A 57,671-nucleotide genomic window follows, 5' to 3' on the forward strand; every position below is an offset into this window, starting at 1 on the left:
CACGGCCCTCGAAGCCGGGCCGCGCCTGGTGCACACCCGCGCCGAGGTGCGCGAGCAGGTGGCCGTGTGGCGCGCCGCGGGCGAGCGCGTGGCGCTGGTGCCCACCATGGGCTACCTGCACGAGGGGCACATGTCGCTGGTGGACCGCGCGCGGGAGATGGCGGACCGCGTGGCGATGTCGGTGTTCGTGAACCCGCTGCAGTTCGCCCCCAGCGACGACCTGGACCGCTACCCGCGCGACCTGGACCGCGACCTGGCGATGGCCGGCGCCCGCGGCGTGGACCTGGTGTTCGCCCCCGACCCGCGCGAGATGTACCCGCGCGGCACGCCGCAGGTGCTGGTGGAGCCGGGGCCGCTGGCGGCGCGGATGGAAGGCGCCATCCGCCCCGGCCACTTTCGCGGGGTGCTCACGGTGGTGGCCAAGCTGTTCGGCCTGTTCCGGCCCGACGTGGCCGTCTTCGGGCAGAAGGACTACCAGCAGGCGGCGCTGATCCGGAGGATGTCGGTAGACCTGGACATGGGCGTGTGGGTGGAGGTCGCGCCCATCATCCGCGACCCCGACGGCTTGGCGATGAGTTCGCGAAACGTGTATCTTTCGCCCGACGAGCGCGGGCTGGCGCTGGCGCTTTCCCGCGGGCTGCGGCGGGGCCGCGACCTGTTCGCCGCCGGTGAGCGCGACGCCGGGGCCCTTCGCGCGGCGCTGCGCGGCGCGCTGGGAACGGCGGGGGTGCAGGCCGAGTACGCCGAGGCGGTAGACCCCGACACGCTGGAGCCGGTGGCCGCCGCCGCGCCGGGAACGGTGCTGCTGGTGGCGGCGCGGGTGGGCAGCACCCGGCTGATCGACAACGAGGTCCTTCCAGGATAGGCGCAGCTTCCCCCCCTCCCCCGACACGAGCGAGACCGCCATGCTCCGTACCATGTGCAAGAGCAAGATCCACCGGGCCACGGTCACCGGTGCCGATCTCAATTATATCGGGTCCATCACCATCGACCCCGAGCTGATGGAAGCCGCCGACCTGCTGGAGTACGAGCAGGTGCAGGTGGTGAACGTCAACAACGGCGCGCGCTTCGAAACGTACGTCATCCCCGGCGAGCGTGGCCGGGGCGAGATGTGCCTGAACGGCGCCGCCGCCCGGCTGGTGCACCCGGGCGACACGGTGATCGTCATCAGCTACGGCCAGTACGACGAAGCCGCCATGGAAAGCTACCGCCCGCGCTTCATCTTCGTCGACGAGCACAACCGCATCACGCCGGTTGCCCTCCGGGCCGTTTCCTCCTGACGTCGATGGGCGCCTGGACCGGCGTGGTCCTGGCGCTGGCGGAGGCGGAGTACGGCGGCCTGCGCTCGCGCCTTTCCACCTACCTGCACCCGCTCGCGGGCCGTCCGCTGGCCTGGCACGTGGTGCGCTGCCTGGCCGACCTGGAGCCGGGCCCTTCGCGCATCGTGGTGGCCTCCGGCCCCGACCTGTCGCCCGACCTCTTCGCCGACATCCCCGCCAGCATCGAGGTGGTGCTTCCCCACGAGCAGTCGCTGGGCACCATCCTGGCCCAGGCCGCCCACGCCGGCCGGGTGGTTGCGGTCGACGCGGCCGCGCCCACGGCGGGGAACTGCCTGCAGCGCCTGCTGGGCAACGAGGGCGACGCGCTGCTGGTGGGCGAGGGCGGCGAGGTGGTGGCGGCCTCGCTGGGCGAGGAGGCCGCGATGCTGCTCCTGCGCAAGGGGGGCGACCTGTCGGCCCTGGCCGCCGCGCTTCCCGCCGCCCACCGGGTGAGTGACGCCGACGGCTTCGTCGTGCGCAGCCGCGCCGGGCTTTCGCGCGCCGCGTCGGCCGTTCGCGACGGCGTCGTCCGCAAGCTGATGGAGGGGGGCGTCACCTTCCTCCTCCCGGAAACCGTGCTGGTGGACGTGGACGTACAGATCGGCCGCGACACGGTGATCTACCCCGGCTGCGTGCTGGAGGCGGGAACCACCATCGGCGACGAAACCGTCGTGGGCCCGTGCTGCCGCCTGGTGGCCGCGCGCGTGGGCAGCGGCGTGGAACTGAAGGGCTTCAACTACGTTTCGCACACCTCCATCCGCAACCGCGCCATCCTTGAGCCCCATGTCAAACGCGGCTTCGACGACTGAGCTGGGCCCGCTGGCGCGCGCCGCGGCGCGGGGCGAGCTTCCCGAGTGGGCGTGCGCGTCGGAAAAGCGCCGCGCCCACATCGGCCGCGTCGCCGCGCTCATGGGCGAGTGGGCCGACGCGCTGGGCCTGCCGGCCGACGAGCGCACCCGCTGGCTGGCCACGGGCTGGCTTCACGACGTGCTGCGCGAGTGCCCGCCTGACGAACTGCGTCCCCTGGTGCCCGAGGCGTTCCGCTCGCTTCCCGGCAAGCTGCTGCACGGCCCCGCCGCCGCCGAGCGCCTGGCGGGCGACGCCGACCCCGAGATGCTCGACGCCATCCGCTACCATACGCTGGGCTCGCCGCGCTTCGGCACGCTGGGGCGCGCGCTGTACCTGGCCGACTTCCTGGAGCCGGGCCGCCGCTACGAGCCGGAGTGGACGGCGTCGCTGCGGGTGCGCATGCCGGGCGAGATGGACGAGGTGCTGCGCGAGGTGGTGCGTGCGCGCGTCGGCCACGTGAAGGAGAGCGGAAGCACGCTGCACCCCGAGACGCAGGCGTTCCATGAGCAAGCCGAAGGGGCGTAGCGCGGGGCAGGGCGGGGCAGGGCGCCGGCTTCAGACCGTCGGCCTCTTCGTCACCCTGCTCGCCGTGGCCGTCCTGGTCGGCTCGCTCGCCGCCGGCCTGGCCGGCGGCGGGTCCACCGTGGCCGACCCCCCGGCTCCCCGCGCGTCCGCCGAGCCGATCCGAACCCGCCCGTCCACCGCCGAAACCTCCGGCGCGCCGGTCCGCGTGGCGGTGCTGAACGCGTCGGGCATCCCCCGGCTGGCGGACCGCGGGCGGGCGCGGCTGCGCGACGATGGCCGGTTCGACGTCAAGGAGATCGGCAACGCGCCCGGGTTTTCGCCCGACAGCTCGGTGGTGCTCGATCGCGTGGGCCAGGTGGCGCACGCCCGCGCCGTCGCGGATGCGCTGGGCATTTCGCGGGTGGAGTCGCGGCCCGACGCCAACCTGTACCTGGACGTGACCGTCGTCCTCGGCAAGGACTGGGCGGCACGCAACCCGGAGCGCCCGGCGTCCGCGGCGCCGTAGGCAGGTGGAAGCAACGAGGAGCGGCCCGGGGCGATCAGCCCCGGGCCGCTTCGCCGTTCAGCCGTTCGATTGCCACGCGAATGTCCTCCGGCAGTTCCGCCACCACTTCCACCGGTTCGCCCGTGGACGGGTGCGCGAACGCCAGCCGCGACGCGTGCAGCGCCTGCCTCGGCATGAGCGCCAGCCCCTTCCGCCCGTACTGCCGGTCGCCCACCACGGCGTGGCCGGCGTGCAGCATGTGCACGCGGATCTGGTGCGTGCGCCCCGTCTCCAAGTCCACCCGGAGCAGCGTCGCCGCCGGATATCGCTCCACCACCTCGTATCGCGTGACGGCGTGCTCGCCGCCGGGGCGAACGGCGCGCAGGGCGGGATTGCGCGGATCTCGCGCGATGGGCTGGTCGATCAGGCCACGATCGCCCCCGATGACGCCGTCCACCAGGGCCAGGTACTCGCGCTTCAGCCCGCCTTCGCGAAGCTGCAGGTCCAGCCGGTGGTGGGCGTGCGCCGACTTGGCGAACAGCACCAGCCCCGAGGTGTCGCGGTCGATGCGGTGCGCCGGCCGCACCTTGGCGCGCACCCCCTGCCGCGCCAGGTGCCATGCGACGCCGTGCGAAAGCGTCTCGCGGTGCTCCGGCGACGTGGGATGCACGAGCAGGTGCGGCGGCTTGTTCAGCACCAGCAGCTCCGCGTCCTCGAACACCACGTCCAGCGGCATCGCAACGGGAGCCAGCCCGCTCTCCTCGTCGTCGGCGAGCCTCGCCGTCACCACATCGCCCGCGCGCACCCTGGCGTTCAGCCAGGCCGGGCGGCGGTTCAGCTGCACGCCCTTGCTGCGCGTCAGCCGCTGGATCATCCGGCGCGACACGCCCATGGATTTCGTGAGGATGTCCTGCACCGTGCCCCCGGCCTCGTCGGTGGAAACGGTGTGCTTCACCCAGTGCTGGGGCTGGCTGCGCGGCTGCTCGGGCATGAACGGAAAGCTGGAGATCGGGCGTCGTGCTGAACACGGACAATCTACCGGGCGCCTGGCCGTGCGCGAGGGGGCACGACCGCCTGAGGCAAAAAGAGGACAGGTTGCGACGGGAGCCTGGCTCGAGGGGCGAAATGCACCTGAACAGGAGTTTCGAGTGTGTGCGGGCGGAGGCGGGAAGCGATGCGGCGGGTGACGGGATTGCCGCGGAACCGAGCAGGCGCGCGGAGCGGGATGTTGCTGCTGTGGCGGGGTTTGTATGGTCCTGTGAAGCCCTTGACGCGGGGGTGATTTGCACGCACCGTACATGCGTCGGGAGCGTCCATCCGGAGCGTTCCCCGCAGGTCGAAGAACGAGTGGAATCACCCTTGGCCACGGAGCCGCCAGATGCGTCCAGACCAGAACGAAGTGCCCGCGGCAGCCCCGGAGCCCGACGACGGGGGCGACGCGCCGAACCCCCGCAGGGGCAAGCCGTACTACACGCCGCCCGGGTACGGCGTGATGAGCGCGCGCGAGCCGGTCGCCATTCCCTACGGCACGTACTTTTCCGACGCGCCGAGCGCCACCCGCGCCGAGCCCGACTACCGCGAGATGGCTGCCGCGCTGTTCGACCGCGTGAAGGGCATCAGGCGCCAGATCGCCGAAGACCGTCGGGAGATCGACCGCCTGCGCCGCGAAACGCGCGCCATTCTCGACAGCCTGCCAGCGTTCGCGTGACGCGATGTGGAAAGCCGTCTACGACTGGGCCAAGGCGTGCGTCGGCCTTGCCGAGGACGTGCGCCAGGTGCAGGACGAAATCCAGGACGTACGGCGCGAGCTGCGCGACGTTACGTTCACCCTGCAGCGGTGCATGATGGAGGTTGCGCGGCTGGGTGAGCGCGAAGAGCGAGAACGCGAGGTGCTACTCCTGAAGATGGAGAACCTGCTGCTCAAGGATGCAGGCAGCGCCACGTGAGCGCGGCGCCGGGAACGTGTCCCGGCGCCGCACGGGAAATCAGAGCGAGCCGATCTGCACCGGCTTGCGCCCCTCGGTGACCTCGGCGCGGAGCTGGCCGCAGGCGGCGGCGATGTCGCTGCCGCGCGATTCGCGGACGTGCGCCGAAATCCCCTGCCGCTCCAGCCGCTCCACGAAGTAGTCCAGCCGCGCGCGCCGGCTGGGCTTCCACTCCGTCCCCGGGATGGGATTGAACGGGATCAGGTTGACGAAGGCGTTGAACTCGCGGATGACGCCCGCAAGCTCGTCCGCCAGCTCGGGCGCGTCGGTCACGCCGTCGATCATCACGTACTCGAAGGTGATCCGCTTTCCGCCCGCCTGGTCGAAGCGGCGCAGCGCCTCCAGCAACTCGGGGAGCGGAAACTTCTTTTCCAGCGGGATCAGCTTCTGCCGCAGCTCGTGGTTGGGCGCGTGCAGCGAAACGGCCAGGCGGAACTGCTCGGGCATCTCGGCCATGCGCAGGATGCCGGGCACCACCCCCACGGTGGAGATGGTGACGCGGCGCGCGCCGAACCTGTAGCCGCGGTTCAGGATGGCCAGCGTGGGAAACACCGCCTTGGGGTTCATCAGCGGCTCGCCCATCCCCATGAAGACGATGTTGGTGACGTCGTTGTAGCCGTTTTCCTGCGCCCATTTGCGCGCTCCGCGGAACTGCGCGACGATCTCGCCCGCGCTGAGCTGGCGCCGGTAGCCCGCCCATCCGGTGGCGCAGAAGGTGCACGCCATGGCGCACCCCGCCTGCGACGAAATGCACAGCGTCAGGCGCGTAGGGGTGGGGATCAGCACCGACTCGATCAGCTCGCCGTCGGCCAGGCGCCACAGGTGCTTGGCCGTGCCATCCACCGAGCGCGACACCTTGGCCGGCTCGGGCGCGGTAAAGGAGAAGGCTTCGGCCAGGGCGGCGCGCTCCCCCTGCGGCAGGTTGGTCATGTCGCCGAAGCCGAAGGCGCCACGCTCGTACACCCAGCGCAGCACCTGGCCCACGCGGTAGCCCGGCTGGCCGCGCGCGGCGAAGTGCTCCCGGAGGGCGGCCTCGGCCTCTTCGGGGAGCATGCCCACCAGGTCGGGGGCGGCGGCGGTCTGCTGCGCGGTGGCGATCATTCCGTGGGGTCTAGTCCTGGGCTGCAAAGGGCCTGAACCATGCTGATTCACCGCACCGGCGCCCGTGTTCCCCGCGCGCTTGCTGGGGTGTGGGGCGTGCGTTAGGTTTTGCAAAGTCCGCACCCCCGGCCACGCCACGCGCGTGGCCTGAACGTTTATCGGTGTCAGAGGTTCCCTGTGCTGCTGAGCGAGCTGCTCACCCCCGACCGGGTTCGCGTGCCGCTGCGGGGCGCTTCGAAGGAAGACCTGCTGCGCGAGCTGGTGGGCGTGCTGCACCAGGCCGGCGCCGTGGCCGACGAGGAGGGCGTGCTGCAGGGGGTGCGCAAGCGCGAGGAGGTGCTGAGCACGGGCGTGGGCAGCGGCGTGGCCATTCCCCACTGCCGGTGCGACGGCGTGCACGCCCTGGTGATGGCCGCCGGGGTGACGCCCCAGCCCGTGGACTACGACGCGCTCGACGGGGAGCCGGTGCGCCTGTTCTTTCTGCTGGTGGGGCCCGAGGCCGCGGGGGGACAGCACGTGAAGGCGCTCAGCCGCATCTCTCGCATGGTGCGCCGCGACGACTTTCGCGCGCGCCTGGCCGCCGCGGCCACGCCCGACGAGTTCGTGGCCGTGCTGGCCGAGGCGGAAGCGTCCTGATGGGCCGTGTGCTGGCCTGGCTGCCCGCGCTGGCCTGGGCGGCGGTGATCTTCAGCCTGTCGGCCCAGCCGACGCTGCCCGCGCCCGAGGTGCCGTACGTCGACAAGGTGCTGCACTTCGGCGCCTACGCCGTGCTGGGCGCATGCCTGGCGTTCGCCGTGCACCAGTCGTCGCTGCCGATGGCGCTGGCGGTGCTCCTGGGCGTTGCGTACGGCGCCAGCGACGAGATCCACCAGATGTTCGTTCCCGGCCGCTCGCCCGACGTGTTCGACTGGGTGGCCGACGCGGCCGGGGTGGCCGCTTCCGTGTACCTGTATTCCCGCTGGCGCGTGCGCCGTGGCGCGCCGGCCGGCGCGGCCCCGGCCCGCGCACCGTACCCTGGCGCATGACCGACCAATTCGCCACCGCGTACCGCACCCGCGCAGCCGGCTCGCTGCGCGCCGCCGATGCAGGCAACCCCGTTACCGTGGCCGGCTGGGTGCACCGCCGCCGCGACCTGGGCGGCATCGTTTTCCTGGACCTGCGCGATCGCGAGGGCATCGTGCAGGTGTCGTTCGACCCGGCGTGGACGCCGGCCGACGCCCTCGCCGAGGCGCGGCGGCTGGGGCCGGAGGACGTGGTGCAGGTGGAAGGCACCATCTTTCCCCGCATCCACGGCCAGCACAACGACGCGCTGGCCACCGGCGAGGTGGAGGTGCGCGGCACGGCGCTTCGCGTGCTGACGCGCGCCGAGCCGCTCCCCATCCAGGTGGACTACGCCGCCGACGAGGAGCTGCCGGCCGAGGAGCTGCGGCTGCGCTACCGCTACCTGGACCTGCGCCGGCCGGCCCTTCAGCGCAACCTGGTCATCCGCCACGAGGCGGCGCTGGCCACGCGGGCGTACCTGTCGGGGCAGGGCTTCCTGGAAATCGAAACGCCGCTGCTCACCAAGCCCACGCCCGAGGGGGCGCGCGACTTCCTGGTGCCCAGCCGCGTGCATCCCGGCGAGTTCTACGCGCTTCCCCAGTCGCCGCAGATCTACAAGCAGCTGCTGATGGTGAGCGGGTACGACCGCTACTTCCAGATCGCCAAGTGCCTGCGCGACGAGGACCTGCGCGCCGACCGCCAGCCGGAGTTCACGCAGATCGACGCCGAGATGGCGTTCGTGGATGAGGAAGACGTGTTCCGGGTGGGCGAGGGGCTGATGGCCGCCGTCTTTGCCGCCGTGGCGGGGGTGGAGCTGGAAACGCCCTTCCCGCGGATGACGTACGCCGAGGCCATGCGCCGGTACGGCACCGACAAGCCCGACCTGCGCATTCCGCTGGAGATCGTGGACGTTACCGAGGTGCTGCGCGGCGCCGACTTCCGCATCTTCCAGGCGACGGAGGGCACACCCCAGCGCATTCGCGGGCTGCGCATTCCGGGCGGGGCGCGGCTGTCGCGCAAGGAGCTTGACGAGCTGCAGGAGGTGGCGCGGCGCGGCGGCGCGGCGGGCGCGCTCTGGGTGAAGCGCGGGGACGACGGGCTGTCGGGGCAGTTCGCCAAGGCGCTGGACGAGGGGCGTGCGAACGCCTTCTACGAAGCGTCGGGGGTGGAGGCGGGCGACCTGTTCGTGGCCGTCGTCGGCCACTTCCGCGGCGAGGGCGAGGCAGCGGGGCCGGAGCTGGACGGCGCGTTGGACGAGCTGCGCCGGCACCTGGGACGCAAGCTGGGGCTGCTGGACGAGAGCCGCCACGCCTGGCTGTGGGTGACGGAGTTTCCCGTCTTTGACTGGGACGCCGAGCACGGCCGGCTGGTGTACGCGCACAACCCCTTCAGCATGCCGGCGGACGACGCGGTGCAGGCCATCGTCGCCGCCACCGCCGACGGTACGCCCTCGGGCGACGCGGCGCGCGAGCTGTACCGGATGGGGCTGCGGTCGCGGGCGTACGACGCGGTGTACAACGGCAACGAGCTGGCGAGCGGCTCCGTGCGCATCCACGTTCCCGAGGTGCAGCAGGCGGTGTTCACCGCCATGGGAATCGGGCCGGACGAGGCGCAGGCCAAGTTCGGGTTTCTGCTCGAGGCGTACCGGTTCGGCGCGCCGCCGCACGCGGGGTTCGCGTTCGGCTTCGACCGGCTGGTGATGCTGCTGGCGGGTGCGCAGAGCCTGCGCGACGTGGTGGCCTTTCCCAAGACCACCAGCGCCCGCGCCGCGTTCGAAAACGCCCCCACGGCCATCGCCGACGAGCAGCTGGCGGAGGTGCACGTGCGCGTGCGCGAGCCCGCCGCCGGATAGGCGCACACGGCGGCACGGTCGGTGTATCACGGCAGGGAGGGGCGGGGAAATCCTCGCCCCTCCGCCGTTGAGGAGGCGTGAGGACGCGGCTGGCACAAGTCGAAGCATGGCAAGAGGATAGATGGCTGATCAGAACAACACGGTGCAGCACCGGATTCCGGCGGACGGGGCCGATCCGCTGGCGCTGAGCGGCGTGAACGACGCGACGCTGCTGGAGCTGGGCAAGGCGGCCAACCTGCGGGTGGTGCTGCGCGACGACCACCTGCTGCTTTCGGGCGACCTGCAGGACGTGGAGCGCGCGGTTCCCGTGGCGCAGCACATGGTGGAGATGGCGCGCAACGGCGTGCCCTTCGGAGTGGACGACGTGTCGCGCTACCTGGACGCGTCTCGCTCGGAGAACGGCGTGCGGCGCCTGGCCGACGCGGCGGGCCGGGTGACGGTGCCGGGGCCCAAGAAGACGGTGAGCCCCAAGAGCGAGGGCCAGGCCAAGTACCTGGAGGCCATCGAGAACAACGACGTGGTCATCGGCATCGGGCCGGCGGGCACGGGCAAGACGTACCTGGCCGTGGCCATGGCCGTCGACGCGCTCTACAAGAAGCGGGTGAAGCGCATCATCCTGGCGCGGCCGGCGGTGGAGGCGGGCGAAAACCTGGGCTTCCTTCCGGGCGACCTGCAGGAAAAGATCGACCCCTACCTGCGCCCGCTGTACGACGCGCTCGAAGACATGATCCCGCCCGACCGGCTGCGGCGGGCCATGGAAAGCCGGTCCATCGAGATCGCGCCGCTGGCGTACATGCGCGGCCGCACCCTGCAGGATGCCTTCGTCATCCTGGACGAGGCGCAGAACGCCACGCGGGCGCAGATGAAGATGTTCCTCACCCGCCTGGGAATGAACAGCAAGGCGGTGATCACCGGCGACAAGACGCAGGTGGACCTGCCCCGCCGCGAAGATTCCGGGCTGGTGGAGGTGGAGTCGGTGCTCAAGGGGATCGAGGGGATCGCTTTCTCGTACCTGAGCGGCTCCGACGTGATCCGCCACCGCCTGGTGAAGGACATCATCCGCGCGTACGACGCGGCGCGCGGCGAAGTCTCGGACGCGGACGAGAAGCGGGGATGAAGCCCTCCGGGGAGCGCCCCTTCCCCGAACGCCGCGCCGCGCCGCGCGAGCCCGTGGCCCCCGTGCCCCCGGCCGGGATGGCCGCGGTGCTACACCACGGCCTGCGCGCAGGGGTGCTGCTGGCGGTCGCCGTGGCCGTGCACGCGCTCTTTCCCGGCGCGCAGACGGCGGACGTCCCCGTGCTGGAGCGCGGGGTGGTGGCGCGCGACGAGGTGATCGCACAGGTGCCGTTCTCCGTCCCCAAGTCGCCCGATGAGCTGCTCCGCGAGCGCGACGAGGCGGCGCGCGGGGTGCCCCCCGTGTTCGACTACCGGCCGGGCGTGGCCGACAGCGTGGTCGCCGGGGTCCGCGGGTTCTTCGGCGCCGTGGAGCAGGCGCTGGCCGCGGCGCCCGCCGGGGGCGCTTCCCAGGCCGTGCGCGGCGTGCTGGACCGGGCCCGCATCCCCACCACCCTCGGCGCGCTGGAGGTGCTGGCCGACCCGGTGCGCCGCGCCCAGCTGCGGACGGCGACGGAGCAGGCCGCGCGCGACCTGCTCCCCCGCGGCGTGGCGTCGTCTTCGCCCGGGGCGGAGGGAATTTCGGCGGTGCGGGTGAGGGGGCTGGCGGGGGGCGAGCGCCTGGTGCCGTCCGACTCGGTGTACACGGCCGACCAGTTCTACCGCGCCGCCCAGGCGCGGCTGCCGGCCGAGGCGGGGGTGGACGCGGCGGAACTGCAGCGCCTGCTGCTGGTGCGCTGGTTTCGCCCCAGCCTGGCCGAGAACACCTCGCTGACGGGCGCGGCGCGCGCCCGCGCCTCGGCGGCGGTCGACTCGGTGCGCGAGCGCATCCTGGCCGGCCAGCGGATCGTGGGCGCGCGCGAGCAGATCGGCGAGCGCGAGGTGCAGCGGCTGCGTGCCTACCAGGAGGCGCTGCAGGCCCATCCCGGCGAGGCGGCCGGCAGCCACGCCCTGCCGCGGGTGATCGGGGCGGTGCTCTTCAACGCGCTGCTGCTGCTGATCGTGGGCGCGCTGCTCCGCATCGTCCGCCCCACGATCTACGCCGACGACCGCGCGGTGATCTTCCTGGGGCTGCTGGTGCTGGCGGTGGCGGGAATCGCATCGCCCATCGGCCGGTTCGACCTGCCCCCGGAGCTGATCCCCATCCCCTTCGCCACGCTGGTCGCGGCCGTCCTGTGGGGCGGGCGGCTGGCGCTGGTGCTGGCCCTGGTGCTGGCCCTGCTGCTGGGCGGGCAGCAGCCGTTCGTGGGGATGGTGGTTCCCTTCGAGGCGGCGGTGGCGGGCGCGGCGGCGGCCTTCGGGCTGCGGATGGCGCAGCGCCGCTTCCAGGCATGGGGGCTGATCGCCGTCATCGCCCTGGCGTACGCGGCGGCGGTGCTGGCGGTGGGGCTGCTGCGGGCCCGCGGGGCCGAGGAGATCGGCTGGGGGGTGCTGTGGGGCGCGGTGAACGGCATCGGCAGCACGCTGCTGGCCATGGGCTTTCTTCCCGTCGCCGAGTGGTTCACCCGGGTGACCACCAACCAGACGCTGATGGAGCTGGCCGACCCCAAGCACCCGCTGCTTCAGCGGCTGTCGCTGGAGGCGCCGGGGACGTACGCGCACACCATTTCAGTCGCCAACCTGGCGGAGGCGGTGTGCAACGCCATCGGCGCCAACGCGCTGCTGGCGCGGGTGGGCGTGTACTACCACGACGTGGGCAAGATCACCAAGCCGCTGTACTTCATCGAGAACCAGCCGCGCGGCCGCAACCCGCACGACCGGCTGAAGCCCGCGATGAGCGCCGCCGTCGTTCGCAGCCACGTGGTCGAGGGGCTGCGGCTGGCGGCGGAGTACCGGCTCCCGCAAGCCGTGCGCGACTTCATCGCCCAGCACCACGGCACGCAGCCCATCTCGTTCTTCATGGAGCAGGCGCGCAGCGCAGACCCCGAGGCGCGGCTGAACCCGGCCGAGTTCTCATACGGCGGCCCCAAGCCGCAGACGCGCGAAACGGCGGTGGTGATGATGGCCGACTCGGTGGAGTCGGCGGCGCGGGTGCTTCACGACCCCACGCCCGAGCGCATCCGCGAGCTGGTGAACCGCATCGTCGACGGCAAGATCGCCGCGGGGCAGCTGGACGAGTGCCCGCTTACTCTTCGCGAGATCACCATCGCCCGCGAAGTGCTCGCCAAGGTGCTGAGCGGAATGTATCATCAGCGCCTCGACTACCCCACGGGCGTGGCCGGCGGCGGGGCCGCGCCGGAGCCGAACGGCGCCCGCGAGCGCGCCGAGCAGCCGAACGCGGTGGCGCATGGATGAGATCGACGTCCAGGTGAGCGTAGGCGAGGGGCTGGTGCCCGCGGTGGACGCGGAGCGCATCGAGGCCGCCGTGCGCCACGTGCTGCGCGCCGAGGGGGTCGCCGAGGGCGAGGTTTCCGTCGCGCTGGTGGGCGACGACGAGATCACCGCGCTCAACCGGGAGTGGCTGGACCACGACTGGGCTACGGACGTGATCTCGTTCAACCTGAACGGCTCGGGCGAGCCGCCGCTGGGCGACGTGTACCTGGGGGTGGAGCAGGCGGCGCGGCAGGCGGCGGAGCTGGGTGCGGACCCTGGAGAGGAGCTGCTGCGCCTGGCCATGCACGGCACCCTGCACGTGCTGGGGTACGAGCACCCGGAGGGCGAGGGCCGCGCCGATTCGGAGATGTTCCGGCGCCAGGAGGCGCTGCTTCGCGAGTTCCTGTCCGGCGGCGCGGGCGCGTGACGCCTTCCGCCGGCCCCGTTCACCACTTCGATACACACGTGATGACCTGATGACGGCGATGTCCGCCGCCAGCGACCTGGATCCCATCGACCACCTCCACGAGCTGCTGGAGGCGGGCGACGACTCTGCGCTGCACGCCTTTCTCGACACCTTCTCGCACGGCTCCGACATCGCCGACCTGCTGGAGCAGCTCGACGAGGACGACCGCGTGCGCGTGCTGTCGGCCCTGGCGCCGGAAGACCCCGGGCTGGCCGCCGACGCGCTGTCGGAGATGGAGCCCGACGAGCATCCGGAAGAGTCGCTGGCCGCGCTGGACCCGCACGACATCGCCGCCGTCGTAGCCGAGCTTTCGGACGACGACGCGGCCGACATGATCGGCGAGATGGGCCCGGAAGACCGCGACCGCGTGCTGGCGGCGCTGTCGCACGAGGACGCGGGCGACATCCGCGACCTGATGGCCTACGACGAAGAGTCGGCCGGCGGCATCATGACGGGCGAGCTCGTGATCGTGGGGACGGGGCTTACCGCGATGCAGGCCATCGCCGAGGTGCGGCGCCAGGCGCAGAACATGGCCGAGTTCTACGGCCTGGTGTTCGTGGTAAACGACCACGAGGTGCTGCAGGGCACCGTGTCGCTGAACTCGCTGGTGACGGCGGACCCGGACACGCCGGTGCACGGGATGGTGAACGAGCCCATCGCGGTGGTGCTCCCCGACACCGACCAGGAAGAGGTGGGGCGCATCGTGTCGCGCTACAACCTGACCATCGTCCCCGTCGTCGACACGGCGGGGCGGCTGCTGGGCGGCGTGACCTTCGACGACGTGATCGACGTCATCGAGGCCGAGACCACCGAGGACATCCTGAAGTTCGTCGGCGTGTCCGGCGAGGAGGAGATCCGCGGCGGATGGTGGGACGCGGTGCGCTCGCGCCTCCCGTGGCTGATGCTGAACGTGTGCACCGCCGCCGCGGGCGCCACGGTGGTGCTGGTGTACGAGGAGACCATCCAGGCGCTGACCTTTCTGGCCGTGCTGATGCCGATGGTGGCGGGGCTGGGCGGCAACAGCGGCACGCAGGCGCTGGCGGTCACCATCCGCCGCCTGGCGCTTTCGACGGAAACGGCGGAGCAGCGCTGGTCCATCGTCCGCAAGGAGCTGCTGGTGGGGCTGGGCAACGGCCTGGTGATCGGGTTGATCGTTTCGGGGCTGGCGTGGACGCTGGAGGGGAATCCCCTGGTGGGAATGGTGGTGATGCTGGCCATGTGGATGAACCTGACCGTAGGCAGCTTCGCGGGGGCGTTCGTGCCCATCATGCTGGAGCGATTCAAGGTTGACCCGGCGGTGGCCTCGTCCATCTTCGTGACCGCGTTCACAGACATGTGCGGGTTCTTTCTGCTGCTTGGGCTGGCGACGAAGTTTTTGATGTAGGTGGTGGGTCCTCGGCTGCCGTGGGGGCCTCACCCGGCCGCGCTGACACGCGTGCCACCCTCTCCCACAAACAGCGTGGGAGAGGGGGTACACACCAGGCTCGGGACGGTGCATCTAGTCGGCGTGGCGACGAGCCCTGTCATCCTGAGGCCCAGGCGCACCGGACCTGCCTGTCCGCCGAACCACGCGGGCCGAAGGATCTAACGGCGGATGCGTAATCGCTTGGGCGCGGCAGCGGTGACGAATGTGGAGGCCACGGGTTTCCTGGGGCCCTCCTCCCGTCGTCGCGTAGGCGGGCATTGTACCCGAGGCCTCGGCCTCTGCCCGGGCGGTTGAAACCGCGGCTGGAACTTCACGAAGTCCGCCTTCGCGGACTGCACGGGCAGGTAGAGCGCGCGTGGCGAGCGGCGGATGTGCCGTACGGGTTTTCAAGCGCGCTGACGCACTCACGCACTGTCTGTTCATCCCTCTTGAACACCGTCCATCTTCGGTGTATCTTCGCTCATGCTTTCCGAGCTGCGGATCCGCAACTTCGCGCTGATCGACCGGCTTTCGGTTCGGCTGGGTCCGGGGCTCAACGTGCTCACCGGCGAAACAGGCGCGGGCAAATCCATCATCGTGGGCGCGCTTTCGCTCCTGCTGGGCGAGCGTGCGTCCGCCGACGTGGTGCGTGCGGGTGAGGACCGGGCCTCCGTCGAGGGCGTGTTCGACGTCGCCGGGCGCGAGGACGTGGACCGCATCTTGGACGAGCGCGGCATCGATCCCGACGAGGACGGCGTGCTGGTGCTGAAGCGCGAGGTGGCCGCCGCCGGCCGCAACCGCGCGTGGGTGAACGGATCCCCCACGACCGCCGCCGTGCTGGGCGAGTTGGGACGTGCACTGGTGGACCTGCATGGCCAGCACGAGCACCAGACGCTGCTGAAGCGCGACGAGCAGCGGGCGATCCTCGATGCGTACGGCGGCCACGGCGATCTGCTTGCCGCCGTTCGCGAGGCGCACCGCCAGGCCGTGGCCCTGCGCCGCGACATTTCCGAGCTCGACACGCGGCGGCGGGATGCGGCCCAGCGCGCGGACTTCCTGCGCTTTCAGGCCGACGAGATCGAGGCGGTGTCGCTGAAGCCGGGCGAAGAGGAGGAGATGGAGGACGAAGCACGCCGGCTCAGCCACTCCGAAGAGCTGCAAGCGCTCTCGGGCGGACTGGCCGACGCGGTCAGCGGCTCCGAGCGCGCGCTGCTTCACGAGGTGGGTAGCCTGCGGCGGCAAATCGACAGCCTCGTGCGCATCGACCCGGCCCAGGAGGACGTCCGCGAGTTGTACGACACCGTCTACTACTCGCTGCAGGAGCTGGGCGAGCGGATGGAGCGGTACAACTCCACCATCGAGCACGACCCGCGGCGCCTGGAAGAGATCCGCCGCCGGCAGGACCTGGTGTTTCGCCTGAAGTCCAAGTACGGGCAGACGCTGGACGAGGTGATCGAGGTGGGCCGGCGCGCCCGGGCGGAGCTGGACCTGGTGGAGGGCGCCGAGTGGGAGCTCGGGGGATTGAAGAAGAAGCTCGCCGCCGCCGAAGAGGCGCTCGCCGCGGCCGCCGCCAGCCTGACCGCCGCGCGTGAGGCCGCCATGGAGCGCCTGTCGGCGGAGGTGAGCGCCGTGCTCCCCGAGCTGGGGATGAGCAACGGCGCGGTGTTTCGCGCGGAGCGCGTTCCGCTGGCCCAGGCAGGCGCGTTCGGGGCCGAGGAGGTGGAGTTCCGCGTGTCGCTGAACCGCGGGTTCGAGCCCAAGGCCTTGTCGCACGTGGCGTCGGGCGGCGAGATGTCGCGCATCATGCTGGCGTTGAAGACCATCCTGGCGCGGCTGGACTCGGTGCCCACGCTGGTGTTCGACGAGGTGGACGCGGGGATCGGCGGGCGGGTGGGGCTGCAGGTGGGAGACAAGATGAGGGAGGTCGCGGGCACTCACCAGGTGTTCGCCATCACGCACCTTCCCCAGATCGCCAGCCGCGCCCACGTGCACCTGCTGGTGCGCAAGGGCGAGCGCGACGGCCGCACGACCACCGAGGTGACGCCGCTGGAGTCGGCCGACCGCGTGCAGGAGATCGCCCGGATGCTGGGCGGCGACCCCGAGAGTGCCGTGTCGCTGGAGCACGCCCGCGAACTGCTGGAGCGTGGCGTGGGGGTGTAAAGGTTGGCTGCCGCCGGCGGTGTCGGCGAGGCCCGGGCGTGCCACCAGCCGTCCGATCCACGGAAGCAGGCCAGTCCACGAAGGTGGACTTCGTGTGGTTGTTGCAGCGAAGTAACCGTTCAGTGGGTTGTACAAAACTGTAGACTTTGTTCACATGAGCACTACATATTGTGGCCCATGAGCATCATAGAGCAGCTGGAGGCGGCTGGTGAAGTCCTCTCGCCCGCAGTGCGCGCGGCGATTCGGGGGCTGGAGGCGACCGTCGCCCTGCTGGAGGAGCGGGTGCGCGAGTTGGAGGCGCGGCTGGCGCAGAACTCAACGAACTCGTCCAAACCCCCGTCGTCGGATCCTCCCGGTGTGGTCCGCCCCGGGAAGAAGCCGAAGGGGAGGAAGCGCGGCGGGCAGCCGGGGCACCGCGGCCACCATCGCGCACTGCTCCCGCCGGAGCGGGTGGAGCAGATCGAGCACGTACCGGAGGCGTGCGGGCATTGCGGGCACTCGCTGGCGGAGGCGGAGGAAGGCCGGCCGGTACACGCGCACCAGGTGGTGGAGCTTCCCCCGATTCGCGCGGAGGTAAAGGAGCACCGGATGGTGTGCCTGCGCTGCCCGAAGTGTTCGAAGCTGACGCGTGCACCACTGCCGGCGGAAGTGGGCGGCAAGCACTTCGGGCCGCGGCTCACGGCGCTGGCGGGGCTGCTGGCCGGGCACTACCGGCTGAGCCGCCGGTCTACGGTGGACCTGCTGAGTCGTCTGCTGGACGTGCCGGCACCGTCGCTGGGCAGTAGTGAGGCATGCACGCAGGAGACGAGTGCCGCATTGGAAGCGGCATACCGCGAGGCGCACTCGGAGGTGAGATCGAGTGGATGGGCGGGCGTGGATGAGACGCCCTGGAAGCTCTGTGGGAAGAAGATGTGGCTGTGGGTCGGGGTGGCGCAGCGCGCGACGGCGTTCCACCTGGGCCGGAGCCGGGGCGCGGCTGAGTTGAAGAAGTTCCTGGGCGACTTCGGCGGGATCGTCAGCAGCGACCGCTGGTGTGCGTACCAGATCTACGACTGGCGGCAGCTCTGCTGGGCTCACCTGCCGAGGAACTTCAGAAAGCTGGGGCTGCGGGGCGGGAAGGCGGCGGAGTTCGCGGCCGCGGGCGAAAAGGTGTGCGACCGGGTATTCGAACGATGGCGAAAGTTCCGGGAAGGGAGCCTGGACAGGGAGGGGCTCAAACGCGAGATGAGCCCGATCCAGGCATCCTTCCGGGGCCTGGTGGAACGCGGGGAGAAATCAATCAACAGGCGGGTGGCGGGACTGAGCCGCAACCTGCTGAAGCTCTGGCCGTCGCTGTGGACTTTCCTGGACGAGCCGATCGAGTTGACCAACAACGCGGCGGAGCGGGCGCTGCGAAAAGCCGTGCTATGGAGGAAGGGCTGCTTCGGCAACCAGAGCGAAGCAGGGCTCCGCTATGCCGAGCGGATCCTCTCGGTCAGCGCCACCTGCCAGCAGCAGAAGGTGCACCCGCTCGACTTCATTGCTCTTTCCATCGCCGCCCTGCGCTCCGGCAACGCTGCACCCAAGCTCCTGGCTGCTGCCACCTGAACGGTTACGATTTGTCCTTAGCTTGAATGGGGAGTTGTTTATGATGCGACGAGACGCTGCAGTGCTGATGCTTCTGATGGGTAGTGCGTTGCTTGCCTGCGGCCCCGATCGGGTGGAGATCGCTGTTGATACGCAGGTGAATACGTTGGTCGCGAGCCCTGGGCAGCTCACGACCGCGCCGACTACATACGAAGCCGTCCCGGAGCCCATCGACGAGGAGACATCCACGCTGGTGCGTGATGTCCCGTCGCCGGACGAGGGGCTCGCAGAGTACCCAGCGTGGAACGGCTACGATCTCGATTGCCCTGACGTAGGGCGCCCGGTGAGCGTGCCCGGCGCCGATCCGCACCGGCTCGATGCCGACAATGACGGAGTTGGATGCGAATCGCAGGAGTGAGCCGGGCGTACGGTGCTGGCGGGAGGGCGCGTTCTGGTGCTGCGCAGCACCCGGCTAACCCGGAACCAAGGTAACAATGGACGCGTGGCTCCTTTGCCGTGCGTCCGTTTCATGCCTTCACAGCCGGACAGGTGCGAGCCTGCCGCGCGCGTAACTGCTGGCCTCCAGGCGCGAGCAGATCATGTCCAGCGGATCGTTACGATCTCAACGTTTCCTTTCCAGCCTAACACCGATATTTTGAGGGATTCGCCCCGCCCGTGAAATCGGGCATCGGGACGTCGCTTCCGGGAGCTCCCGAACCTGGCCTGGACCCCGCCGCATACTTTGAAGGACCCTTCATGACCCTGCCGCCCGCCGCGCATCCCGACGCCCGCCTGCTGGTGGTGGACGACGAGCCCGCCAACCTGCACCTGCTCTCGCGCATTCTCGCCAGCGCGGGGTACCGATCGGTGGAAACCACGGCCGACCCGCGCACGGTGCCCGCGCGGGTGGCCGAGCGCGCGACGGACCTGCTGCTGCTGGACCTTCACATGCCGCACCTGGACGGCTATGCGGTGCTGGACCAGCTCGCGGCGCTGCCCAGCACCCGCATGCCGCCCGTGCTGGTGCTCACCGGCGACGCAACGCCCGAAGCGCGGCGGCGCGCCTTCCAGGGCGGCGCCCGCGACTTCATCGCCAAGCCCTTCGAGCCAGACGAGGCGCTGCTGCGCGTGGGCAACGTGCTCGACGTGCACTTCCTTCAGCGGCGGCTGCAGGCGCAGAACCACCTGCTGGAGCAGCAGCTGCAGCACGCCGACCGCCTGGAGGTGATCGGCCGGCTGACCAGCGGCATCACCCACGACTTCAACAACCTGCTGACGGTGGCCCGCGGCAACGCCGACATGGCCCGGCAGCAGCTCTCCCGCGATACGCCGGCGCACGACGACCTGGGCCTGGCCCTGCACGCGCTGGACGCGGCAAGCGCACTGGCGCGGCGGCTGCTGGGCTTCAGCCGCATCAACGCCGTGCAGCCGCAGCGGGTAGAGCTGAACGCCGCCGTCCGCGACGCGCTTCAGCTTTCCGGAAGGCTGATCGGGCAGGCGATCAAGGTGCAGGCGGAGCTGTCGGCGGGGCCGCTGCACGTGGTGGCGGACCCGCGCCAGATCGACCAGGTAGTGATGAACCTGGCCGCCAACGCGCGCGACGCCATGCCAGCGGGGGGAACGCTGCGGGTGAGCACCGGCAGCCGCGAGGTGCCGCCCGGGGAAGACGGCGGGGGATTCCGGATCCTGCCGGGGCGGTACGCGGTGATGACGATCGCCGACACCGGCGAAGGCATCGATCCGGCCGCCCGCGAGCGCATCTTCGACCCGTTCTTCACCACCAAGGCCGAGGGCAAGGGCACCGGCCTGGGGCTCTCCATCGTCTACGCCATCGTAAAGCAGGCATCGGGCTACATCTGGGTGGAGAGCGAGCCCGGCCGCGGCACGGTCTTCACCCTGTACCTGCCCACCACGGCCGAGGCGGCGGGCGGCACCCCCGCCACGTAGGCCGGCGCGCCGATGGATGCGAAGCCTCGGAACATCGAGGCTCGCAGTGGGGTGCCAAACGAACGCGGACGGAAAAGCCGGCCGCACCCGTTGGGAGCACCGCCGCGAGCCATCGGGCGTTCCGTGCGCCGGCCGGGGCGCGAAATCCCGGCCGGCGCGCGGAAAGGGCCTATTCGGAAAGCGCCGCGGCCGACAGCAGCATCTCGCCGCTGCCGCCGCACTGCGGGCACAGCGTACTCATGGATCCGCTCTCGGACCCGAGCACGCGACCGCCCATGCACCGCGCTGGGCAGCGCGGTCCCGCCGGGCGCGGATCGCGCAAATGCTTGGGCGTGGGCCCGCGGCGCTTGGGAACCCGGTTCCTTCCCTCGTCTCTGTCCATGCGATCATCAAAGGGTGGTTGTGATTGATTAGTGGACAACGTAAACACCTCCGCCCCCGAAAGCCAGCCCCCCGCGTCGCGCGGCCCCAAATCCATCCGCCCCTCGCCAACGGACCATGCACATCCTCTCCCGCCTTTCCATCGCATTGATCGCGGCCGCCGCCACCGGCGCCTGCCGCCCCGCGGGCGCCCCACGGCCCGCGGACGAGCCCGCCATCGTCACCCGCGCGCAGTGGGGCGCCCGCGCGCCGGTGCTGCCCATGCAGCCGCACCAGCCCGTGCGCATCACCGTGCACCACACCGCCGGCGCGCAGGACCCGGCCCGCCCCCTGGCAGACAAGCTGCGCGCCCTGCAGCGCTTTTCGCAGGAGGAAGGGACGCTGGGCGACGGCCGCGTCAAGAAGGCCTGGGCCGACATCCCCTACCACTACTACGTCGCCTACGACGGCGCGGTGGGCGAAGGGCGGGAGGTGGGCTACGTGGGCGACTCCAACACCCAGTACGACCTGCGCGGGCACGTGCAGGTGGTGCTGGAGGGCAACTTCGAGAACGAGGCGGTGACGGACGCGCAGTACCAGAGCCTGCGACGGCTGGTGGCCCACCTGGCGCGCCGCTACCGCGTGTCCCCGGAACTCATCACCGGCCACAAGGACAACGCCCCGACGCTCTGCCCGGGCCAGGACCTGTACCGCCGCCTCCCCGAGCTGCGCCGCGCCGTAGCGGCCGGCGGATGACCCGCACGATGTCATCCCGATGGAGCGGCCACGGAAAACCTGCCCCTGCTCCGTAGACCGCAGCGACTGAGGGATCCGCCACACACCGCGCGATTACACACGCATGCGGAGGCCTCACCAATCCCAATCTCTTCCTGTCGTCGCGAACGGACACGCAAACCGCGGATCTGCACCGGCCTCGCTGAATGCGAGCCGCGGCACGTCGGGCAGAGTGTGTGGCGGATCCCTCAGTCGCTGCGGAGCACGGCGCGCATGCAGGCTCGCCGGGACCGCTCCATCGGGATGACAGCGCGGGCTTCGGCCGTGCAGTGCTCACGTCCGCACGCGGCGCGATTCGGGGACTGGTTCGGCTGAACCGGACGTTCAGGGGCGCGGGGGCGAGTGTGTGGCGGATCCCTCAGTCGCTGCCTGGCTTTCGTGTAGGGGCTGGAGGAGGCGTGGCCGCTCCATCGGGATGACAACGCGCGCCTTCCGGCAGGTGCGGTGCGCGTGCAGACTACAAGAAGGAAGGACGCCGAAGGAGCGGGCGCCTTTGCCGGGGCGCCGCTGGGAACGGAGGATGCGGAAACGGCCGGACGGGCGGGGGGAACCCACGGGAGGGGGAAAGGCGAATGTCGCTGCGCGAAATCCGTGACGAGCGGGGGATCGAGTGGCAGGTGTGGGACACCAAGCCCACGCTGCGCCTGGGGGATGAAGCGGCCGGCGCGCACCTGCACGAAGACGCCGTCGAGGGGTGGCTCACCTTTCAGAGCGCCAACGAGCGCCGGCGGTTCTACCAGGTTCCGCCCGGGTGGGAGGAGCTATCCGACCGCGACCTGTCGCGCCTGTGCGAGCACGCCGTCCCCGTGCAGACCACCCGCCCCTAGCCGCCGCTCCCCTGCCCCGGATCCGGCTGCGGGGGGCCCGTCCAGCGCATCACCGCGGCCACCACCTCCTTGGGCTCGATGGGCTTGGTCAGGTAGGCGTCGAAGCCCGCCTCCAGCGCCCGGTTGCGGTCTTCCGTCAGGGCGTGCGCGGTGATCGCCAGCACGGGAATGCCGGCCGTCGCGGGATCGGACTTCAGGATGCGCGTCGCCGACACCCCGTCCATTCCCGGAAGGCCAATGTCCATCAGGATCACCCGGGGCACCACGCGGCCCACCATCTCCAGCCCCTCCTCGGCCGTCCACGCGTGATGGACCTCGAACCCGAAGTGCTCCAGGATGGTACGAAAGATCTCGTGGTTGTCGGGATTGTCCTCCACCAGGAGGATCCGGGTCTGTTCAGACATCTTGCAAAGCCTTCAGGGAAGCACGCGTATCGCCCCCCGATTGTGGCGCCCCGGCGGCGGGATGGCAAGGGAACGCACGGCGCGTGGCGCGAACGCAAGATTGTCGACAGATTGCGTTTCGTTGCACCGGCTGCGACGAACCCTCATTAGAAGCTGTAGACGCACGCGACGCCACGAAGTACACTAAGCGGCGGATACTGGCGCCCGTCCTGGGGCGCTGTGGCATGTTCCCCCACCGGGTGCAATCATTGATGGCCACTCAGCGACACCAGAGCAGCGCCGAGCTGCCGCCCGCACCGCTCGACTTTGCGTTTCCCCTGGCGGTGCCCGGGCCGGAGGTGCTGGGCGCGGTGATCATGTTCGAGGCGCCCACGCCGTTCTCGATTCACCTGTTCCAGGCGCTGCGCATGGTGATGGCCTGGGCCGAGGGCGCGGCGGACAGCGGCGAATTGTTCGACGACGAAGGCATGCGCGCGTGGGAGGCGCAGGTTCTCACCACCGAGGGGGTGGATGAGGCGCTGTGGGCGCCGGTGGGGGTGATCGCGGGCGAAATGTGCCGCCCCGACGACGTCGACGTGCCGCGGCTGGCCAGGGCGTGCCTGGCCATTACCGATTGGGCAATCGGACACGACGCGCACGGCACCGCCCTGGCCTTCGCCGAAGCCGCCGCCGCCGCCTGGCCCAACAACGCACGCATGGCGTGGATGACGGGGTGCCTGTTCCGCGAGCGGGGCCAGGCGCCGCAGGCGGGCCAGTGGTTTCAGCGGGCGCGCAGGGTAGCCGTGTGGACGGGCGATGCCGAAGTGCAGGCGATCGCCACCATCAGCGCCGGAAACCTGCGGGTGCTCGCGGGAGACCTGCCGGGAGCGCGCGAGACGCTGAAGTCGGCCCTGCGCGTGGCGAAGCGGCACCGGCTGGCGGAGTGGATTCCCAAGGCGCTTCACGATCTGTTCGTCGTTTCCACCTACGCTGGCCAGTTCGACGAAGCCGAGGGGTACGCGCGGCAGGCAGCGACCGCCTACGGATCCACCGACCCGGGGCTGTTCAGGCTGGCATTCGACGCCGCATACTTCTGGACCCAGCAGGGGCACTTCACGAGAGCGTTCAGCGTCCTGCGGGAGATGGAAGGGCGCTTCGAAGATCCAGTTCAGCGCCTTCGCGTTGCAGCGACGACCGCACGCGCTGCCGGTGCGGTCGGTGAAAGCGAGGCCTTCTTCGTCGCGTGGGGCGAAGCCTGGGAACTGCTGGATAGCGGAGCAGTCGAGAACCTCCGCGCCGCGGCTCCGCTGGAACTCGGCCTCGGTGCCCTGAGCCTCGGGCTGTGGGAGCAGGCAGAGCGGGCTCTGACCACAGCGTATGCGGCCGCCGAGACCCTGCGCGAAGGAGACACGCTCGCGAAAGCCGAAGCCGCGCTCGACAACCTCAAGCATCGGCAGGCGGTGGATCACCAACTCCGTTCGGGCGGAGTCGCGCGCCCCAAGGCCAACGATCTCGCCGGCCAACTCGCGCGCTCCCTCATCGAGCAGCGGTGGGCACCCGCGGGTCACGCGGATGCCCAGGGCGCTCAGGACTGAGGGCTTAGGTACCGGAGCCCATCATGATCCCGCCAGGCGACTGAGCGGAAGTCGCTTCCGACGTCCCGGCTGACGTCGTGTTGGAGGGCGGGGGCGGCGGCGGGGGAAGCGTGTCCCCCACCAGCTCGGATGCGGATGCCCCCGAAGCACGGAGAGAAGTGGACGGGGCCGTGGGCACGTCCGAGCCGCACGCGGCGAGGACGAGCAGCAGGGCGGCGGAAATGGTGAATCGGCGCATAGGTGCCTCCGCGAGAGGTGCTTGAAGTGGATGAAGGAGCCATCTAAGATGCACGGTTCCCCTGTCCACTTGCAACACATCAGGTGCACGAAATGAGGGCACCCGCCCCACCCCCTGACCTCGCTCGCTCCTGACACGCCGTCCCGGTGGTTGGGATGGACGCTACCTACCCGAGTTCGACACAGCGCGGCGAAGACATCAGCCCGCTCCGCCGATCATGATGCCGCCGGCGCCCGGCCTGGCCGTCGTCGAGTCGGCCGGAGACGATCCGGACGTGGATGCCTCCGTGGCAGGCGCAGCGGTGGAGGGATGCAGGGGCTCGTCCGAGCCGCACGCGGCGAGCGCCACCAGCACGGCGGCGCAGAACGTGAATCGGTGCATGAGAGTCTCCCAGGATCGTGATAAGTGGGCAAAGTGGTCAACCCAGGATACGCGGTCCCCAACCCACGTGCAACACATCAGACGCCCGAAATGAAGTCGCCCGTCGTTCCGCCTCCCGGCCTGGTGGACCACGCCACCCGGACGGCGCTGCTCCTGTCTGACCACTTTGACCACATATCGACCGCAGGGCGCTACCGGGTGCGCCGGTGCGCCACCTGGGCCGAGCTGGCGGAGCAGGCCCAGTCGGCGCCGCCCAGCACGGTGCTGCTGGTGCGCACCGAGCCGGGCGACGGCGCGCTGCAGGCGCTGGAGCAGCTGATGCGCGCCACGCCCTCCGTACCGGCGGTGGTGGCGCTCTCGTTTCGCGCGGCGAGCGCCGAGCACCTGCGCGCGGCGCTGGCCACGGGGATCAGCGAGGTGGTGAACCTGGACCTGGAGCGCACCTTCGCCTCCATGCACCCCACCCTGCGCCGGGCCCACGCGCGCCCGCTGAAGCGCCGGATCGAGGCGCAGCTCCCCGTGTGGGTGAGCGAGCACGCGCGTACGCTCCTGCGCGCGACTGCCGAAACGGTGGTGGACGGGGGCGGGCGGGAGGTGCTGGCGTCCATCTTTGCCGTTCAGGAGCGCACCGTGGCCGACTGGACGGCCGAGCTGGGGCTTCCCACGCCGCGGCGGCTGCTGGGGTGGATGCGGGTGCTGCTGGCGCTGACGCTGCTGGAAGAAGCCAACCGCACGGTGCGCAACGTGGCGGAAAGCTGCGGCTACAGCGACGACACGGCGCTCAAGCGCGCCGTCGAGAACTTTACGGGCGCGCCCTCGGCCACCCGCGCGCAAACGTTCACGACGGCGTTCGAGGTGTTCCGCGACGAGCTCTGGCACCTGCGCGAAAGCCGCCGCGAGGCGCGCATCCGCGAACCCACGATTTGAACAGACCGCGTCAAACGACGGGCAGCAGGCACGGGGGGGAGATAACACAGCCAGCGCTCCGGGGGCACACCCGCCCCGGGGCGGTGGCTGCGTTCTACCAAGAAAGCAATACCTTTATCTTTACCTGAAACAGAGAAAGTTATATCTTTCTTCACAGCTCAGACATGTGCGTGTTTCAGGGGAACAACGATGCTGAAGACCAACTTGATGACCAGCCTGGCCGGCCAGCAGACGGAGCGCCGGTTTTCGGCGCTGCGAGAGCAGGCGGGGCTTCTCGCCACTCCGAAGGGCGGCTGGATTCGCCTGCTGCGCACGTCGTTGGGAATGCGGCAGCAGGACCTCGGCGCCCGGCTCGGGATCACCGCACAGGCGGCTGGGCAACTGGAACAGCGTGAGATGGACGAGGCGGTGACGCTGAAGGCGCTGCGCCAGGCCGCCGACGCCCTCGGTGCCGATCTGCACTACGTCCTCGTTCCCCGGCAGCCGCTGGTCGCCACGGTAGAGGACCGGATCAGCCGTGCAGCCCGTCATCTTGCCCGCCAGGTAGACCACACGATGAGGCTGGAGAACCAGGCGACCGGAGACGCAGCGAGCCAGATGCGGATACGGCACATCGAGGAGCAGCTGCGCCTGACACCCTCGCTGGTGTGGACGCTCCCCGATGACCTCTGAGGATTGAACGTGCCTTCAGAGGCATGACTCAGGTCCAGAACGGCGAGTTTTCCCACCCGGCAGGCATACCGATCAGGCCCAATGGCACGGTAGGGTAGTGCTTCACCAAGCCTACCAGGCGCTGCTTCCAGTCCGACCCCGGGTCGACCGCTTCCAACAGTGCGCCGAGGACGATAAGCCGCGCGTACAATCGATCCGTGGGCGTCATCTCGGACCGCAGCTTCTTTGCCGCCAGGGGCTGGTCCACGTGCATCGGGGAGTTCCAGAGGCGGCTGTGGTGTGCGGAGATGTTTCTGACGAGGTTGATCGAGCGGAACCAGGAAGCCAGTACGGTCTCGTCGTAGCCGAACCTGAGCGCTACCGCCTTCCGGTGCTTGAGCGCGAGCCCGGAATACAGGCGCGACAGAGCGCCGAACGTCAGCGCTTCCATCACCGCCCAGATGGGAGGGGAATCCGGCGTGCTGTACTGCCTAAGGTAGTGCTTCACTGCCAGGTGGCGATCTTCACGCCGTGTGGTCTGGTAGAAGACGACGAATGGGTCGAGCCGTTCGAAGTGAGCAGGATCCAGATAGAAATGCGGTCCTGCCGGGACCGCTACCTGGCTGATTACAGCGGCGCGAAGTGCGACCTCAATTTTCTCGACCGCGTCCAGGCAGAGCAGGCGAAGTTCTCGGTCGAACCTGTAGAGGCTCAGTACATGGTCGAAGGTCGTACCCGCCGCGAAGTGCCGAACGCCCGTTGCGGGATTTGTGCTCTGATACGGCCGCATGTAGATGAGCAGCCGGTAGTACCCAACGTACTCCAACGCATGCAGCGCTTCGACAGGGTTTGGAACAACCAGCCCGCGGGAGACGACGTGGGCCAGTAGCTGCGCGGGCGGAAGCGCGGGCTTGGTGTAAGGAACCTTGGCCACGGGTGAACCGGAAAGAAAAAGCCCCCTGGTGCGCATTCGCGGCACCAAGGTGACCGCGACTAAGCGTGGGGGCTATTGTTGAGGTACAACCTAACGGGCGTTACACCCTGCGTCAAGGGCCGCGTGAGGCCCCGGCCGCCTAGTCCTGCTGCTGGCCGAGTGCAGCCTGCAGGAGGCGCTGGAGGTCGGCGCTGCGGGCCAGCAGGCTCTCGGTCAGCGGCTCGATGCGCATCATCTCGCGGCGAAGCAGCTCCTCGTACGCACGCACCTGGCGCGCGACCGCCGGCTGGCGCATGACGCCCGCCTCCACGTTCATGAAGCGGGCGCGGATCTGCGCCGCCTCGCGGTCCAGCGACCGCAGCCGGGGCGCGTCGCCGCGCCGCTGGGCGGTCTGCACCTCGGCGGGAATCTGGCGCGCGCGGCTGGCCAGCGTGCGCAGCTCTGGATCGGCCGCGTCCATCGCCTGCTGAATGCCCTGCATCAGCGCGTCGCGCCGGCGCCGGAGCTCGGGGTTCTGCAGCGCGCGCTCGTGCACCTGCGCCAGGTGCCCGCTCAGGCGCTGGAGCTCGCCGTACCAGTTGCGCGCCATGTCGGCGGCGGACGCGCCGGGCGTCCGCGCACGCGCGGGCGCCGGCACCTCGGCCGACATGGGACGCACCTGCGCGTCCAGCGGTACAACGGCGATGAAGGCGGCCGCGACGACCGCCCACGGGATGGCACCCAGCAATCCGGTCTCCCTTGATCGGTTTCCAGCGCCGCGGACTCCGGCGGCGCTGGTTACAACCCCGCAACGCGGCCGGAGTTTCATCGCGCCGCCCGGGCTATGTGCGTGCGGAGCCAGGGATTGGGGGTGGAGGTCGGCGTGCGGGCTGCGGTGAGGTTCGACGGGTGGCGGGTGCATGCGGCGGGTTCCCCCTCCCCCGGCCCCTCCCCCGCAAACTGCGCGGGAGAGGGGTGAACGTCGGGCGCGGACTGGCTGGCTGCCGGTGCATGCCGCTGGGAGCCCCCTCCCCCCGGCCCCCGTCCCCCGCTGCGCAGGGGAGGGGGAGACCTGAACCGCGCTTCGGCTGGCCTGGCGCACACGGCTGCGCGTGCAGTCCGCGAAGGCGGACTTTGGGCCGTCGTTGCCGCGACTTCAGTCGCCCCAGAAGGGCCGGGGCGTCGCTCCATGCTCGCCTCTCGCGAGGTTCGACTCGGGCCGGTGCACGCCGCGGCAGGGCCCCTCCCCCGGCCCCTCCCCCCGCAAACTGCGCCGGGAGAGGGGAGAACGTCGGGCGCGGATTGGCTGGCTGCCGGTGAATGCCTCTGGGAGCCCCCTCCCCCCGGCCCCCGTCCCCCGCTGCGCAGGGGAGGGGGAGACCTGAACCGCGCTTCGGCTGACTCTGGCGAATGCCGCGGCGCCCCCCTCTCCCGGCCTCTCCCCCATAAACCCCATGGGGGAGAGGAGAATTCGATTGCACGTCCGCAGGCCGCGCGCGCTCTACTGGCTCCCTTCCCCCGCGCAGTTTGCGGGGGAAGGGTTGGGGATGGGGGGCGCCGGCCCGAGCACCGGGCCTGCCGTGACGCACCCCAAGCCCGAAGTGTACCCCCTCTCCCACGCTGTTTGTGGGAGAGGGTGGCACGCGTGTCAGCGCGGCCGGGTGAGGGCCCTACGGCAGCCGAGGCCTCGGCTGCGGTGACCGCTGCCGCGCCCTGGCTGGTACGTGTCCACGGTTAGATCCTTCGCCCCGCGTGGCTCATCGTATGGGCCGGGGCGGTGCGCCTGGGGCTCAGGATGACAGGCCCTTGTGCCCCCGCAACCTGGGAGGCGCCCCACACTGGCTCCCTTCCCGCGCAGTTTGCGGGGGAAGGGCTGGGGATGGGGGGCGCCTGTCGCACGCACCGGGTCCAGTCGAACCCCGACCGAAGTGCTCCCCCTCTCCCGCGCAGTTTGCGGGGCCGGCGGGAGGGGGACCGTCAGTGCGGTTCGGGCGCCTGCTTCTGCACGTGCTTCAGCACGGCATCCACCTTGTCCGCCAGCACCATCACCAGGTCGCCCGCGTCCGCCGCGGCCAGCGCGCGGTCCACCGCCTGGAACTCGTCGCCCACCATCTCGATGGCGTCCTCGCCCATCCCCCCCTCGCGAAGCCCCTCCACCACCAGCGCCGCCGCCTCGCCCGGATCGCGGCCCCGCAGGTCGGTGTCCTCCTTCACGAAGGCGTGGTCCAGCACCGCGCACAGGCGCCCTAGCCCGCGGATGTCCTCGTCGCGGCGGTCGCCCGGCGCGCCCACCACGCCCACCCGCCGGCGCGCGGGGAGCGCCTGCACCGTCTCTACCAGCCCCTCCACCGCCGCCGGGTTGTGCGCGTAGTCCACCAGCACCCGCACCTCGCCCAGGCGCAGCAGGTTCAGCCTGCCCGGCGTCATGGACGGCGACGGGAAGAACGAGAGCAGCCCCGCCCGGATGGTGTCGTAGCGCACCCCCTGCACGTACGCCGCCAGGATGGCCGCCAGCACGTTCTGCTGCTGGAACCGCGCGGCCCCGCCCATCATCAGCGGCACCTCGCGCTGCGTGGCGATGGGAATGCGCAGCCGCCCGCGCCGGATGACGAACTCGCCGTCCTCCACCCGCGCGCCGATGCCCCCCCGCTCGATGTGGTCGTCGAACACCCGGTTCTCGCCGGGCTGCATCGTCGAGAACAGCACGATGTCGCCCCCCGAGCGGTCGCGCATCCGGTAGACCAGCGGGTCGTCGGCGTTCAGCACCGCGTGCCCCTCGCGCTTCACCACCGCGGGGACGACGGACTTCACCTCCGCAAGCTGCTCGACGGTGTTGATGCCGCGCAGCCCCAGGTGGTCGGCCGCCACGTTCAGCACCACGCCCACGTCGCACTCGTCGAAGCCCAGCCCGGCGCGGATCACCCCGCCCCGCGCCGTCTCCAGCACGGCCACCTCTACCGTGGGGTTGGAGAGGATGATGTTGGCGCTGAAGGGCCCCGTCATGTCGCCCTCCATCACCAGCCGGTTCTGCAGGTACACGCCGTCCGTCGTCGTGAACCCCACCGTCTTTCCTGTCTGCCGGAACAGGTGCGCCGTCAGCCGCGTGGTCGTCGTCTTTCCGTTGGTCCCGGTGATGGCGACGACGGGAATGGTGTAGGGAGATCCGGGCGGATACAGCATGTCGATGATGGGCGCGCCCACGTTGCGCGGCACACCCTCCGACGGGTGCGAGTGCATCCGCAGCCCCGGCGCGGCGTTCACCTCGATGATCACCGCGCGGTTCTCGCGGAAGGGCACCGTGATGTCGGGGGAAAGCACGTCGATGCCCGCGATGTCGAGCCCCACGATGCCCGCCGCCATCTCGCAGGCGGTGATGTTGTCGGGGTGCACCTCGTCGGTGCGGTCGATGGAGGTGCCGCCTGTCGACAGGTTGGCGGTGGCGCGCAGGTACACCCGCTCGCCCGCGGGGGGCACGTCCTGCTGGCTGCGGCCGGACGAGGCCAGGTACGCGTCCGTGGCCGCGTCGTCGGGAAGCTGCGTCAGCGTACGCGAGTGCCCCCGGCCCCGGCGCGGGTCCTGGTTGGCGATGACGATGAGCTCGGCGATGGTGTGGGTGCCGTCGCCCACCACGTGGGCCGGGACGCGCTCGGCGACGGCGGCCACCTTGCCGTCGACCACCAGCACCCGGTAGTCGCTGCCGGTGACGTACTGCTCGATCACCACCTTGCGCGAGAACTTGGCGGCCACCTCGAACGCGGCCCGCACCGCGTCGTCGTTGTCGATGCGGCCGGAGATGCCCCGGCCGTGGCTGGCGTCCAGCGGCTTCAGCAGCACCGGCCAGCCGATCTCGTGCGCCACCTCCACCGCGCGCTCCAGCGTGGTGGCCACGCTCCCCTCCGGCACCGGCAGGCCGATGGCGCCCAGCACCCGGCGCGTGTCGTCCTTGTCCTGGGCGATCTCCACCCCGATGGCGCTGGTGTAGTCGCTCATGGCGGCCTGCACCCGGCGCAGGTTCACCCCCAGCCCCAGCTGCACCAGCGAATGGCTGTTCAGCCGGCGCACGGGAATGCCCCGCCGACGCGCCTCTTCGACGATGGCCGCCGTCGACGGCCCCAGCCGCACGCTTTCCAGCAGGTCGTGCAGGTCTTCGACGGCGAACTTGATGTCGTACGGCTCGCCCTTCATGCAGGCCTTGACCAGGCGCACCGCCTGGCGCACGGCCTCGAGCCCCACGTCCTCCTCCTCGTACGCCACGATCAGCCACCAGACGCCGGGATCACCGCTCTCCACCACCCGGCCGAACGACACGTCGGTGCCCGCCAGCGTCTGCAGCTCCAGGGCGACGTGCTCCAGCACGTGGGGCAGGTGCGTGCCCTCGCGCAGCCGCTCGATGAAGCCGCCCTCGGTGCCGCGCGAGCACGGGTGCTCGTACAGCGTGGGCATCAGCTCCAGCAGCTGCTCGTTGAAGCCGGGGATGGCGGTGGTGGGCACGTCCTCGAGCGCGCCCAGCCGCAGGTCGCACGCAATGACGGGCGCCAGCCGCCAGAAGTTGGGGCCGCGCACGGCGCGCAGGCGGCTGACCCGCAGCTCTTCGGGGTCGAACTCGCGCGGGGGCGCCGGGGCCTCCGTCTGGGCCTGGGACATGTTCCGGTGGTGTTGGTCTGGGGGATCGGGGGCCGGACGGCCCCCGCCGTCAGGTGTGGTTGCGCCGCGTGTGCTCCCAGGCCCCTGCCTGCAGGGGAGCGCCGCCGCGCTCCGGGGTGCCCGCCGCGGGGCGGGCGCACCCTTCGCAGCAGTCGATGCGGCGCGTGTACGCGCGCGTCTCCGGGACGGCGCGCAGGGACTCGGGCACGCGCTGGACGTCGGTGGTCATGGCCAACATGTTCCGCCTTCCATTTCCGTTTCCCAACGCGCCTCCGTACGGCGCGTACAGGGGTAAAGAGCAGAAAGCATACCATTGGCAAAGCCCTGGGGCGGGGCCCTTTCCGCCGTGCTACGTAAGGGTTTGAGGGTCGCGTGCGTGCCAAACGGAGCCGCGCCGGTTACATTGGCCTCCGTTGGCCCAACACCCGGAAACACACCTGCACGAGCCTGCTGTCGTACATGAGCGAACAGACCTCGACGTCCGCCCGCGCGGTGACGGTGGACGAGCTTTGCGAACACCTGTCGGCCCTGCGCCGCCCCGACGGCGACGCGCTGTGCCGCTTCGCCCGCCTGTTCTTCGCCAAGGTGCCGCGCCAGCTGCTGGAAGAGCGCGGCACGGCGCAGCTGGCGGCGCTCACGCTGGGCGCGTGGGAGTTCCTGCGCGGCGCCCGCCCGGACCAGGTGAACGTGCAGGTGGTGGACCCCGAGGACGAGGGGTGGAGCGCCCCCGTCACCGTCATCCGGGCCGAGGTGGGCGACCGTCCGTTCATCGTCGACACGGTGCGCGAGTACCTGGCCGCCGAGGGGCTTCACATCCACCAGTACGCGTATCCCGTGATCCCCGTGCGCCGCGGCCCGGCGGGCGAGATCGTGGCCGTGGGCGACGAGGCGGGCGAGGGCGCGTCGCTGGAGGCGCTGACCCACTGCGAGGTGGCGCGGGTGACGGACCCCGCCCAGCGCACCGCCGTGGCCGAGGGCATCCGCCAGCGCCTGGCCGACGTGGTCGATGCCACCAGCGACTTCCCGGCGATGACGCGGGTGCTGGAGCACGAGGCGCGGGTGGTGGAGGAGTACGCGGCGCGCTTTCCCGACCGCGCGGCCGAGTTCGCCGAGGAGGCCGCGTTCCTCCGCTGGCTGGGGCTGGGCAACTTCGTGTTCCTGGGCTTCCGCGAGTACGCCATCGAGGGCGAGGGCGACGCGGCCTCCGTGGCGGTGCGCGACGGGTCGGGGCTGGGAATCCTGCGCGACGCGTCGACGTCGTCGTACGCCGCCCCGGTGCGGGTGAGCGCCATGGCCGCCGGGCTGCGCGAGCGGCTGCTGGGCGGGCCCACGCTGATGGTGGCCAAGAGCAACGCCGAGTCCACCGTGCACCGCCGCGCGCGGATGGACTACGTGGGGGTGAAGGTGCTCGACGAGGCGGGGCGCGTGCGCGGCGAGCGGCGCTTCCTGGGCTTGTTCACCTCGCAGGCGTACGGCAGCACCGTGGCGGACGTGCCGCTGCTGCGCGGCAAGCTCGACCGGCTGCTGGCCGCCTCGGGCTCGCGCCCGGGCGGGCACGACTACAAGGAGATCGTCTCCATCGTCGACGCCCTCCCCAAGGACGAGCTGTTCGAGGCGACGGAAGAAGAGCTTCGCGCGCAGGTGCAGGCGTCGCTGGCGGCGCTGTTCACCGAGGGCGTGCGCGTGGTGGTGCGCGCCAACCCGGTGCGCGACGAGGCGGCGGTGCTGGTGATCCTGCCCGGCGGCCGCTTCAGCGCCGAGGTGCGGCGCGCCATCGGCCAGCTGCTGGCCGACCGGCTGGGCGGGGAGGTGGTGAACCACTACCTGCGCATGGCGGCGGGCGACCAGGCCCGCATCCACTACTACCTGACCACCGCTCCCGGCGCCGCGCTCCCCGACCCGCGCGAGCTGGAGCGCGAGGTGGCCGGGCTGCTGCGGTCGTGGCAGGAGCTGCTGGGCGACGCGCTGCGGGGCGCCGGGGTGGAAGACGCGGAAGCCGAGGCGCTGACGGCCACCTACGGGGCGGCCTTCAGCCCCGAGTACCGCGCGGCCAACATCCCGCAGACGGCGCTTCACGACGTGCTTCACCTGGAGGCGCTGCGCCGGCGGGGCGAAGCCGTGGCGCTGCAGCTTCGCCAGCCCCTGCCCGGCGAGCCGGCGCCGCAGGGCTCGTCCATCCTCAAGCTGTACCTTTCCGGCGAGCGGCTGGTGCTCTCGGACTTCATGCCCATCCTGGAGGATGCCCGGCTGCGGGTGCTGGAGGTGGACACCTTCCAGGTGCGCGCGGCCGGCGCCCCGGACCGGATGATCTACTCCTTCGCCGTGCAGACGCGCGAGGGAACGCCCATCCCCGACGACGTCACCCCGCTGCTGGCCGAGTCGCTGCTGGCCGTGCGCGCGGGTGACGCGGTGGAAGACCCGTTCAACGGCCTGGTGCTGGCGGCCGGCCTGCGCTGGCGCGAGGCCGACCTGCTGCGCGCCTACGCGGAGTACGCCTTCCAGGTGGGGGCCATCCCCTCGCGCATCGCCGTGGCGCGCGCCCTGGCGGCGTACCCGGCAGTGACACGGGGGCTGGTGCAGCTGTTCCACGCGCGCTTCGCGGCCGAGGGCGGCGACGAGGCGCCTGCGCGGGCCAGCCTGGCGGACGAGATGGAAAAGGTGAGCTCGCTGGCCGACGACCGCGCCCTGCGCCGGCTGCTGGCGCTGATCGGCGGCACCGTGCGCACCAACTACTTCCGCGGGGGCGGCGCCGACCCCACGGCCCGCAGCGGCGGCGTGCCCTACATGTCGTTCAAGGTGCGCTCGGCTGACGTGGACGAGCTCAAGAAGACGCGGCTGCTGTACGAGGTGTTCGTCCATTCTTCACGGATGGAGGGCGTGCACCTGCGCGGCGCCCCCGTGGCCCGCGGCGGCATCCGCTGGAGCGACCGCCCCGACGACTTCCGCACCGAGATCCTGGGGCTGGTCACCACGCAGGTGATCAAGAACGCGGTGATCGTTCCCAGCGGTTCCAAGGGCGGCTTCATCACCCGGCGGCGCCTGGCGGACCGCGACGCGATGGGCGAGGAGGCGAAGGAGCAGTACCGCACCCTGATGCGCGGGCTGCTGGACATCACCGACAACCTGGTGGGGGGTTCGGTGGTGCCGCCGCAGGGCGTGGTGCGGCACGACGGCGACGACCCCTACCTCGTCGTGGCGGCCGACAAGGGGACGGCGCACCTGTCGGACGTGGCCAACGCCGTCTCGGCCGAGTACGGCTTCTGGATGGGCGACGCCTTCGCCTCGGGCGGAAGCAACGGCTACGACCACAAGAAGGAGGGGATCACCGCGCGCGGCGGATGGGAGTGCGTCAAGCGGCACTTCCGCGAGATGGGCAAGGACATCCAGAAGGAGCCCTTCACCGTCGCGGGCGTGGGCGACATGAGCGGCGACGTGTTCGGCAACGGAATGCTGCTGTCGAAGCAGATCCGCCTGCTGGCCGCCTTCGACCACCGGCACATCTTCATCGATCCCACGCCCGACCCGGCCGTGAGCTTCGAGGAGCGGCAGCGCATCTTCGACCTCCCCCGCTCGTCGTGGGAGGACTACGACCGGTCGAAGCTTTCCCCGGGCGCGCTGATCGTGCCGCGTGGCAGCAAGGAGGTGGAGCTTACGCCCGAGGCCCGCGCCGCCCTGGGGCTGGGCGACGAGGTGGCGACGCTGGATGGCGAGGCGCTGATCCGCGCGGTGCTCACGGCGCCCGTGGAGCTGCTGTGGAACGGCGGCATCGGCACCTACGTGAAGGACCGCGAGGAGACGCACGCCGAGGTGGGCGACCCCACGAACGACCCCGTCCGCGTGGATGCCGACGTGCTCCGCTGCAAGGTGATCGGCGAGGGGGGCAACCTGGGGCTCACGCAGCGGGCGCGCATCACCTTCAACCTGCGGGGCGGGCGCCTGAACACCGACGCGCTCGACAACTCCGCGGGCGTGGACATGAGCGACCACGAGGTGAACCTCAAGATCCTGCTGAACGGGCTGGTGGTGGACGGGTCGCTTTCCGAGGAGCAGCGCAACGAGACGCTGCGGGTGATGACGGACCAGGTGTCGGAGCTGGTGCTGCGCGACAACGTCAGCCAGTCGTTGGCGGTGTCGCTGGACCAGCGCCGGTCGCGCGAGGCGCTGGACGACTTCGCCGCGCTGATCGCCGCGCAGGAGCGCGAGCGCCTGCTGAACCGCGAGGCCGAGGGCATTCCCACCCCCGACGAGATCGCCGAGCGGCGGGCGGAAAAGATCGGGCTGACGCGGCCCACGCTGTCGGTGCTGCTGGCGCACGCCAAGATGGCGGCCAAGATGCAGCTGCTGGACAGCACCGTGCCCGACGACCCGGCCACGGAGTCGTACCTGGTGAACTACTTTCCCCCGCTGGCGGTGGAGACGGCGGGGCTGGACCGCCTGCGGTCGCACCGGCTGCGGCGCGAGATCGTCACCACGCAGATGGTGAACGACCTGGTGGACCTGATGGGCTCGTCGTTCCTTCACCGCACCTCGCGCGACACGGGGCACTCCATTCCCGAGGTGGTGCGCGCGTGGCTGGTCGCCAGCCGCATCAGCGGCACGCCGGAGGTGCGCGCGGACCTGGCCGGGGCCGAGGGGCGCTACGACGTGGAGGTGGTGTACGGCTGGCTGCTGGGGCTGGGGCAGGTGCTGGAAACGACCACGCACTGGATTCTGGCCAACGTGGCGCCGGGCGCCGCGACGGATGCGCTGATCGAGGATGCGCGCAGCGCGTTGAGCGCGTTGCGCGGGAACTTCGCCAAGGTGGTCAGCGGCGAGGACCGGGCGCTCTTCCTCACGCAGTTGGGCGCCATGCAGGACCTGGGGGTGGAGCGCGGCCTCGCCGAGCGGCTGATCACCCTGCGCTTTTTGCCGCAGCTGCTGGAGATCGTGGAGGTGTCGCGGCGCGGGCAGACCGACGAGCTGCGCGCGGCCAAGGCGTTCTACGCGGTGTCGGAGCACTTCGCCACGGCGCGCCTGCGCCAGGCGGTGCAGATGGCGGCCGGACGCGACCCGTGGGAGCGGCGCTTCGCCCAGGCCCTGGGCGACGACGTGCAGCGGGCGCAGCGGGCGCTCGTCACGGGGTTGCTGGCGCGCGCCGGGGATGGTGCTCCGGCGGGGGCGCTGGAGCGGCTGGAGGCGGCGAATCCGCGGGGCGTGCGCGCCTACCGCGATCTGCTTGCCGAGCTGCGCGTGGGCAATTGCCCGCTTTCCGCGTATGCCTTGGCCGTGCACCAGCTGCGCGAAGTGGCCGGGGCTGCGGTGGCGGGCGACTAAAGGAACGTTTCACGCAGAGGCCGCAGAGGGAACGGAGAGGACGCAGAGAGCTGGCGCAGTTCTCTGCGTCCTCTCTGTCTTCTCTGCGTCCTCTGCGTGAAGCGATGTAGCAAAATGGAGGGAGGGCACGGGAGTTTTCCCGCGCCCTCCCTCGTTTTTTGGTTGGATGGGGAATTCTCGCGCTCCCGGCCGACAGAGTATCCCGATGCTTTCGTCTGCATGGGCGGACGGATTTCAGGGACTCCATCGGCACCAGGGACAGATGCGCCGGAGCACGCTCACCGCGGCCTTGCTGCTGCTCGCCGCCGCTAAATGTCCCTCCGAACCGCCCCGTGAGCCCGCAGACCTCGCGAACGCCAAGACCATGGCGACGGGGGATTCGCTCGCCGTGTGGCCCGAGGCGGACGCCGGCAGGCCGGTGGTGCTGTACGTGGACCGCAGCCAGAGCATGCGCGGGTTCCTGGACCCCGCGTATCCCGGACGCGTGGCGACGGACTACCGCTCCGTGATCGATGGCTTCGACGCCCGGCTAAAGCCTTCGCAGGTCTACGGCTTCGGCAACGAGGTCGCGGCCACGAGGCAGGGGCTGGGCGTGTTGGGGAACAAGGACTTCTACGGTGACGCCAACACGGAAATCGAAGAGGTCTTCCCGCTGATCTCCCGCGATTCCGCCGCCTCGTCCACGCACGTGCTCATCGGGGATGGGCGGCGCGGGAATCCCGATGCGGCGAACGGGCAGTTCGTGGGGATGCGGGCACTGGCGGAGCAGTGGATCGAACGCGGCGGCTCCTTCATCGTCGCGTCGTCCGCCGCGCCGTTCCAGCCCGTGGCGAACGATCCCGCAGGGTGCCGCGCGTCTGGGGATGCGGACCATCAGACCTGTCCGCTCTACGCGTTCGCCTTCGTCGCTCCGGGCGATCACGGCCGCGTGGCCGCCGCGCTCGCCTCCGTGTTCCAGAACCTCTACGTGACGCCGCTCCCCGCCGTTCCAGGCTCCGGCGTCGCCATGGCATCTCGCGGATCGGCGGAGATCAACCTGGAGCCCGGCTGGCTCGCCGCGGCGGATGGCACGCCCATCGTCCGGGTGCGCGGCCGGACGGCGACCAACACCCCGCTTCGCGCCTCGCTGGTTCTCGATGACACCACGTCCCCCCGTGGACGAGCCATGCTGGCGTCGCTGCGGGGCCGGCGGCTGATGCCCATCCTCGCGGTCCGCTCTCTCGCGGCCGATCCCGCCGCCTCACCTTGGCGCCCCTCCCCCGCGAGGGGCGGGCTCATGCGCCCCACCGCGGACCCGTTCACCTACGAGTTCATTTCGCGCGGCTCCGACGGGCCGCGGTACCTGTACCGACTGCAGCTGCATCCCGCGGGGGAGCCGTCGTGGCTGGAGGCGTTCGACGCGGAGAGCGCAGGCGACGCCCTGCGGACCTACGGGCTCAGCCGGCTGTTCGAGAGCTTTCGTGGCCTCGATCCCCGCGCTGCGCCGCCCGTCCTGCGCGCCTACGTCGTCGTGAACTAAGCCGCGGCCCGCGCCCGCACACCATCAACCCCCATCTTGGATCATTATGTGGCAATTCCTGCTGCACCTGTGGGCACCGCCGCCCGCCGACGTCGCGCTCATCTGCCCGCTTCCCGCACCCGGCGAGCCGGAGGACCTGAACGGGTTCTTCGATTCCACCTCGGTCCTCACGGCGTACCAGTGGACCGCCGTGGCGACGGGCCTGCTGGTGCTCGCCGCGGTGCTGGCCTGTTACCTCACGGACCGGCGCAGCCTCAGCCGCGCGTTCGTCCGGCGCTGGTGGGTGGTGATGGCGATCGCGTCCGTGATCGGCGCCCTCGTGCCGCTGGTGATGCTGTACTTCCTAGTGCCGCAGCACGCGCTGGCCGGCACCTGCGAAACCAATCCCCTGCCCTTCGCGGCGACGTTCCCGGTGGGGCTGGCGCTGAGCCGCTCGCTTGCGGGGTTCGTGTGGAGCGCGCTGGCGTTCGGCGTCTTCTCCTTCCTGCTGACGCGGGCCGCGGGCTGGCATCCCGCCTCCGGCGGCTTCTTCCACAACCGGGGCTGCCCCTGGCCCCGCATCAACCCCTTTGGAGCCTAGCCCATGTCCACCGACCTGATCGGCTCGGGCGTCGAGCAGCGGACGCTGACGTTTCTGGCCCTGGGCGGAAGCGGAATCCGCAGCATCGAACCCCTGCTGTACCTGTGCGCCTTCGGCCTGGGGCCGCGGCAGCTGCGGCTGGTGCTGATCGACCCCGACCAGTCCAACGCCGCCGTCAAGCGCTCGCGCGAGCTGATCGAGCTGTACCGCGAAACGCGCCGCGCCCTCGCCGACCAGGGTGCCGCCGACGTGTACTTTCGCACCGAGGTGGTAGACGCGGTGGGGAGCGCGCTCGTCTGGTCGCCTATCGCCGACGATGAGGGCTTGGCCGACGCGCGGTTCGCCGTGCGCGTGGACCGCACCCTGATGCGCGGACGGAGCGCGGCGCTGGGCCATATGTTCGACCTGCTGAACCCCGAGCGCGTCCGCAACATGGACCTGACCATGGGCTTCCGCGGCGTTCCCTCCATTGGCACGGTGTTCATGAACCGGCTGCGCGACGAGAGGTTCTTCGCGCAGATCGTTTCGCAGGGGCAGACCGAGGCCGACGCGCTGTTCTTTGCCGTGGGCTCCATCTTCGGCGGCACCGGCTCTGCCGCGTTCCCCGTGGTGGGCCGCGCGCTGGCGGACGGGATCAAGGGCACCGAGGGCGCCTCCGATATCGCCGGGGTACCGCCCCAGCGCATCGGGGGTGCGCTGTTCCTTCCCTACTTCACCCTTCCCACGCCCGCCACGCGAGACGCGCCCGACGGCGGCCCCCGCCCGGAGACGGTGCTCTTCGCGCAGAACGCGGCGGGCGCCCTGCCCACGTACCTGAAACACCAGCACCGGCTACGGCGGGCTGTACATGCTGGGCGATTCGGTGCCGCGCGAGCAGCAGGCCAACGAGGTGGGCGGCGAGCGCCAGGCCAACGACGCGCACTACGTGGAGCTCTTCGGCGCGCTGGCCGCGCTGGACTTTGCGGCGCGCCGGGGCGAGGACGCCGCGGCGAAGCTGCCCGTGGTGCGAGCGACCGCCGTGGAAGGCCGCGACCCCACCTGGGCCGACCTGCCGCTGAATGCCCGCTCGCGAAGCCGGCTGATGGGCGGCATGGTGGCGGCGCACACCTTCCTCACGGCGTTCCGCCTGGATGGCGGCGCCCACCCCGACCTGGGTGCCTCGCTGCTGGGCGTCACCTGGCTGCAGCTGCTGAAGCTGAAGCCCGAGGAGCTGGTGGCGCGCGGTCCGGCGCTGGACGGCATGGGGCGCTTCTTTCGGGCGGCGTGGGGATGGCTGGCGGAGATGCGGCGCGGCACCCCGGCGCTGGCGCTGGTCCCCGCGTCCGCCGGGCCGCCGCGCAGCGTGCGTCCGGACGAGCTGATCGAGGGTCGCGGCGCCACGGCCGCCGAGCGCCGGGCGCGCCACGACGAGTCTGTGGTGTTCCGCCACTGGAACGACGCGGCGTACGCGCACCGGGGCGCGGGCTTTCCCGGCTTCATGCACGTGATGCGCGAGGGAAGCGAGCGCTACGCCGCGGCGGCGTTCGCCGAAAACGTCAGCCTGAACGGGGCCGCATGAGCCGCAACCTGCTGCCGCGGTTTCGCGAAACGCCCAACCCGGCCAACGTCGAGGCGCTTCCGCCAGGGCGCTGGGAAACGCTGCAGAACCCGGTGGAGCTGGCCAAGCTGGAGCTTCCGGCCGAGAACGCCTCGGAGATCCGCACCCGCATCCAGTCCATCCCCAGCCCGTGGGCGCGGCTTCACCTGTTCCGCAACGCGCTGGAGGACCCGCAGCACCCGGCGCACCGGCTTGTGCAGAACGAGCTGCTGGATGCACTGGAGTTCATCTGGTCACAGGGCTCCACCCGCGGCAGCCACGTGACGGTGGAGCGCGTTCGCCTGGACGACCTGCGCGCCCTGGCCCAGGACACCGGCTCCATGCGCGTGGAGGACTTCGCCGACGCGCTGGTGGAGCTTTCCCCCCGCCGGCCAGGCGGCGGGGCCGCGCAGAGCGCCGTCCCCACGCTCTCCATCCTGCTGGTGAACGGCACGCCCGTGGCCGCGTCGTCGCCGTACACCGTGCTGTTCACGGCCGAGGACGCGGGGCGCGGCGAGGCCATGCGCGGCCTGTTCCGCTACGCCGCGGGCGCCGACCATCGCCCCCTTTCCGCGCGCCCCTTCCAGTTCCAGCGCTACGTGGCGCAGGTGCTTCTTCCGCAGCTGGAGGCGCCCGCTCCCGAGTCGCACGACGAGTACGTGGCGTGGAACACGGTGCAGGCCTGCGTCACGGCCTGGCTGAAGCGGGAGATCCGCGAGTCGCGCGCCGGGCGCCCCGAGCGGATGCGCGACCAGCTGAGCCCGTCGCCCGACGCCGACGGGTGGAAGACCGCCGCGGCGTCGCTTCACCTGGAGCCCATCACCCCGCAGCGCTTCGGCGGGCTGGTGCTGTACCGGCGCCGGCCGGGCGCGGAGCTCGACGAGAGCCGCTGGCGCCTGCGCTCCACGATGGGTGCCCCGGCGCCCATCGTCGTCGACCCCTCCACCTTCGACGGCCGGTTCTACGAGGGGGCGCCGCCGGTAAAGCTTCCGGCGGACCTGGCGCGGCTGGACCGCAACGTCCTTCCCGGCGTGGACCGCGACCATCCGTGGGTTCACCCGCAGACCGACTGGTTGACGGACCAGGTGTTCCTGCTGGGCGAGCCGCTTCGCCCGGAGTCGGTGAAGGGGCTCAAGGGATACCGCGTGCAGTCGCAGGGCGCCGACCCGCGCTTTTCGCAGCCGCGGCTGGCGCTGCCCCTTCGCGGCGAGTTCTTCCGATTCTTTTCGCCCGACGACGTCGACCGGCTGCTGACGGTGGAGGTGCTTTCCAACGGCTCCGTCGCCGTCGCGCTGACGGTGCCCGTTGGAACCGACGACGACCCGGGCGAGGTGGTGGTGCGGCGCGTCTATCCCGACACGCACATCCTCAAGCAGTACGGCCCGGAGCTGACGGTGTGGCCGGCGTTCGCGCACCCGGCGTGGAGCGAGTACACCGTATTCCGCACCGACCGCGAGCAGTTCGTGGCCGAGCACGTGGAGGTGCGCGCCCTGGCCGCGGGGCAGGCGCTGGCCGTCACGGGGCAGGGCCGGCGCACGCCCCTCGTCCGCGCCGCGGCCTTCGCCGCGCGCCCGGAGATCCTGGAGTTCCGCAACACGGCCGGCGGCGGCGGCGACCGGGCCGAGTCGCTGGGCGTGGTGCTCCCCCGGTTTCCCGCCGCGGCCGATCCCCACGCCACGCGATGGGCCGTGGGCGTGGACTTCGGCACCTCCAACACCATCGTCAGCATCCGCGAAAACCAGGAGGCCGCCGCCGACATCTTCTCGGCGGAAAACCTGGTGCTCGCTATCACCGAGGAGGGCGCCGACACGAAGGAGTTCCTGGCCGGCTACTTCTTTCCGGCGGCCGTGCTCCCCGAGGCGTTCGGCACCGCGGTAGTGCACGTGGCGGGGCTTCCCCAGCTCGACCTGGCGCGCGAGCCAGCGGCGGTGCGGGTGAACGTGCCGTTTTCGGGGATCGTGAAGAACGACAGGGACAACAACCGCGTGACGGGCGACCTGAAGTGGTCCGCCGAGCACGAGGGCTACTTCCTGTCGTCGGCCTTTCTGCGGCACGTGATGGCCACCGTCGTCGCCGAGGGGCTGCGGCAGGGGGTGCAGCCCGGCGCCATCACCATCATGTACTCGTTTCCCCGCTCGTTCAGCGACGACCAGGTGCGCAGCCTGGAGCGCCAGTGGAACGACGTGCACCAGACCTTCGTGGCGCGCGGGCTGGGCGCGGTGAAGGTGGAGCGTGGCCTGGACGAAAGCCGCAGCGTGCTTCGGCACTTCTTCAACGCCGCGGGCGTGGGAATGCTGGGCGCCGGCAACGTGATCATCGACGTGGGCGGCGGCACGTCGGACCTGGCGGCGTACGGCGAGGGGCGCACGCTGCTGCTGGACTCGGTGCTGCTGGGCGGCAAGAACCTCACGGGGCCGCGGCAGCAGGGCGCCGGCAGGGAAGACCTGACGAACCCCTTCGTCCGCTCGTTCGTGGACTGGGCCAAGGCCAACGACCTGCCGCCCGCCCAGCGCGAGGTGCTCGACAAGTACATCGCCGACGGGCAGATCCACCTGGCGTTCACCTACCTGGTGCGCACGCCCTGGTTCGCGTCGGGCCAGGCCGCGCGGTTCTGGGTGGGACGCGAGTTCCGCGCGTTCCAGGCGATGGTCTTCTACTTCTTCGGCGCCCTCTTCCACTACACGGGGCTGGCGTTCCGCGCCCTTCCGCCGGTGGAGGGCACGGACGCGCCACGCCTTCCCGAGTCCATCACGCTGGCGGGCAACGGCAGCCAGTACCTGCACTGGCTCACCAACCTGCAGAAGGGCTCGCCGGGCGATCCGTACCGCCAGGCACTTTCCGACATCCTGCGCGCGGCTGCCGGTGCGGGAGAAGGGACTGCCGTGGCCATCCAGGTGACGGAGAAGCCCAAGGAAGAGGTGGCGCGCGGGCTGGTGGCGCCGGTGGTGAACGCCAGCCTGAACATCGACCCGCTGGCCGCCGGTCCCGTAGTGGGCGAGCACCTGTCGGTGCAGCTGCGCGCCGAGGGCGAGGTCCGGAAGCTCGAGCCGGCCACGCGCCTGGGCCCGGCGGAAACCTTCAGCCCCGACCGGCTGGCGACGCTGCGCTGGCCCGACGGCGAGCTGGAAGGCGAGCGATTCCACGCGTCGCTGCTCCGCGCCAGCGAGCGCCTGGTGCACCTGGGCGGCACCTGGGCGGAGCTGCCGGATCGGTATCGCAGCATCTTTTCCGGGCTGGCCGGCGTGGACCTGCGCAACGCCACCAGCCAGAAGCTGGAATACCGGGTCAACCAGTCCGGCGGATACCGCGGCTCGGTGTTCATCCTGGAAGCCACCGTGGTGCTGGAGCGCATGCTCGACAAGTTCTTCGGAGGCCGCCCATGAGCCTTTCCGAACTGCCGTGGGAGTGGATCTCCGCGGGACTGGCCGCGCTGGTGATCGTGCTCCTGGTGACACGAAAGCCACGGCGACGGCGGAGCCCGGAGAGCCACCGCACGCCAATGCCGATACCGGCCGGCGCGGATGTGCAGCAGGCGCCCGATCACAGGCTTCTGGCGCAGGCCGCGACCGAAATGCGAGGCGCAGTCGAACGGCAGGCCGAGCAGATGGAAAAGCTGAGGACGTTCTGGTCGCGGCGGCTGGATGCGGTGGAGGAGAAACTCGATCTGCTTTCCACGTTCGCGAAGCAGGCCGCCGCCCCGGCCCGGGACGATGGGCGCGCCGCGGTTTCGTACGCGGCATCGCCGAGTGCCGGAAGCTACGGCGAGGACAGCGCGTGGCTGACCGCAATCCCGGCCGTGCCGTCGTGGAGCGCCGGGCCGGCGGATCAGGCGGTCGAGATTCGGGATGGTGCGCTGGTTCGCAGCCGGTCGCTGCCTCCCGCGGCGTACGTGTCGCCCTCCGGGGCCGGCCAGGCGCGGGTGTACCTGAACGCCGACGTGCAGATGACGGAGATTTCGCTTCCCAAGTGGGAGGCGTTCTTCGACCTGCAGGGGGGGCGCACGTACGCGGCCTACCGCACCACGCGGCCGGCCGAGGTGCGCTGGGACGAGGGCGAGGGCCGTGGCGAGCTGATCAGCAAGGGATTGGCGGAGGCGATATGAGCGTCGTCGATCAAGCGCCGGATCCGCAGGTCCTCGCGCCGGAGGCGGGAGCTTCACCCGAGGCCGGGCCGCTTCGCCTGAAGATGATCAAGCCGCCCAGCCGGGGCGACAAGCCGGCCAGGGACTACCTGGTGGTCGGCGCGGTGTTCTATGGGGTGTTCTCCATCCTGTTCCTGATCAGCCTTCTCGGCGGCCGTCCGGACAAGGGGATGGCCCTGCGCGAGCTGTTCGGCCTGGGAGCACAGCCCAACTTCATCATCTTCATCCTGATCGTGACCGGACTGGCGCTGACGATCTACGCCGGGTGGACCGTCCGGGCCGACACGCTGGCCATCGCGCGCGAAGAAGACGACGTGGACTGGGTGCTGGCCCACGAGCGCGAAGGGCTGATGCTGGTGTTCGCCGACCCCAAGGAGCGACTTGCGCGTCTTCGCCGGGGAGAGCTTACGCTGCGTCCCGGCGAAACGCCCCACGTAGAGACGTTGGTGGACGATCGCGTGCGCCGCGTACACCAGGCGCGGCTGGACGGGGGCGCGGCGCACATTCCTGTCGAGGAGCTGCGCGGCATCGCCGAGACGCGAACGCTGCAATACGGACACGTGGCGCGCTTCGCCTCGTCGCTGCTGCTTCTGCTCGCCGTGCTCGGCACCTTCGCTGGAGTGAAGACGGCGCTTCCCAGCCTGATCGACGCCATCTCCGGCGCCGGAGGCGCGGGCGGGGGCGACGCGAACAGCATGGTCGGCCCGCTGCGCGCGGTTGCCGACGCGTTCGGGGGCAACGCGCTGGCGCTGGTGGGCGCCATCGCGGTGGGGCTGATGGCGCAGGGCCTGTCCGTGGGGCGGCGGCACCTGCTGGAGCGGCTGGAGCTGGTTTCGGCCGAGTACATCTACGAAACCACCCGCGCGCAGAACGCCGACCCGCTGATCGCGGCCGTGGGCACCCTGTCCGGCGCCGCGCAGGCCGTGCGGGAGGCCAGCGGATCGTTCCTGGGATTGGAAAGCTCGCTCCAGGGCCTGTCGCACTCCTTCCAAGCGGGGTTCGATACGCTGAACGACCAGCTGGCGGACCTGATGCGCCAGCAGGACGAGGCGCTGCACGAGAGGACGTCCAAGGCGCTGGAAGAGCTCCAGTCGCGCGTCGTGGCGCTCGCGGGCGCCGTGGAAGCGAACACCCGCCAGTACGGCGGGCTCGTGGACCGCGTCGGCGAGCGAGCGGCCGAATCGCGCGAGGCGTTCGCGCAGATGAAGGCCGCCAGCGACACCCTGTCGCAGGCGCTGACCGGCATCCTGCAAACCCGCGACGCCTCCGCCCGCGCCACCGAGAGCATCGAGAAGAGAATCGAGGCGCTGGTCGCCGGCACCTCCAGCGTGGACGCGCGGATGGCGGCCGTCGCCGAGGCCGTCGATCACGCACGCCCCGCCATGCAGGAGGTGGAGCTCGCCGTACGCGCCGCCGCCGCCCGCGTGGAAGGCATCGACGCGCGCGCGGCCCAGCACTGGAAGGACGCCGCCGACGAGGTAAAGGCGCAGTTCGAGGGCTTGGCGCGCACGCAGGTGCATCCGGCGGCAACCGTCGCGGGCGGCGGCCTCTCGCCCGACGCGGTGACCCTGCTGCGCCGCATCGCCGCCGCCGCCGAAGCGCCGCGTGGTCCATCGCCCACGCTGATCGCCGCGAGCTGCATGGCGGGCGTGCTGGGCGCCACCGCGGTCGCGTTCACCATCGCCTACCTGCTCGGCTGGCTGGACGCCGTGGGTCTATGGCCGGGCTGAGCTACGAGGATGAGGGCAGCGGCCCCTGGCCCGCCTTCGCCGACCTGCTGGGCGCCACCACGCTGCTGTTCCTGATCCTGTTCGCCGCCGTGGCCGCTCCCGCGCTCAAGCGCGCGGGCGAGGCGGACGCGCGCGAGAACACGCTCAAGAAGATCGAGCAGAAGGTGGCGGAGGCCGGCAACCGCGAGAACGTGGACGTGCTGCGCGTGGGCGACTACCTGCTCGTGCGCATCGAGGGCGAGGCCACCTTCGGCCAGAACCGCTTCGAGTTGGCTCAGCTGAAGCCGGAGGGGAAGCAGATCCTTCGCGAATTCGGCGCGTTCCTGCGCCGCGACAGCGTGCTGAACCTGATCGACCAGATCCAGGTGGTGGGCCACACCAGCAGCGAAGGGTCCGAAGAACGCAACTGGATCCTCTCGTCGTCGCGCGCCGCCTCGGTGTCGCTGTTCCTGATCGACAGCGTGGGCATCGGCCCCTGCCAGGTGTCGGCGCTGGGGCGAAGCCGGTACTACCCGGTAGACCCAGAGGCGGCCAGGAAATCCAACCGGGTCAACGAGAACGACCGGCGGATCGAGCTGGAGATCCGCCCCATCCTGCCCACCGACACCGTCCAGGCGGAGCGCCGGAGCAACTGCGTAGTGAAGGAGAGGGTGTGACGGCCGAAGGCGCCACGCCGCTTTCCGACCGCGTGCTGCGCGATCCCCTGGCCGTTCCACAGGGGCTGGAAAGCCTGCTGCGGGGCGTGGAGCGCGACGCCCGGCGGGAGCACGCCCGCATGGCGGCGCTAGCCGCGCGTCCAAACGCCATCGACGCCGTGCGCGCCTCGGCCGCGGACATCCACGCGTTTCTGCACGACGAGCTGGGCAGTCCCCTCCATCGCACACTGCGCCGGCCGCTGCGTCAGGTGGCGCCGGGAAGCGCCGCGGCGAAGAACCTGGACCAGGCCCGGCGCTGGCTCGTCTCGCGCGCCGCCCGTGCTGCCACGCTGCAGGCGGAAATCGACGTGGTGCGCGGCGCCGTGGTGCGCCTCCGCGACCGCTTCGCCGCCGAGATGCCCCGGGCCACGCAACAGGCCCTGGAGCGCGCGCGCGCCTCCGAAGCCCATCTCGCGCGCCTGCGCCGAGCGGAAGACGCGGAGCCGCTGCACGAGCGCCTTCGCGCCGCCGAGCGTGAGCTGGAGCGGCTGCAAGCGCACGTTCCGGGCACGGTCGATGAGTGGCAGCCCGGCGCGTCGTGGAGCGAAGAGGCCAGCTTGGGCGAGTTGCTGGCCGCCCTGGAGCTACGGCTTCGGGAGCGAGCCCCCGCGGTGCAGGAGCAGGGGCGTCGGGCTGCGGTCCAACGGCTGACAGTGCGGCACGTGGTGGAGTTGGCGCGCGCCGCGCCCGCCGGAACTGCCGCCGGGCGGGATGTCCACGTGGCGGCCGAGCAGGCGGCGCTCTCGCTGGTACGAGGCCACGCGCAGGCGCACGGGAGCGAAGACCTGCCTCTATGGGCCGCCGTACTGGGTGGAGCGAGCGACGCGGTGTACGGCGGCGGCGAGTTCGGCTGGGCGCCGCAGCTTCCCCCGCCCGCGCCCGCGCCGGACACCGATCCGGGCAGCACCCGCTTCGTGGTGCCTATCGACGAAACCTACGTGCTGATCACGGTGGACCTTCGCTCCAGCGTTCGCGTGCGCGACCGGCGGATCGCGCTGGACAAGGTGGTGGAGTGCGCCGCCTTTTCGCCGGAAGGAGAAGCCGACACCCTGGCGCTCGCCCGGCTGGACGTGCAGCCGCTCTTTGCCGGCTTTTCCCCGGTGCCCGGATGGTACGCCACCGAGACCAACGCCCGGCTGCAGGTGATCGCCGAAGCCGGGGACCGGTGGATCGCCCGCGTGGTGCGGAAGGGCGCCCTACGGCGAAGCCGCACGCCGGGATGGGTGCCGGATCCGCCCGCCCGCGCCCGTCTGCGCGTGCTCGGATCGCTCGCGGAGCCGTCCGGCGCGGAGCCGATCGAGGTGGGCCGGCAAGACCGGGAGACCCGCGTGTTCTGTGGATTGGAAACCACCCGCGTGGACCTGCCGTTCGTGGACTGCGCGGTGGCGTGGCTCCGCTCCCCGGGCCACACGGCGTGGAGTGGCGAGGCGCTCGCCGCCGAGGAAGAGGTCTTCCGCGCGATCTCCCGCCGGGTGCCGTTCACGGTGCCGCGCGCCATCGGACCGGGCCGCTACCCCGGGACGGATACGGAGGGAGTCCTCTACGTTCCGCCGTTCGGGGCACGCCTCGACGAAAGCCCGCCAATGGAGACTTGGCTCCGCGCAAGCTACGGCCGGGCGCAGCTGGGGGCGGCGGCACGCCTGTGGACGCGCGTGAACAAGGCGGGATACGCGCTCGGCGTGTATCACCTGGACGCGATGGTGTTCCGGACGGGATGGAGCCCTCCCGGCGGTTTCCCCACCGCGCACGCCGTGGCCACCGACGCGCCGTACGGCTGTGTGCTGGGCCAATACTACCGCCGTCCCCCGGCGGACCCGCTGTACCTGCCGCGCTACGCGGGGCTCGGCGGCCACGTGCTCCCGCCCGGCGTGGCGCAAGGAGAGGTGGCGCTCCCCGAGTGCGAGGCGCAGGCGTTCGCGCTCTTCGCGCTGGATGTACTGGCCAGCCGCCCGCTGCCGCTCTCGCCCATAACGCCAGCGCTGGAACTCGCCGCCATGCTGCCGGACTTCGGGAACCACTTCGTACAGCCGGCGCTGGTCCGTCCGCTGGCCGAGGCACTGGTTTCGTGCGACGCCGCGGGGCGGATCATCGAGTGGATCGCGGTTCTCGCCCAGCGCTGACCATGGCAGCAATATCGACTCATTCACGTGCCCGGCGCAGATGTGTGGCGCCGGGCACAGCTTTTGTGCTGGAACGGCGGTTTCGCGGAGGTCGACGAGAAGAATGCATCCCTCTGCGTCCTCTCTGTCTTCTCTGCGTCCTCTGCGTGAAACTCGCGGAGTTGTAGATACAACGAGGCAAGGGAATGGCGATCGCGAGCATCAACCCGGCAACGGGCGAAACGCTGAAGACCTTCGACGCGCTGACGCCGGAGGAGATCGAACGGAAGCTGGCGCGCGCAGAGCAAGCCTTCCGTGCGCACCGGCGCACGTCAATAAGCCAGCGCTCCGAGCGGATGGCGCGCGCGGCCGAGGTGCTGGAGGGCGAAAAGGACCGCTTCGCCGGTCTGATGACGACGGAGATGGGAAAGCCCCTCGCCGCCGCCGTCGCCGAGGTGGAGAAATGCGCCTGGGTGTGCCGCCACTACGCGGAGCACTCCGGGGAGATGCTGCGGCCCCGCCCGGTGGACGTCGGCGATGCGCGGGCCGAGATCCACTTCCTGCCGCTCGGCGCCGTCCTCGCGATCATGCCGTGGAACTTCCCCTTCTGGCAGGTCTTCCGCTTCGCAGCGCCGGGGCTGATGGCCGGCAACGTGGGCCTGCTGAAGCACGCCTCCAACGTGCCCCAGTGCGCGCTCGCGATCGAGGAGGTGTTCCGGCGCGCCGGGTTCGACGAGGGCGTTTTCACCACGCTGCTCGTCGGCTCGGATGCGGTCGGCGGCCTGCTGGACGATCCCCGCGTCGCCGCCGCTACGCTCACGGGCAGCACGCCAGCCGGGAGCAGCGTGGCGGAGCGCGCGGGACGCAACCTCAAGAAAACCGTGCTGGAGCTGGGCGGCAGCGACGCATTCGTGGTGATGCCCAGCGCGGATCTGGACGGGGCGGCAAAGACCGCGGCTAAGGCACGCTGCATCAACAACGGCCAGTCGTGCATCGCCGCCAAGCGCTTCATCGTCCACGAGGCGGTGGCGGACGAGTTCGAGCGCCGCTTCGTCCACGCGATGGAGGCGCTGAAGGTGGGCGATCCCATGAACGCAGGCACAGACGTGGGGCCGCTGGCGACGGAGTCCATCCGCGACGAGGTGGCCGGCCAGGTGCGCGCCGCCGTGGATGCGGGCGCGCGCGTGCTCACCGGCGGGCACTCGATGGACGGCCCGGGCTTCTTCTATCCGCCGACAATCCTGACCGACATCCCGCGCGAGGCGCCGGCGTACTACGAAGAGGTGTTCGGCCCCGTGGCGCTGCTGTTCCGCGTGCCGGACCTGGACGCGGCGATCGCGATGGCCAACGACTCGCCCTTTGGCCTGGGGAGCAGCGTGTGGACGCGCGACGAGGGCGAGCGCGCCCGGTTCATCGCGGAGATCGAGGCGGGGATGACGTACGTCAACGCGATGGTCGCCTCCGATCCTCGGCTGCCGTTCGGCGGCGTCAAGCAATCCGGCTACGGCCGCGAGCTGGGCGAGTTCGGCATCCACGAGTTCGTGAACATCAAGTCCGTGTGGATGCAGGAGAACGCGCCCCGCGACCACCCTGCGGCGGAGTAGCATGGAAGCCGTGATCCTGGTGGGGATCCAGGCGTCGGGAAAGTCGACGTTCTACAAGCAGCGCTTCTTCGATACGCACGTCCGCATCAGCCGCGACCTGCTGCGGACCAAGAACCGCGAATCGCTGCTGATGGACGCCTGCATCCGCGCGCAGCAGCCGTTCGTCATCGACAACACCAATCCGCTGGCGGAAGAGAGGGCGCGCTACATCCTCCCCGCCCGCGCCGGGCGCTTCCGCGTGGTCTGCTACTTCTTCCGCACCGAAACCCGAGCCGCCATCGCGCGCAACAACAAGCGCGAGGGCAGGGCCAGGATCCCCATCCCCGGCATCCTGGGCACCTACAAGAAGCTCGAGGAGCCCCGCCCCGAAGAGGGCTTCGACGAGATCTACCTCGTCACCCTTACGCCCGAGAATGAGTTCGTCGTCGCTCAGCTGTTCCCCGGGCCCTCGGACACATCCAATCTGGAATAGATCTCCTGGACCGGGATGGCGCATCCGACTGAGTTCAGCATCAGGGTGTCGTCCACGCCAGTGATCTCCGTCAGCGTCCACATGTCGCCTTGCCGGCGCCAGTGCTCGATCAAGATGCAGTCCTGCGCGATGAACAGCACCTCGTGGAGTGAATCGATCTTCCTGTAGTGAACGAACTTGTCCCCACGATCGTACGATGCCGTGCTGGGAGAGAGCACCTCGACGACCAATCCGGGATTCAACAGGATGTCGACTTCCCGGTCCTCGAACTTCGGCTCGTCGCAGACCGCCACCACGTCGGGATACACGTACCTCGACGGAGTGACTTTCACCCGCATCGTGTTCGAGTACACCTCGCATGGGCGCCCATCGAAGCAGTTGCCGAAAGTGCGAACCAGGTTCGAAACGATGATGTTGTGAGGGCGGGAGTTACCACTCATCGCGATCATGCGGCCGTCGATGTATTCGCTCCTGAATTCAGCGTTGCGGTCCAACGCCAGGTACTCCTCGGGCGTGTATCGATCGAAAGCTGCTGCTGACATTGCACCCTCCGGCTAGAGTTGCGCCGAGTGTAAGGTCACGTTTCGCAGCCGCACAACCCTCTTGTCGTTACAGCGCCACAACTCCGCCAGCAGCCGAACATAGGTGTATGCCCTGTGTCTGCTTACGGAAGGGTCCCCAAGCCTTTGGGGAGACAGACGGAGGGCGCGGGAAACCTTTCCCGCGCCCTCCTCGTCCACCGCGTGACCCCAAGCAGTTCAGACCAGCGCGGCCTCGCGCGAGGGATAGTGCGACGTCACGTAGTCGTCCAGGATGCGCTTGAACTCGTCGGCGATGTGGTCGCCCTTGAGCGTGATGAAGTGCTCGCCATCCACGTACACGGGAGCCTTGGGCTCTTCGAAGGTGCCGGGAAGCGAGATGCCCAGGTTGGCGTGCTTGCTCTCGCCCGGGCCATTCACCACGCACCCCATCACCGCCACCTTCATCTCCTCCACTCCCGGGTGCGTATCGCGCCACACCGGCATCTGCTCGCGAAGGTACGTCTGGATGCTTTCCGCCAGCTGCTGGAAGTACGTGGACGTGGTGCGCCCGCACCCCGGGCAGCTGGTGACCTGCGGCGTGAACGAGCGCAGCTCCAGCGACTGCAAAATCTGCTGGGCCACGTGCACCTCTTCCGTGCGGTCGCCGCCGGGTTTGGGCGTCAGCGACACGCGGATGGTGTCGCCGATTCCCTCCTGCAGCAGGATGGACAGCCCCGCCGTGGACGCCACCACGCCCTTGGTGCCCATGCCCGCCTCGGTGAGCCCCAGGTGCAGGGGATAGTCGGAGCGGGGCGCCAGCTTGCGGTACACGGCCACCAGGTCCTGCACCCCGCTGACCTTGGCGGAAAGGATGATGCGGTCGTGCGGAAGCCCCAGCCGCTCGGCCGCGGCGGCGGAGCGCATCGCGCTCTCGACCATGGCGTCCATCATCACGTCCTTGGCGTCCTTGGGCGCGAACGAGCGGGCGTTCTCGTCCATCATCTCCGTCAGCAGCGCCTGGTCCAGCGAGCCCCAGTTGACGCCGATGCGCACCGGCTTTCCGAACTCCAGGGCGCGGTCGATGATGGCGGCGAAGTTCTCGTCGTGCCGCTTGGCGCCCACGTTGCCGGGGTTGATGCGGTACTTGGCGAGCGCTCGCGCGGTGTCGGGATACTTGTGAAGCAGCAGGTGGCCGTTGTAGTGGAAGTCGCCCACGATGGGCACCTCCACGCCCCGCGCGCGCAGGAACTCCACCACGTGCGGCACCGCACGCGCGGCCTCTTCGTTGTTCACCGTCACGCGGACGATCTGGCTGCCCGCGCGCCACAGGGCGGCCACCTGGCGGACGGTACCCTCGATGTCGGCGGTGTCGGTGTTGGTCATGGACTGCACGACCACGGGGGCGGCGCTGCCCACGGGCACGCCCCCCACGTTCACCATCACCGTCGGTCTGCGGCGGAAGATCTGCATGTTGTTTGCTGCCGGTCGGTTGCAATCGAAGCACGAATCTAACCTCATCGCGCCCCGTCCGAAATCCGCCCGTACAAACGTTTGCATGCCCGCGGCGGGACCGCTACACTTCACGCCGCCTCTCCGGCGCGTCCGCCGACCTGACTCTCCGATTCCCCCGTCCAAGCCGATGATCCGATCGATCTTTCGATTTACCCGTCCCCTGTTCGCGCTCGCCCTGGCCCTCGCCGCGGGAGCCACCCTGCCGGACCGCGCCGCCGCCCAGGGCACCGACACCGTGGCCGTGGCGCAGGACACCCTGTTCGAGGTGCGCCTTACGGACGGCTCAGTGCTGTATGGCCGGGTCATCGAGAGCACCAGCGACCGGGTGGTGATCCGGACGCAGTCGGGCGCCATGGTGACGGTGGAACGCGCGCAGATCGCGTCGATGCAGCCCACCCGCGGCAGGGTGGTGCAGGGCCGCGTGTGGCGGGAGGATCCGAACGCCACGCGCCTGTTCTTTGGCCCCACGGGACGCGCCGTCGGCAGGGGCCGGGGCTACCTGGGCGTGTACGAGGTGGTCCTGCCCTTCGTCACCTACGGGGTCACCGACCAGTTCAGCATTTCGGCGGGCACTCCGATCATCCCCGGCGCGATGGGCGAGATCTTCTACATCGCACCCAAGTTCACCCTCGTCGAAACCGACAAGATGGCGGTCGCGGCAGGCGTGCTGGCCGGCAGCACCGGTGACGAGACGGCCGGAGTCGTCTACGGCGTGGGGACCTTGGGTGATCGCGACCATGCCGCCAGCCTCGGCGTCGGGGTCGGGTTCAGCAATGGTGACTTCGGCAGCCAGCCCGTAGTGATGGCGGGCGGTGAAATGCGCATCGGCAGCAACACGAAGCTGATCACCGAGAACTACTTCGCGCCGGGCGAGTCTGGGGTGATTGGTTCGGGCGGTGTGCGGTTCTTCGGCGAGCGCCTCTCGGCAGACTTCGGACTCTTCACCAACTTCGGCGCCGAGTGCGAAGGCCTCTGCTTCCTTCCGCTCGTGAACTTCGTCTACAGCTTCTGACGGATCCACGCGGTGCGAGGTAGATTCCGAGCGGGGCGGCCGGTGCCGTCCCGCTCGTTTCGTCCTGGACTGGATTTCGGGAGACGCGTGACCATTCGACCGGCGACATGTGTGCGCCGTCGGAAATGGCTACTGTATGCATGTGGGGCAAGGAGCCCATGCGTCGTGAACTTCGATATCCACGTGTCGATACGCTGCGGTTGCGCCCAGCCGATCGGCATCCCACACGCTGACTGCCAGGGAGTGGTGCGCAACCTGCCCAGGGGTCGGACAGAGCGTCAGCGTTGTCGAGTTGGTGGTACTTCCGGTGCTCCACTGATAACTGTAGGGCCCATCACCGCCCACCGGATACACGGAGAAATGCTCTGTGCGGCACGATTCGATCGTATATCGGAACGTGCAGGTACTGCTGGTGCAGCCATTGATGTCTGCCCGCTCCATCCCGCCTAGTGCTCTCATCGCGTTCACCGCGCCGAATCCAATGTATTTGGCGCGATTGGGGTAGCCGGCTGCGGTTTCGTACAGTCTCTGGCGGGTATGCGCCGCTCCACCACCGTAGTGCGACCAAACCAGTGCTGCCATACCCGCAACTACCGCAGTAGCACTCGAACTGCCGCGCATGTAGAGGACCGTGCTGTTCTGCCCCGCCGTTGGATACCCGTAGTAAGCGGCGAGATCGACCTCCGGTCCGCCATGAACGTCACACGCCAGCTTCCCGTTCTGGTCGATGGCCGTCACGGCAACCACCTCGTTCATCAGTGCAGGGAAAAGTGTCGGTGGCGGCGTCACATCCACCCAGGAGTACTTGATGGTCGCGCACGAGCTCTGGGTCCCCGCTGCCGCGATAAACAGCCGAGGCTGCGTCGGCTCATTCGCCCAATACCGGATTTCGTCCGCCACATAGTCCAGAAAATCGGTAGTTCCCCAAGCCATGGCGACAATGTGGCTCGCCTGGGCTGCCATACGGATTCCTTGCTGGGCGTCACCCCCGAATGCACCGACAACTACATCGTCGTTGTGTCGCACACTCACGAGATTGGCACCCCACGCAACGCCGATTGGCCCCTGCCCGTCTCGAGGGGCGGCCATGATGCCCGACATTCGCGTTCCGTGGGAACACACCGCCCAAGGACTGGTGAAACTCGCCGTATTCAGGTAGCTCACCGACCGCGACGCGCTGGCACCGCCCTTGAATTCGGGAAGCGTAATCTGCTGGCTGTTGTAGAAGACCCCGGTATCTACGAGTCCAATCGTGATGTTTTCACCATTGCTGCGGGTCCAGGCGTTATTCACACCGAGTGAGCTGTATACGGCAGGCACGATATCTCCGGACGGAGAATATATTTCATTGCCGGACCACAAGTTCTCGGAGCAACCGGGTGGCTCGGCGAATGTAAATCCGGGAATCAGATCAGGATTGACATAGTCGACGAAAGGGAGCTGCCGAATCCGGGCCAGTGTTTGCGCGTCGGGAACCTGGACGATCACGATTGGGAGCAGCGTATCGCGATGCAGGATCTCCAGCCCCGGGATGCGCTGTAGCACGCGCGTCGCCGCCTGGATATCGGAATCGCCGATCAGGATGTCGCTCATGTACACTCCGCGCGCCTGCCCGGGTGTTTTCAAGCCGACGACCGCTCGTCCGTCACCTCGAGCGATGAGCACCCAGAGACTGTCATCCGCCATCTGGCTGAACCTGGAGCCCGTGTCGGAACTTCGGGATGGGATGGCGGTGCTCCGGCCGGAAGAAGCCATACTGTGTTCCGCGGAAGCCTGACGGTCCTCTGGAACCGCCGCGATGTCCATGCATCCTTGCAGAACTGCAATGACTGGCACCAGACGAAGCAGCCCTATCATTGATTTTGTGATTGATGCGCGCATGTTGTCTCCTGCGGAAGGTTGACCTACTCTGGAAGGCGTGTGGATGATTGCGGACCGGGGGATCCACCTGACACCCCGGTCGGTTGGGGCGCGTTCACGCCGACTCCCTGTACCGGCGGAAAACCCGTGTCCGCAATGTGCGTCAGCTTGCCTGCCAATACAACATTCATCGGAAGGGACACGATGCCTTCCAGCCCACCTGATTTCATTTCATTCCCGGAGACGCGGATGACGATCGACAACGACGACATGGTGCGCACGCTGGCGGAGCTGGTGCGCATCAACTCCATCAACCCGGCCTTCAGCGGCGGCACGACGGATGAGCGCCTGGTGGCGGCCTACGTCGCCCGGCGGATGGAGACGCTGGGGATGGAGGTCCATTCGCACGAGGCCGCGCCGGGACGGGTGAGCGTCGTCGGGCGGCTGCGGGGCAGCCGCGGCGGGCGCTCGCTGATGCTGTACGCGCACCACGACACGGTGGGCATCGAGGGGATGCCCGACCCGTGGAGCGCCGAGGTGCGCGACGGGCGGATGTACGGCCGCGGGGCCTACGACATGAAGTGCGGGCTGGCCGCGTGCCTCGCCGCGGTGCAGGCGATCACCCGAACGGGCGTGCCGCTGTCCGGCGACCTGCTGATCGCGTCCGTGGCCGACGAGGAGGAGGCCAGCACGGGGATGGCCCAGGTGCTGCGCCACCACACGGCCGACGCGGCGGTGCTCACCGAGCCCACCGAGCTGGCGATGGTGGTGGGGCACCGGGGGTTCTGCTGGCTGGAGGTGGAGGTGATCGGGCGCGCGGCGCACGGCAGCGCGTTCCGCGAGGGGATCGACGCCAACCTGCGCATGGGCCGCGTTCTCGCGCGGCTGGAAGCGCTGGGAGAGCGCCTGGTCGCCGCGCCGCCGCACCCAGTCGTAGGCCCGCCCTCGATGCACGCCGCCACGCTGCACGGCGGCACCGGGCTCAGCACGTACGCCGCTCGCTGTGTGCTGCAGATCGAGCGGCGCACCGTCCCCGGTGAGACGGAGGCGCAGGTCGTGGGCGAGGTGCAAGCCATCCTCGACGAGTTGGCGGCCGCCGACCCCGCGTTCCAGGCGACGGTGCGCCCCCTGCTCACCCGCGGACCGTGGGCGGCGCGTGACGACTCCCCCATCGCCGCCGCCGTGGAGTCCGCGTCG

Annotated in this window: 47 protein-coding genes (2 of these 47 cut by a window edge); 36 read left to right on the plus strand and 11 right to left on the minus strand. The window is 70.3% G+C overall.

Annotated elements, in window-relative coordinates; genetic code table 11:
- The 5 genes in view from panC to VF632_RS02875 are tightly spaced (at most 40 nt apart) and all read left to right on the plus strand, a layout consistent with a single transcriptional unit that may run on beyond the window.
- Positions 1-865: the 3' portion of a pantoate--beta-alanine ligase gene (gene panC / locus VF632_RS02855; RefSeq protein WP_331021332.1), read on the plus strand. The gene continues 5 nt to the left of window position 1, outside the view; the window shows 865 of its 870 coding nt (coding positions 6-870); its start codon lies off the left edge, out of view; its stop codon occupies positions 863-865.
- Positions 866-905: 40 nt separating this feature from the next.
- Complete coding sequence (gene panD, locus VF632_RS02860; RefSeq protein ID WP_331021333.1) at positions 906-1,280, plus strand: aspartate 1-decarboxylase; 375 nt, start codon at positions 906-908, stop codon at positions 1,278-1,280.
- A 5-nt stretch (positions 1,281-1,285) separates the two neighbouring features.
- A complete protein-coding gene (locus VF632_RS02865; protein ID WP_331021334.1) occupies positions 1,286-2,128 on the plus strand; it encodes a hypothetical protein in 843 nt (280 codons plus the stop codon).
- Positions 2,103-2,693, plus strand: coding sequence for an HD domain-containing protein (locus VF632_RS02870; protein ID WP_331021501.1), 591 nt, complete (start codon positions 2,103-2,105; stop codon positions 2,691-2,693). The genes VF632_RS02865 and VF632_RS02870 overlap by 26 nt, the downstream gene beginning before the upstream one ends.
- Positions 2,671-3,198: a LytR C-terminal domain-containing protein gene (locus tag VF632_RS02875; RefSeq protein WP_331021335.1), complete on the plus strand. Its 528-nt coding sequence runs from the start codon at positions 2,671-2,673 to the stop codon at positions 3,196-3,198. The genes VF632_RS02870 and VF632_RS02875 overlap by 23 nt, the downstream gene beginning before the upstream one ends.
- Positions 3,199-3,232: 34 nt before the next feature.
- On the opposite strand, the gene VF632_RS02880 is transcribed toward VF632_RS02875, so the two are convergent.
- Complete coding sequence (locus VF632_RS02880; RefSeq protein WP_331021336.1) at positions 3,233-4,168, minus strand: RluA family pseudouridine synthase; 936 nt, start codon at positions 4,166-4,168, stop codon at positions 3,233-3,235.
- A 387-nt stretch (positions 4,169-4,555) separates the two neighbouring features.
- On the opposite strand from VF632_RS02880, the gene VF632_RS02885 reads away from it, so the two are divergent.
- The gene (locus VF632_RS02885) at positions 4,556-4,885 is read left to right on the plus strand and encodes a hypothetical protein (protein ID WP_331021337.1); all 330 of its coding nucleotides are present in this window, start codon (positions 4,556-4,558) and stop codon (positions 4,883-4,885) included.
- 4 nt (positions 4,886-4,889) lie between these two features.
- Positions 4,890-5,123, plus strand: a complete 234-nt coding sequence (locus tag VF632_RS02890; RefSeq protein ID WP_331021338.1) for a hypothetical protein — start codon at positions 4,890-4,892, stop codon at positions 5,121-5,123.
- A 39-nt stretch (positions 5,124-5,162) separates the two neighbouring features.
- On the opposite strand, the gene rlmN is transcribed toward VF632_RS02890, so the two are convergent.
- Positions 5,163-6,263: a 23S rRNA (adenine(2503)-C(2))-methyltransferase RlmN gene (gene rlmN / locus VF632_RS02895; RefSeq protein WP_331021339.1), complete on the minus strand. Its 1,101-nt coding sequence runs from the start codon at positions 6,261-6,263 to the stop codon at positions 5,163-5,165.
- Positions 6,264-6,440: 177 nt separating this feature from the next.
- Here rlmN and VF632_RS02900 point away from each other — a divergent pair, with 177 nt between their 5' ends.
- From VF632_RS02900 to VF632_RS02960, 13 genes are all read left to right on the plus strand, one after another.
- On the plus strand, positions 6,441-6,899 hold the full coding sequence (locus VF632_RS02900) for a PTS sugar transporter subunit IIA (protein WP_331021340.1): 459 nt from the start codon (positions 6,441-6,443) through the stop codon (positions 6,897-6,899).
- Positions 6,899-7,288 carry a VanZ family protein gene (locus VF632_RS02905; RefSeq protein WP_331021341.1) on the plus strand — a complete coding sequence of 130 codons (390 nt, stop codon included), beginning with the start codon at positions 6,899-6,901 and terminating at the stop codon, positions 7,286-7,288. Before VF632_RS02900 ends, VF632_RS02905 begins: the two co-directional genes overlap by 1 nt.
- A complete protein-coding gene (aspS, locus tag VF632_RS02910; RefSeq protein ID WP_331021342.1) occupies positions 7,285-9,156 on the plus strand; it encodes an aspartate--tRNA ligase in 1,872 nt (623 codons plus the stop codon). The genes VF632_RS02905 and aspS overlap by 4 nt, the downstream gene beginning before the upstream one ends.
- A gap of 121 nt (positions 9,157-9,277) precedes the next feature.
- Positions 9,278-10,273 (plus strand): PhoH family protein, encoded by a 996-nt coding sequence (locus tag VF632_RS02915; RefSeq protein WP_331021343.1) that lies wholly within the window; start codon positions 9,278-9,280, stop codon positions 10,271-10,273.
- Positions 10,270-12,564 (plus strand): HDIG domain-containing metalloprotein, encoded by a 2,295-nt coding sequence (locus VF632_RS02920; protein WP_331021344.1) that lies wholly within the window; start codon positions 10,270-10,272, stop codon positions 12,562-12,564. The genes VF632_RS02915 and VF632_RS02920 overlap by 4 nt, the downstream gene beginning before the upstream one ends.
- On the plus strand, positions 12,557-13,009 hold the full coding sequence (gene ybeY / locus VF632_RS02925; RefSeq protein ID WP_331021345.1) for an rRNA maturation RNase YbeY: 453 nt from the start codon (positions 12,557-12,559) through the stop codon (positions 13,007-13,009). Before VF632_RS02920 ends, ybeY begins: the two co-directional genes overlap by 8 nt.
- Positions 13,010-13,058: 49 nt before the next feature.
- On the plus strand, positions 13,059-14,432 hold the full coding sequence (gene mgtE, locus VF632_RS02930; protein ID WP_331021346.1) for a magnesium transporter: 1,374 nt from the start codon (positions 13,059-13,061) through the stop codon (positions 14,430-14,432).
- A 504-nt stretch (positions 14,433-14,936) separates the two neighbouring features.
- Positions 14,937-16,613, plus strand: coding sequence for a DNA repair protein RecN (gene recN / locus VF632_RS02935; protein WP_331021347.1), 1,677 nt, complete (start codon positions 14,937-14,939; stop codon positions 16,611-16,613).
- A gap of 177 nt (positions 16,614-16,790) precedes the next feature.
- Complete coding sequence (gene tnpC, locus VF632_RS02940; protein WP_331021348.1) at positions 16,791-18,200, plus strand: IS66 family transposase; 1,410 nt, start codon at positions 16,791-16,793, stop codon at positions 18,198-18,200.
- A gap of 61 nt (positions 18,201-18,261) precedes the next feature.
- On the plus strand, positions 18,262-18,597 hold the full coding sequence (locus VF632_RS02945) for a hypothetical protein (protein WP_331021349.1): 336 nt from the start codon (positions 18,262-18,264) through the stop codon (positions 18,595-18,597).
- Between the two features lie 338 nt (positions 18,598-18,935).
- Entirely contained in the window at positions 18,936-20,126 is a 1,191-nt protein-coding gene (locus VF632_RS02950; protein ID WP_331021350.1) for a sensor histidine kinase, read from the plus strand.
- A gap of 498 nt (positions 20,127-20,624) precedes the next feature.
- Positions 20,625-21,242: a peptidoglycan recognition family protein gene (locus VF632_RS02955; RefSeq protein ID WP_331021351.1), complete on the plus strand. Its 618-nt coding sequence runs from the start codon at positions 20,625-20,627 to the stop codon at positions 21,240-21,242.
- A 611-nt stretch (positions 21,243-21,853) separates the two neighbouring features.
- The gene (locus tag VF632_RS02960; protein ID WP_331021352.1) at positions 21,854-22,108 is read left to right on the plus strand and encodes a hypothetical protein; all 255 of its coding nucleotides are present in this window, start codon (positions 21,854-21,856) and stop codon (positions 22,106-22,108) included.
- On the opposite strand, the gene VF632_RS02965 is transcribed toward VF632_RS02960, so the two are convergent.
- On the minus strand, positions 22,105-22,512 hold the full coding sequence (locus VF632_RS02965) for a response regulator (RefSeq protein WP_331021353.1): 408 nt from the start codon (positions 22,510-22,512) through the stop codon (positions 22,105-22,107). The genes VF632_RS02960 and VF632_RS02965 overlap by 4 nt on opposite strands.
- An 83-nt stretch (positions 22,513-22,595) precedes the next feature.
- Here VF632_RS02965 and VF632_RS02970 point away from each other — a divergent pair, with 83 nt between their 5' ends.
- Positions 22,596-24,086, plus strand: coding sequence for a hypothetical protein (locus tag VF632_RS02970; RefSeq protein WP_331021354.1), 1,491 nt, complete (start codon positions 22,596-22,598; stop codon positions 24,084-24,086).
- A gap of 436 nt (positions 24,087-24,522) precedes the next feature.
- Here VF632_RS02970 and VF632_RS02975 read toward each other — a convergent pair whose 3' ends face one another.
- Positions 24,523-24,705: a hypothetical protein gene (locus tag VF632_RS02975; RefSeq protein WP_331021355.1), complete on the minus strand. Its 183-nt coding sequence runs from the start codon at positions 24,703-24,705 to the stop codon at positions 24,523-24,525.
- A 90-nt stretch (positions 24,706-24,795) separates the two neighbouring features.
- On the opposite strand from VF632_RS02975, the gene VF632_RS02980 reads away from it, so the two are divergent.
- Positions 24,796-25,632: a helix-turn-helix domain-containing protein gene (locus VF632_RS02980; protein ID WP_331021356.1), complete on the plus strand. Its 837-nt coding sequence runs from the start codon at positions 24,796-24,798 to the stop codon at positions 25,630-25,632.
- Positions 25,633-25,821: 189 nt separating this feature from the next.
- Entirely contained in the window at positions 25,822-26,304 is a 483-nt protein-coding gene (locus tag VF632_RS02985; RefSeq protein WP_331021357.1) for a mobile mystery protein A, read from the plus strand.
- Positions 26,305-26,332: 28 nt separating this feature from the next.
- Here the strand turns inward: VF632_RS02985 and VF632_RS02990 are convergent, their stop codons facing one another.
- The 4 genes from VF632_RS02990 to VF632_RS03005 form a co-directional block, all read right to left on the minus strand.
- Entirely contained in the window at positions 26,333-27,217 is an 885-nt protein-coding gene (locus VF632_RS02990; RefSeq protein WP_331021358.1) for an Abi family protein, read from the minus strand.
- Between the two features lie 139 nt (positions 27,218-27,356).
- Positions 27,357-27,944 carry a hypothetical protein gene (locus VF632_RS02995; RefSeq protein WP_331021359.1) on the minus strand — a complete coding sequence of 196 codons (588 nt, stop codon included), beginning with the start codon at positions 27,942-27,944 and terminating at the stop codon, positions 27,357-27,359.
- A gap of 1,229 nt (positions 27,945-29,173) precedes the next feature.
- Entirely contained in the window at positions 29,174-31,840 is a 2,667-nt protein-coding gene (cphA, locus tag VF632_RS03000) for a cyanophycin synthetase (RefSeq protein ID WP_331021360.1), read from the minus strand.
- Positions 31,841-31,889: 49 nt separating this feature from the next.
- Positions 31,890-32,069, minus strand: a complete 180-nt coding sequence (locus tag VF632_RS03005; protein ID WP_331021361.1) for a hypothetical protein — start codon at positions 32,067-32,069, stop codon at positions 31,890-31,892.
- A gap of 230 nt (positions 32,070-32,299) precedes the next feature.
- On the opposite strand from VF632_RS03005, the gene VF632_RS03010 reads away from it, so the two are divergent.
- The 11 genes from VF632_RS03010 to VF632_RS03060 all read left to right on the plus strand — a co-directional run bounded on the left by VF632_RS03010 (position 32,300) and on the right by VF632_RS03060 (position 51,569).
- Positions 32,300-37,153 carry an NAD-glutamate dehydrogenase gene (locus VF632_RS03010; protein WP_331021362.1) on the plus strand — a complete coding sequence of 1,618 codons (4,854 nt, stop codon included), beginning with the start codon at positions 32,300-32,302 and terminating at the stop codon, positions 37,151-37,153.
- 262 nt (positions 37,154-37,415) lie between these two features.
- The gene (locus tag VF632_RS03015) at positions 37,416-38,672 is read left to right on the plus strand and encodes a hypothetical protein (protein WP_331021363.1); all 1,257 of its coding nucleotides are present in this window, start codon (positions 37,416-37,418) and stop codon (positions 38,670-38,672) included.
- Positions 38,673-38,718: 46 nt separating this feature from the next.
- A complete protein-coding gene (locus VF632_RS03020) occupies positions 38,719-39,252 on the plus strand; it encodes a hypothetical protein (protein WP_331021364.1) in 534 nt (177 codons plus the stop codon).
- An 847-nt stretch (positions 39,253-40,099) separates the two neighbouring features.
- Positions 40,100-40,810 (plus strand): hypothetical protein, encoded by a 711-nt coding sequence (locus VF632_RS03025; RefSeq protein ID WP_331021365.1) that lies wholly within the window; start codon positions 40,100-40,102, stop codon positions 40,808-40,810.
- Positions 40,807-44,211: a hypothetical protein gene (locus VF632_RS03030; RefSeq protein WP_331021366.1), complete on the plus strand. Its 3,405-nt coding sequence runs from the start codon at positions 40,807-40,809 to the stop codon at positions 44,209-44,211. Before VF632_RS03025 ends, VF632_RS03030 begins: the two co-directional genes overlap by 4 nt.
- A complete protein-coding gene (locus tag VF632_RS03035) occupies positions 44,208-44,930 on the plus strand; it encodes a hypothetical protein (protein WP_331021367.1) in 723 nt (240 codons plus the stop codon). The genes VF632_RS03030 and VF632_RS03035 overlap by 4 nt, the downstream gene beginning before the upstream one ends.
- Entirely contained in the window at positions 44,927-46,699 is a 1,773-nt protein-coding gene (locus tag VF632_RS03040) for a hypothetical protein (protein ID WP_331021368.1), read from the plus strand. The genes VF632_RS03035 and VF632_RS03040 overlap by 4 nt, the downstream gene beginning before the upstream one ends.
- Positions 46,687-47,355: an OmpA family protein gene (locus VF632_RS03045; protein ID WP_331021369.1), complete on the plus strand. Its 669-nt coding sequence runs from the start codon at positions 46,687-46,689 to the stop codon at positions 47,353-47,355. Before VF632_RS03040 ends, VF632_RS03045 begins: the two co-directional genes overlap by 13 nt.
- A complete protein-coding gene (locus VF632_RS03050) occupies positions 47,352-49,514 on the plus strand; it encodes a hypothetical protein (RefSeq protein WP_331021370.1) in 2,163 nt (720 codons plus the stop codon). Before VF632_RS03045 ends, VF632_RS03050 begins: the two co-directional genes overlap by 4 nt.
- A 185-nt stretch (positions 49,515-49,699) precedes the next feature.
- Positions 49,700-51,097 carry an NAD-dependent succinate-semialdehyde dehydrogenase gene (locus VF632_RS03055; RefSeq protein WP_331021371.1) on the plus strand — a complete coding sequence of 466 codons (1,398 nt, stop codon included), beginning with the start codon at positions 49,700-49,702 and terminating at the stop codon, positions 51,095-51,097.
- Position 51,098: 1 nt separating this feature from the next.
- Positions 51,099-51,569 (plus strand): AAA family ATPase, encoded by a 471-nt coding sequence (locus tag VF632_RS03060; RefSeq protein WP_331021372.1) that lies wholly within the window; start codon positions 51,099-51,101, stop codon positions 51,567-51,569.
- On the opposite strand, the gene VF632_RS03065 is transcribed toward VF632_RS03060, so the two are convergent.
- Both VF632_RS03065 and ispG read right to left on the minus strand, forming a co-directional pair.
- A complete protein-coding gene (locus VF632_RS03065; protein ID WP_331021373.1) occupies positions 51,527-52,111 on the minus strand; it encodes a Uma2 family endonuclease in 585 nt (194 codons plus the stop codon). The two genes, VF632_RS03060 and VF632_RS03065, sit on opposite strands and share 43 nt — an antisense overlap.
- A gap of 216 nt (positions 52,112-52,327) precedes the next feature.
- On the minus strand, positions 52,328-53,560 hold the full coding sequence (gene ispG, locus VF632_RS03070) for a flavodoxin-dependent (E)-4-hydroxy-3-methylbut-2-enyl-diphosphate synthase (protein ID WP_331021374.1): 1,233 nt from the start codon (positions 53,558-53,560) through the stop codon (positions 52,328-52,330).
- A gap of 169 nt (positions 53,561-53,729) precedes the next feature.
- On the opposite strand from ispG, the gene VF632_RS03075 reads away from it, so the two are divergent.
- Positions 53,730-54,614 carry a hypothetical protein gene (locus VF632_RS03075; protein ID WP_331021375.1) on the plus strand — a complete coding sequence of 295 codons (885 nt, stop codon included), beginning with the start codon at positions 53,730-53,732 and terminating at the stop codon, positions 54,612-54,614.
- 129 nt (positions 54,615-54,743) lie between these two features.
- On the opposite strand, the gene VF632_RS03080 is transcribed toward VF632_RS03075, so the two are convergent.
- Positions 54,744-56,207 carry a S8/S53 family peptidase gene (locus tag VF632_RS03080; protein WP_331021376.1) on the minus strand — a complete coding sequence of 488 codons (1,464 nt, stop codon included), beginning with the start codon at positions 56,205-56,207 and terminating at the stop codon, positions 54,744-54,746.
- A gap of 516 nt (positions 56,208-56,723) precedes the next feature.
- Here VF632_RS03080 and VF632_RS03085 point away from each other — a divergent pair.
- Positions 56,724-57,671: the 5' portion of a M20/M25/M40 family metallo-hydrolase gene (locus VF632_RS03085; RefSeq protein WP_331021377.1), read on the plus strand. 204 nt of this gene lie beyond the right edge of the window; 948 of the gene's 1,152 nt are visible here — the first part of the coding sequence; its start codon is at positions 56,724-56,726; its stop codon lies beyond the right edge, outside the window.

Source organism: Longimicrobium sp. (genome assembly GCF_036388275.1).
Classification (GTDB): Bacteria; Gemmatimonadota; Gemmatimonadetes; order Longimicrobiales; family Longimicrobiaceae; genus Longimicrobium.

Coding starts and splice junctions, on each gene's coding strand:
- VF632_RS02965 (WP_331021353.1), bottom strand. CDS start 22,512: ATGTCTGAACAGACCCGGATCCTCCTGGTGGAGGACAATCCCGACAAC.
- ispG (WP_331021374.1), bottom strand. CDS start 53,560: ATGCAGATCTTCCGCCGCAGACCGACGGTGATGGTGAACGTGGGGGGC.
- VF632_RS02865 (WP_331021334.1), top strand. CDS start 1,286: ATGGGCGCCTGGACCGGCGTGGTCCTGGCGCTGGCGGAGGCGGAGTAC.
- VF632_RS02875 (WP_331021335.1), top strand. CDS start 2,671: ATGAGCAAGCCGAAGGGGCGTAGCGCGGGGCAGGGCGGGGCAGGGCGC.
- VF632_RS02905 (WP_331021341.1), top strand. CDS start 6,899: ATGGGCCGTGTGCTGGCCTGGCTGCCCGCGCTGGCCTGGGCGGCGGTG.
- VF632_RS02890 (WP_331021338.1), top strand. CDS start 4,890: ATGTGGAAAGCCGTCTACGACTGGGCCAAGGCGTGCGTCGGCCTTGCC.
- VF632_RS02885 (WP_331021337.1), top strand. CDS start 4,556: ATGCGTCCAGACCAGAACGAAGTGCCCGCGGCAGCCCCGGAGCCCGAC.
- VF632_RS02880 (WP_331021336.1), bottom strand. CDS start 4,168: ATGCCCGAGCAGCCGCGCAGCCAGCCCCAGCACTGGGTGAAGCACACC.
- VF632_RS03060 (WP_331021372.1), top strand. CDS start 51,099: ATGGAAGCCGTGATCCTGGTGGGGATCCAGGCGTCGGGAAAGTCGACG.
- VF632_RS02950 (WP_331021350.1), top strand. CDS start 18,936: ATGACCCTGCCGCCCGCCGCGCATCCCGACGCCCGCCTGCTGGTGGTG.
- VF632_RS02955 (WP_331021351.1), top strand. CDS start 20,625: ATGCACATCCTCTCCCGCCTTTCCATCGCATTGATCGCGGCCGCCGCC.
- VF632_RS02975 (WP_331021355.1), bottom strand. CDS start 24,705: ATGCACCGATTCACGTTCTGCGCCGCCGTGCTGGTGGCGCTCGCCGCG.
- mgtE (WP_331021346.1), top strand. CDS start 13,059: ATGACGGCGATGTCCGCCGCCAGCGACCTGGATCCCATCGACCACCTC.
- VF632_RS02870 (WP_331021501.1), top strand. CDS start 2,103: ATGTCAAACGCGGCTTCGACGACTGAGCTGGGCCCGCTGGCGCGCGCC.
- aspS (WP_331021342.1), top strand. CDS start 7,285: ATGACCGACCAATTCGCCACCGCGTACCGCACCCGCGCAGCCGGCTCG.
- VF632_RS03065 (WP_331021373.1), bottom strand. CDS start 52,111: ATGTCAGCAGCAGCTTTCGATCGATACACGCCCGAGGAGTACCTGGCG.
- cphA (WP_331021360.1), bottom strand. CDS start 31,840: ATGTCCCAGGCCCAGACGGAGGCCCCGGCGCCCCCGCGCGAGTTCGAC.
- VF632_RS02980 (WP_331021356.1), top strand. CDS start 24,796: ATGAAGTCGCCCGTCGTTCCGCCTCCCGGCCTGGTGGACCACGCCACC.
- VF632_RS03005 (WP_331021361.1), bottom strand. CDS start 32,069: ATGACCACCGACGTCCAGCGCGTGCCCGAGTCCCTGCGCGCCGTCCCG.
- VF632_RS03055 (WP_331021371.1), top strand. CDS start 49,700: ATGGCGATCGCGAGCATCAACCCGGCAACGGGCGAAACGCTGAAGACC.
- VF632_RS03075 (WP_331021375.1), top strand. CDS start 53,730: ATGATCCGATCGATCTTTCGATTTACCCGTCCCCTGTTCGCGCTCGCC.
- tnpC (WP_331021348.1), top strand. CDS start 16,791: ATGAGCATCATAGAGCAGCTGGAGGCGGCTGGTGAAGTCCTCTCGCCC.
- VF632_RS03030 (WP_331021366.1), top strand. CDS start 40,807: ATGAGCCGCAACCTGCTGCCGCGGTTTCGCGAAACGCCCAACCCGGCC.
- VF632_RS03015 (WP_331021363.1), top strand. CDS start 37,416: ATGCGCCGGAGCACGCTCACCGCGGCCTTGCTGCTGCTCGCCGCCGCT.
- VF632_RS03040 (WP_331021368.1), top strand. CDS start 44,927: ATGAGCGTCGTCGATCAAGCGCCGGATCCGCAGGTCCTCGCGCCGGAG.
- panD (WP_331021333.1), top strand. CDS start 906: ATGCTCCGTACCATGTGCAAGAGCAAGATCCACCGGGCCACGGTCACC.
- VF632_RS03080 (WP_331021376.1), bottom strand. CDS start 56,207: ATGAGCGACATCCTGATCGGCGATTCCGATATCCAGGCGGCGACGCGC.
- VF632_RS02985 (WP_331021357.1), top strand. CDS start 25,822: ATGCTGAAGACCAACTTGATGACCAGCCTGGCCGGCCAGCAGACGGAG.
- VF632_RS03035 (WP_331021367.1), top strand. CDS start 44,208: ATGAGCCTTTCCGAACTGCCGTGGGAGTGGATCTCCGCGGGACTGGCC.
- recN (WP_331021347.1), top strand. CDS start 14,937: ATGCTTTCCGAGCTGCGGATCCGCAACTTCGCGCTGATCGACCGGCTT.
- VF632_RS03010 (WP_331021362.1), top strand. CDS start 32,300: ATGAGCGAACAGACCTCGACGTCCGCCCGCGCGGTGACGGTGGACGAG.
- VF632_RS02960 (WP_331021352.1), top strand. CDS start 21,854: ATGTCGCTGCGCGAAATCCGTGACGAGCGGGGGATCGAGTGGCAGGTG.
- VF632_RS02915 (WP_331021343.1), top strand. CDS start 9,278: ATGGCTGATCAGAACAACACGGTGCAGCACCGGATTCCGGCGGACGGG.
- ybeY (WP_331021345.1), top strand. CDS start 12,557: ATGGATGAGATCGACGTCCAGGTGAGCGTAGGCGAGGGGCTGGTGCCC.
- rlmN (WP_331021339.1), bottom strand. CDS start 6,263: ATGATCGCCACCGCGCAGCAGACCGCCGCCGCCCCCGACCTGGTGGGC.
- VF632_RS03020 (WP_331021364.1), top strand. CDS start 38,719: ATGTGGCAATTCCTGCTGCACCTGTGGGCACCGCCGCCCGCCGACGTC.
- VF632_RS03045 (WP_331021369.1), top strand. CDS start 46,687: ATGGCCGGGCTGAGCTACGAGGATGAGGGCAGCGGCCCCTGGCCCGCC.
- VF632_RS03025 (WP_331021365.1), top strand. CDS start 40,100: ATGCTGGGCGATTCGGTGCCGCGCGAGCAGCAGGCCAACGAGGTGGGC.
- VF632_RS02920 (WP_331021344.1), top strand. CDS start 10,270: ATGAAGCCCTCCGGGGAGCGCCCCTTCCCCGAACGCCGCGCCGCGCCG.